The sequence below is a fragment of the Anaerorhabdus sp. genome, assembly GCF_036641015.1.
Lineage (GTDB): Bacteria > Bacillota_I > Bacilli_A > Erysipelotrichales > Erysipelotrichaceae > Anaerorhabdus.
Genome location: NZ_JAVWFO010000009.1, coordinates 1 through 40,949, shown reverse-complemented (window position 1 = coordinate 40,949; position 40,949 = coordinate 1). Strand labels below are relative to the sequence as shown.

Here is a 40,949-nt window from a genome sequence, read left to right as displayed (position 1 = left end):
GTATTAAACAAAAAAGGTGTTAGTTTTCACCAACACCAGAATTTGTAGAACCGAATAAAATAGTAAAGCTCATCGATTTGAATAGTCGATGAGCTTTTATAATGCAGATATAGGAACTCTAAGATGTAATGCCTTATTCTTTAATTCAATTATAAGTTCCCTTTGTGTATAATTTTCACCATCTGATTGAACATGAACAGGATAGGGAGTTTTAATATCAATTTTCTTAACAAGTAAATGTGTAACTTCTTTATATGATTCCGTATTTCCTTTGAAATATTTAGGTAATAGACATAGCATTTTTAAAATAGGAGTATTATGAACGATACAAACATCTAAAAGACCATCTTGAATATCTGCTTTCTTAGTTGGTGAGAAGCCATTACCATAATACTTTCCATTCATAACAGCAATAAGGATGCTTTTTACTTTAAAACTTTTACTATCGGTTGTAATCAATGCTTCAAATGGTTGAGGATTAAAAATATTAACAACCGCAGCAAAGCCATATAATAAAAACTTTGGTAAAGGTGTCTTTTTTAATAAATCGCATACCATACTATTAACACGAGCATCTAATCCAAGCGTGGTAGTATTTAAGAATACTTTATTATTACATAAACCATAATCAACAGTAATTTCTTTTCCTAAAATAGTTCCGTTTAGAATCTCACTAATATTTTTATCTTTAATGTTAAGCATACGAAAGAAATCATTACTTGTTCCAGCTGGTATTATTGCCATTGAACAGTTGTTTTGTAATCCATTCGCAACTTCATAAGCTGTTCCATCACCACCGACGGAATAGATACATGTATTTGTGGTATATTGTTTAGTTATATCAGTCGCATGACCAATATATTCCGTTTTAAATATTTCGTATTCTTCATTTAGCTGTTTACATATGTTGTTGATTGTTTCAATATATCCACTAGTTTTATCTTTACATGTATATGGATTTACAATAAATATATGCTTCATTATGAATCTCCCCTAGATACAAGATTATAGATTACTAATTATTGCTTGAGTATATTCGGTTGTTGTAGCACTTCCACCAATATCCTTAGTACAATGACTTAGATCTTCTAATGTTTTGTTTATCGCATTTCTGATTTGACTTGCTTCTTTTTGATATCCTAAATAATCGAGCATCATGCAGGCACTTAATAATAGGGCAGTAGGATTTGCCATATTTTTTCCTGCGATATCGGGTGCTGAACCATGTACTGCTTCAAAGACTGCATATTCATCATTCCATTGAGCACTTGGTAATAAACCTAAACCACCAATTAATCCACTTGTTAAATCAGATAAAATATCACCGTATAGATTAGGCATAACAAGTATATCGAATTGTTCAGGTTTCATTACAAGTTGCATACAAGCATTATCTACAATTAAGTCATTGGCTTCGATTATTGGATATTCATTCTTGATTTGGTTAAATATTTCCAAAAACAAACCATCACTTTTTTTAAGGATATTTGCTTTATGTACACATGTTACTTTTTTACGATTATTTTGCATTGCATATTCAAATGCAGAACGTATTATTCTTTCAGAACCTTTACGAGTAATTTTTTTGATTGCATGTACTTCATCAGGACTAATTACATGTTCCTCACCGATATATAAATCTTCGGTGTTTTCTCTAAATACAATTAAATCAATATTCTCATAGCGACTTTTAATATTTGGTAATAATTTAGCAGGTCTAACATTTGCATATAAATCAAATATCATACGCAATTGAACATTCACACTTCTAAATCCCTTACCTATTGGGGTAGTAACAGGTGCTTTTAAAGCAACTTTATTACGTTTAATAGAGTCAATAGAGTCAGTAGGGATTAGTTCTTGGCATTTATTATATGCTGTTTGACCAATGTCATACTTCTCAAATTTCAATGGTAAGTTGCATGCTTCAAGAATTGATAATACAGAAGATGTTATTTCTGGTCCAATGCCATCTCCTTCGAATAGGGTAATCGTTCTCATTTATTTTTTCTCCTTTTCTCCAACATATAATCCAGCAGGGCGGATGATACGGTTGCAATAACATTTTTCTTCAATGTTGTGAGCTAACCAACCAACACTTCTACTTGTAACAAAAAGTGGTGAATATAAATCTTCAGGTATTTGTAACATGTCATAAATTAGACCACTATAAAAATCAACATTAGCACATATATTTTTGTTTTTATTTTCTTTAAAATAGCGAACAACACTATTTTCGAAACGTTCATAGAATTCTAAACGATTAGATTGATTGCATGCTTTTGCTAATGCTCTAGCTTGATCTTTAAGTAATAGACATCGAGGATCAGATAGGGTATATACTGCGTGACCAAATCCATAAACAAGACCCTGCTTATCAAAAAAGTTTTTAGTTGTTAGTCGTTCCACAATGGAATTTATCTGAGAATCAGTTGCATCGTATCCAATTTCATTAATGATAGTATCCATCATTTTCTTACACGTAATATTAGCACCACCATGTCTAGGACCCTTTAAAGAACCGATAGAAGCAGAAAATGCAGAATAAATATCAGTCCCTGTGGATGCAACAACTAAATTTGCGAATGTTGAGTTGTTCCCTGAACCATGGTCAGCATGCATAATTAGTAATAAATCAAGAATTCGTGCTTCCTCTTTAGTAAAATTTGAATCTGTGCGCAATAGATGTAAAATGTTTTCGGCAATTCCATAATCTTTTCTAACAGGATGAATCATCAAACTTTTATTATCAATAAAATGAGCTTTTGCTTGATAAGAATAAATCATCATTTCAGGTAGTTTTGCAATAATGGATATACCTTGTTTTAATGTGTTTGCGACACTAGTATTATCTGCTTCATCATCTTCCATATACAAGTTTAATAGTTCTTTTTGTAATTCATTCATGATACTAGTTGAAGGTTTCTTCAAAATATTTGATGTTAAAAAATCTTTTGGCATTTCATATGAGTCTTGTAGCTCTTCTTTGAACAATACTAATTCATCATCATTTGGTAAATGACCAAATAGAATTAGAAAACAAGTTCTTTCATAACCATCGATTTGATCACTTTCTACTTGTTTTAATAAATCCGATAGTTCAATGCCACGGTAGTATAATTCACCCATGGAATCAGTCTTAGTGCCATCTTCGAGTCTTTTGTAACCTACTACATCAGCGATTCTTGTTAGACCAATAAGAACACCTGTACCATCTTCGTTACGAAGACCTTTTTTAACATTGTGGGTTGTATATAATTCATGTGGAATATTATTTTCTATGGTTGATTTTTCAAATATTTCAAGTAGTTTTTTATTCATAAAAAAACCTCCTAATTGTGTATAGTTTACCATAAAGTAAGAAAAAAGTGCATCGTTAAGTAAGCTATAAATGGATATTTAGAAAATCCATGTTATAATTTTTCTTAGCTGGAGGTAAACTCATGAAAAGTGTAGCACTAAAGATATTAGAAAACCACCTTGTAGAAGGAAATTTAATACAAGGAGAACCAATAAAAATTAGAATAGATACAACATTAACACAGGATGCAACAGGGACTATGACCTACTTACAACTAGAAAAAATGGGTATTGAACGTGTTAAAACTGATTGTTCGGTAAGCTATGTAGACCATAATACATTACAAAATGGATTTATGAATGCAGATGATCATCGTTATCTTCAAACAGTCGCAAATCGTTATGGAATTTATTACTCTAAAGCAGGTAATGGTATTTGTCACCAAGTACAATTGGAACGATTTGATAAGCCAGGTCAAACATTATTAGGGTCAGATTCACATACTCCTACTGCTGGAGCTATGGGTATGATAGCTATTGGTGCTGGAGGACTTGATGTTGCGTGTGCAATGGCGGGAATACCATTTTCATTAAAAATGCCTAGAATTGTAAATGTTAGACTAAACGGAACATTAAGACATGGTGTTTCAGCAAAAGATATTATTTTAAAAGTATTACAACAATTGAGTGTTAAAGGTGGAGTTGGTAAAATACTTGAATATAGTGGTGAAGGTATTAAAAACTTAACTGTACCAGAAAGAAGTACAATTACGAATATGGGAGCAGAACTTGGAGCTACCACTTCTTTGTTTCCGTCTGATGAACAAACAAGAATATTCTTGAAGAAACAAAGCCGTGAAGAAGATTATAAAGAATTAATTGCTGATGAAAATGCTATCTATGATGAAGTAGTTGAAATTAATTGTGATGAACTTGTGCCACTATCAGCCACACCTCATTCTCCTGATAATATCGAAACAGTAGATAATTTAGCAGGAAAGAAAATAGACCAAGTATTAATTGGTTCATGTACTAATAGTTCTTTTACAGATTTATGTACGGTTGCTAATATTCTAAAAGGTAAAAAAGTACATCCTGATGTATCGTTAGGGATATCATTTGGATCTAAACAAGTTCTTGAAATGCTTGCAAAGTGTGGGGCATTAAATGATTTACTGTCAAGTGGAGCACGTTTGTTAGAAGCGACATGTGGTCCTTGCATTGGTATGGGACAATCTCCTAAAACAGATGCAGTATCACTACGTACCTTTAATCGTAATTTTTATGGAAGAAGTGGCACGATGAGTGCTGGGGTTTACTTAGTATCACCAGAAGTAGCAGCAGCATCAGCGATAGCAGGTGTATTTACTAATCCAATGAATGTAGATTTTGAAAAAGCTAGTATGCCTGAATCATATATTATCGATGATTCAATGATTCTAATTCCTGATTGTGATCCTAATAAAGCAATAGAAAAAGGACCTAACATTAAGGACTTACCATCTAAGCAACAATTATCAACAATTGATAAGCAAGTAATGATTAAAGTAGAAGACAATATTACAACTGATCATATTATGCCAGCAGGTTCAAAAGTATTACCATTTAGAAGTAATATTGAAAAGATTAGTGAATTCTGTTTTAGTCAAATTGATGAAAATTTCTATAGCCGTTGTAAAAAATACAATGGTGGAATTATTATCGCAGGTGAGAATTATGGACAAGGTTCATCGAGAGAACATGCGGCATTAGCGCCAATGTATTTAGGAATTGAAGCTGTAATTGCAAAAAGCTATGCACGTATTCATCAACAAAACTTGGTTAATTCTGGAATAATACCTGCAACATTTATTCACTCTCAAGATTATGATAAGATTCAATTGTTAGATGAATTAGAATTTGTTGATGTACTTCAGTTAAAAATTGGACAACCAATGTATGTTAAAAACAAAACTCAAAACTTTGAGTTTGAAGTAAATCATGGTTTAACAGATGAACAAATTACTATTATTAAAAATGGTGGATTGTTGAATACAATAAAACAAAATATTCATTAAATGAAATGCACTCTATAACTTGGAAATCCAACAATAGGGTGCATTTTAATATACAAAAATAATATGATATCAAAGTATAAAAAAGATTGACTCCATTGCAGAAATCAATCTTTATTAATTGCTTAATTACTTTTGATTAAATAATTAAATTTACTTTGAAAGAAGATTTTTAAGATAAATCTCAGCACAGCGCAAGCCATCAACTGCACTAGATACAATTCCACCAGCATAACCAGCACCTTCACCACAAGGATAAAGATTTGAAACTGTAGTGCTTACACAATCAGGTGTGCGAAGTACTCTTATTGGACTACTAGATCTTGTTTCTACACCAGTAAATATCGCATCACCAAGTGCAAATCCAGGCATTCTTTTTTCGAATGATGTAAGTGATTCTACTAAAGCATCATTAATAACTGATGGAAATAATTCACGTAAATTTGCGAATGTTGTGCCTAAACTATAAGAAGGCTTAACATCTTTAAATTCTGTAGATACTTTATTTTCGATAAAGTCTTTAACGAGCTGAACAGGAGCAGAATAATTACTGCCACCCAATAAATAAGCAGAATGTTCTAAATTTGATTGATATGTAAATCCATCAAATGGTGAATCTTTATAGAAATCACTTGTTGGAACTTGAACAAGTAAAGCACTATTAGCATTTTCTTGATCACGGTTATGTTCACTCATGCCATTGACTATAATTGTTTCTGAATCAGTAGAACTTGGTATAACAAAACCACCTGGGCACATGCAGAAACTATAAACACCTCTACCATTTTCAGCAGTATGTGTAATACGGTATTCAGCAGCTTTTAAGCGCGGATGAGTAGCGTATTTTCCATATTGAATCTTATTGATAAATTCTTGTTTATGTTCTATGCGTAAACCAACAGCAAATCCTTTTGGTTCCATAAATACATTTTGTTTATAAAGTGTTTCAAAGGTATCTCGAGCACTATGACCAACACATAAGAATACAACATCTGTATCATAGGTAATACCATTTGCAATTACTCCTTTAACTACATTATCATTAAGAATTAGTGATTCGAATTTAGTATTGAAATGAATTTCACCACCTAAACTAATAATCTTCTTTCTGATATTTTTAACGATAAGGCGTAATTCATCAGTACCAATATGGGGATGAGCTTCATAACTGATGTTTTCATTTGCACCAGCTTCAATTAATTCACTTAGTATTTTTGGTACACGCGTATCTTTGATACGTGTTGTAAGTTTACCATCAGAAAAAGTACCTGCTCCTCCTTCACCATATTGAACGTTACTTTCTGGATTAAGTTTGCCATCATTCCAAAAAGCGTCAACATCTTTAATGCGTTCATCAACAGAGCTCCCTCGTTCAAAAATAATTGGCTTTAGTCCAGCTTCAGCAAGTAATAAACTTGCGAACATACCAGAAGGACCAAAACCGACAACAATTGGACGTGTCTCTATTGGTTCAGATAATTCAGGAATATGATATTTAACTTCTTTATAAGTAGAAATATCTTTATTCGTTAAATATCTGCCTTCATGTAAAACATCAACTAAACAAGTATAGACAAAATGAATGTCATCCTTTCTTGCGTCAATTGATTCTTTACTGATTTTAAAAGATTTTATATCACTAGGCTTACAACCTAATTTTGATGCAATTACTTCATTTGTACACTCTTGGTCTATGGAACATTTTATTTGATTCACTAGTATCATATTAATCACCCACACAATTATAACATGGTATAATGAATACACGGAGGAATTTATAATGAAAAAAATATTTATAGCATTTTTAGTGCTAATACTTGTAGGTGTAACTGGTTGTAGTACAAAACCAAAAGAATCTACATCAACACCTACTCCTGCACCTACAGCAACACCAAATGAAGAAACAAAAGCACCTGAAGAGGGGCCAAAAGAATCTGCGACACCTACTCCTGAAGAGACAGCGCAAACAGATAGTTTAAGCGTAACTGATACAACAATTGCTGGTAAATTTGTTGAAAATACAGAAAATTCACCTACTACAATTATTTTTAATGAAGATGGAACGTTTTCAGCTAATGTTAATGCATGTACAGGTATGATTGATATTACTGGAACATATTTAAAAGAAGGAGAACGTATTTCCTTAACTATTCCTGATGAAACAGGTATATATTATATTGATCATGATCAACCATTTTTCTTTGATTTTAAAGATGATGTATTGAAAGATAAATATGATGGTGGACTTTCTTGTGCTGATGTAGGAGTTTATAGCGTAAAGTAGAAGAAAAAAAATTATAAAGTAAAATAGGCAGAGCTGAATTATTAATCAGTCCTGCCTATTTATTATGCTTATTAACTTGTTGTACAGTTCACTATTTATAGAATAATCTGCTACATATGCTACATCAACTATTCCTTTTTCCTTAAGCACATTGAACGCATCTAGGTTTTCATGAGGTTGATACACAAAGATTGAAATACCACCATGTTCCTTAACAAATGACATTGCATAAGCATCTGTTAATCCATCACCTAAATAGATTACGTTTGAACAGTCATAATTATCAAGATGATTTAACTCGCATATTTCCTTGATTTTATCTACTTTGCGTTGGTCATTCATTGCGTATTTCACACCAGTTGCAATGTTGTCATTATTGTATTCAAAGATTGTTCCATATATTTCTTCAAAATATTTGCTGACACCTGAGTGTAATAATGGCACTTTAAAACCAGAACTTACTAAGTAATTTTTTACATAAGGCTTAACACTTTCAAAATATTCAAATACTCCTGGATTATAATTATTTTCATTTGCAGATAATGCGAATGTCTCATCAGTTAATGGATATCCTGATTCTTCTAATATATTTAAAAAAGTCATGTAATAAGAATCGTAGATATCCTTACCAGGGTGATTAAGTAACCATTCCTTCATTTTTTGTTCATATCTATCAAAACTATATCCAAGTTTGTCCATCAAGCCGATTTTTGGTAGAGAATTTGGAGTTAAAGTACCATCGAAATCATATACGATAATTGTTTTAGTCATATTTTTTCTCACTTTCATGAGTATATTATATCTAGATTATCAGTTTACCTCAATCAAATTATGGTCAATGATTTATAACCATGATAAAATGAATTTGGAGATGTGAATATGATTGTAACTATTAAAACAATGAAAGAATGTGAACAAAACTCAACTTTATCCACTTTAGAACTAATGGATCAAGTTGGTTTTAAACTTGCACAAGAAATAATTAAGCGACATCATAATGAAAAAATTGTTGTTTTATGTGGCAAAGGTAATAACGGTGGAGATGGTTATATCTTAGCTAAATATCTAAATGAAGCAGGATTCAATGTGAAAGTATATCCATTGTTTGATGAGCAATCTACATCTGAATCTAAGAAAAATCGCACGAAGTGTAAAAAAATAATTACAAATGATTTAAGTGATATAAAAAGTGCTGATATTTTAATTGATGCAATTTTTGGATTTGGTTTTTCAGGAAATATCCCAAATGATTTAAGAGAATTGTTTAGATTAGTTAATGATCTAGATTCTATTAAATATGCAATTGATATAAACAGTGGGGCAGAGGCAGATACTGGAAACTTTGATAATGATGCAATTTGTTCTGATATAACATTTGCATTAGGTTATAAAAAAATATTTCATCAATTAAGAAAAGATCATTTTCTATTTAAAGAATGTGATTTGATTTCGTTAGATATAGCTGAATCTAAAACTTCTGATCTAGTAGAAATGGATGATAACATTTTTATGAATCAATTTCCAATTTTAAAAGAGGATGCTTATAAAGGTAGTGAAGGAAAGCCATTAATTGTTGGTGGAAGTTATGGAATGGCTGGTGCAACACTATTAAATATTATGGGTGCTAAAGCAAGTGGATCAAGTTATATTCATGTGTTATGCCATGAAAAAATATATCCGTTGCTTCAAGCTAATGAAATAACTCCAGTATTTCATCCGTTTACAAAAGATACCGTAGTAAGTACTTTTAATAATGTTGTAAATGAAGCAAAATGTATATGTTTTGGTAGTGGCGCAAATTATTTGGATTGTAAAAATAAATTATTTGAAATGATCCTACAACAAACTGTTTGTCCAGTTGTTTTAGATGCAGAAGCTATACGTATGTTAAAAAATGATTTATATTTATTAAAACTTATTAAGACACCAGTGATATTAACTCCTCATATTCATGAGTTTTCAAGTTTAGTTGGGTTACCAATTGAAACCATTCAAGCAAACAGGATAGAAATTGCAAAATCATTTGCAAAAGAATATAAAGTAATACTTGTTTTAAAAGGACCACATACTCTTGTGGTTTCGCCAACACAAGATTTGTATATCAATCAAACAGGAAATGCAGCACTTGCGAAGGCGGGAAGTGGAGATTTCTTGACGGGTTTAATTACAGGATTATTAAGTCAGAAACGCGATTTATATCAAGCAGTAGTCATGGCGGTATGGCTTCATGGCAAAGCAGCGGATTTAGCTATTGCTTCACATCATCCAAAAATGGTAACAATCGAGAGTTTAGTAGATTATATTGATGAGTTCCTTTATTCTAATTTAAATATCTAGTATAATATCAACGTGCTGAAGAGTTGGCCGAGCGGTTTAAGGCACCATCTTGGAAAGGTGGCGTAGCGCAAGTTACCTAGGGTTCGAATCCCTAACTCTTCGCCATGATTTAAGTAACTAATTAATTTGGAGAAATTATGGAATTTATAACTAAGATAGATTTATTAATTATGGAATGGATACAAGCTAATCTACAATCTGAGTGGATGACTTTGATAATGAAGATAATAACTCGTATAGGCGATGTTATGTTGTTATGGGCAATTATATTAGTTGTTTATTTTTTGTTTAAAAAGAATAATAAACGGGCAAAATTAGTAGCACTATCATTACTGTTATCGGTTGTAGTTAGTGAATTGATTTTAAAAAATATAGTAAGACGTCCAAGACCATTTATTGAAAATGCTCATTTGCAATCTTTAATACATAAACCAAATAATTATTCATTTCCATCAAGTCATAGTGCAACATCATTTTCAGTTGCGACATCATTAACTAAAATTAATAAGTGGGTAACTTTAGGAAGCTATACGTTAGCCACTCTTATTGCATTTTCTCGTGTATATTTAAATGTTCATCATCCTAGTGATGTTATTGTTGGTGCGGTAGTTGGTATACTAGCATCAAAAATTGCAGGATATCTAATTCAACGATTCGATAAATAATAAATATATAAAAATTCCTATATGAGATAGTCCTAATATCGTTATAAGCGTTGCTATTATTTTAAGAATAATCAATTTCAAATTTACTATTTCGCTACTTAATTCTTTGTAGTGATTCAAATGTATTCCAATATGACCAATTCTAAAAATTATTGCTGCGATCATTAGTAAGATATTATTTCCATATACGCTTAACAAGAAAAAAGATAATGCAGGAAGAGTTGCTCCTGCAACAGGTATCCCTAATAGACTACTACTCAAATCCTTCATTGTTTTATTGCTTTTAAAATATTTAATCCAATATACCTCATATAAAATCATTAGTATAAATATGAATAGTAAAATAATTGGCGACATTGATAATTGATTTGGATTAAAGTTAGTAAATATTAATGCTGAACAGGTTACTAAGACTTCACCTGTTTTTTCAAAAACTAATAGTAATTTATTTTCGTTTTTACTATATTTATCATAGTCTTTAGGTAGATTCTTACTCCAAATAATATTTGGAATAATAAGCATTACTAAAAATATTAATCCTACATATGAGAATCTAATCTCCATTATAACTACCTTCATATAAGCAATTATCTTTTGATGCGATTTTATAAAAATGTGTAAATAATATCAACTTATCATCCTCTTATAAACTATGGGAAAACGCAAATTTCGCAGTTTTCTATCTAAATACTAGTTAAAAAGATGTTTTAAACATTGTTAAAATAAAAAAAGCCTAGTTTAAATAGGCTTAATTTTAAATTGGTGCCCCAGGCCGGACTCGAACCGGCACAGTATTGCTACCGACGGATTTTGAGTCCGTTGCGTCTACCAATTTCACCACTAGGGCAACTGCTTTAATATTGTAACTTATGTAATATTAAAAATCAACTTAAAATATGTTGTGATAAATTGTAATAATGGTGTATTTTGGATATTTAATGGATGTATTTATTCGTGATATATCAATTTACAAAGATGTGGTAAAATTAAAATATAAATATATTATATTTATATGGGATTAGGGGAGAAGGCAACATGAATAAGATATTTAATTATATCCTTTGGGGTAATGTTGATAAGAATTTTTATACTAGGAATTATGTTCAACTTAATGAAAGAAATTATGGAACATTAGTAACTACGTATACGTTTTCAACATGTATGTGTGCTTTTTTATTCATATTAACTTATTTAGTTAATTTGATTGGAAATTTAACGGTGTTTTATGGAATCTATGTTTTATGGTTTTGTGTATGTACATTGATTATTGTAAAAGTTATAAAAAATCATAAAGAATATTGTAGAATTATGTTTTATTTGTTTGCTGCTAGTCTATTATACATGGTGGCTTATATAGGTACTGTCATATCGTATGACATGTATGCAGTTACTTTCTTTGTATTTATAATGTTTGTGCCAAGTTTATATGTTGATAAACCTTCAAATTCAATTATTTTAACAATTATAGCGACATTATTATTTTGTGTTATGGTATTACTAAATAAAACAGATCCTCGAATAATACAAAATGATTTATTAAATGCCTTATGTGTTTGTATAGTTAGTATTGGCTATGGGGTATATACAACGAATGTTAACTTGGAAAATATACAAGCAGCTATAATACTCAAAGAACAATCTAATATTGATGAATTGACATTGCTTCCTAATAGAAGATGGTTTAATAAATGTATTGTTGATATTTATGATAATTGCTCTAGTGAGGGATTGAATATATACATGATGGATGTTGATTACTTTAAACTATATAATGATACATATGGTCATTTAAAGGGTGATGAGTGTTTGGCTATAATAGGTAGAGAATTAGATAAATGTGTTAAAAAACTAGATGTATTTGTTTCTCGTTACGGTGGTGAAGAATTTATTATTATCGATGATCGTCATAGCGCAGATGAGATGAAAAATATTGCTGAGCGTATTGTTAAAGATATAGAATCTTTGCACATTAAGCATGAAAGTACAGAAAATGGTTATGTAACCATAAGCATGGGGTATGTAAATTCTAAAGAATGTAACTCTAGTACATATATGCAACTAATTAACTTTGCTGATGAGGCAATGTATAAAGCAAAGAATAAAGGTAGAAATAGAGCTGAAGCATATATTTCTAATAATAGTTGACTTAAATATTCTTGATGATAAAATATCAATATCAGCGATGATAAGGAAAGAGCTTAAAATATTTGTATGAAGAAAGGTTCTGGATGATGCGAAGAACTTACAAAGTTTAAGAGATACACCTTTGAGCTTCTTTATTGAATTTAGTAGATAAAGACGGATGTACACGTTATCGTACTAGAGTATGATTGTACTCGATGAGGTAAGTAATGCGAATTGCTTATGAAATAAGGTGGTATCACGTTGATTATAACGTCCTTGGATAAGGGCGTTTTTTGTTTGTTAGGGGGAGAAAAGATGAACAATACAAAATTTACATCAAAATTAGGATTTGTATTAGCTTCTGTAGGGTCTGCAGTAGGTATGGGAAACATTTGGTTATTTCCATATCGTGTTGGTCAATATGGCGGTGCAGCATTTTTAATACCTTACTTATTCTTCATTTTTATTTTTGGTAAAGTAGGGTTATCAGGAGAATTTGCATTAGGGAGATTATTTGGAACAGGACCTATTGGGTCATATGAGCAAGCATTTAAACTTGGTGGAAGAAAACATGGTGATAAAATAGGGACTCTTCCACTTATTGGATCATTGGGAATTGCGATTGGTTATGCAATTATTGTTGGATGGGTACTATTTTATTTAGTATCATCATTCACAGGGACATTAATGCAAAGTAATCCAGCGGAGCTTTTTCAAGAAATAGCTAAACCTTTTAGTAGCATTCCATGGCATATTATAGTTTTAGTTATAACTGGGATTGCGCTTTCATCTGGAATCATAAAAGGAATTGAAAAAGTTAGTAAAATAATGATGCCTGCATTCTTTATATTGTTTTTAATTTTAGCGATTTGGGTTGCATTTTTACCAGGTGCTTTGGCAGGGTATGAATATCTATTGATTCCAAGATGGGAATTTTTACTTAATCCTATGACATGGGTTATGGCTATGGGACAAGCATTCTTTTCACTTTCTATTACAGGATCTGGAATGGTTATATATGGAAGTTATTTAAGTGAAAAAGAAGATGTTATTAAATTATCTAACTATACTGCATTATTTGATACTGTGGCAGCAATGTTGTCTAGTTTTGTAATTATTCCAGCAATCTTTGCTTTTGGGCTAAATCCTGCGGCAGGTCCATCATTGATGTTTAAAACAATGCCGATGATTTTCCAACAAATGCCATTAGGAAGCTTCTTTTCTATATTATTCTTTACCAGTGTTTTGTTTGCTGGCATTACTTCATTAATAAACATGCTAGAAGCAGTTACAGAAGCGGCAACATCACGATTGAAACTATCTCGAACAGTATCAATAATATGTATAGTTATTATTGCCTTTGCAATAGGTGTATTTCTTGAATATGAACCATATATGGGGCAATGGATGGATATTATAACGATTTATATAGTTCCAGCTGGTGCAGTGCTAGGTGCATTTACTATTTATTGGATATTGCCAAAGAAAAAACTTATGGATGCTCTAAATCTTGCCTGTGTGAAACCACACAAGGATTCATTATATATATTTGCTAGATATGGGTATGTTTTACTTGCGATTACAGTCTTTATTTTAGGAATACTCTTAGGTGGTATTGGATAACACATCTTCAATTATTATAAAATAATGATATAATTAAATTAATCACAGGATCATCGTGATGGGAAGGGGTACCTAGAATGGCAGAAAAGAAAGAAACAAAAACAGTAAAAACAGAAACAAAAAAAGAACCAGTAAAAAAGGTGGCTGCTAAAAAACCAACAGCTAAAAAACCAACAGAAAAGAAGGCAACAACTAAAAAGGTAACAGAAAAGAAAACAGCTACAAAAAAAGTAGATGAAACAAAAAAATCAATGCAAGACTACATTGATGTAATTAACTGGAAGAAATGGGAAGCTCATCATATGAATTGGCTTTACATTGAAGTTAATGCAGGTGATTTACTTACTGAATGCGAAGCTGGTGTAGACAACATCGAAACATGCTGTAAGGCAATTCTTGAATGTATGCTTGAAGGTGATGCATTTATAGTTGAACCAAAAGTAAAAGCTAAGATTGCTAATTCACTTACTGTTCGCTACTATGTAGATAACTTAAGTGTTGAACGTAAAAAATATTAATATTTAATAATGAGTCGCTTCGGCGACTTTTATAATATATAAAGACAACAAGATTGGTGTACTACAACAAAAAATAATTTCACATAAACCATTAATGCTTCCATAGAACATAAAGATTGCAAAACATATCGATAACATAAATATATATAAATTGAATATCAGTTGTACAAAGTTAGGATTAAATGATTTTAGTCGAGTATAAATAAGTAATAAATCATAGTTATATAGAATAAAGGATAGATATCCAAAGGCAACATGTAGAAATGCAATAAATGAAATACCATTTTTATAAGGAATTAAAGTAGCGATAAACATAGTAATAAATGTTAAGTTTATCATGTTCATATTAATTAGAAGTTTTTTATTTAACTTATATAACAATAAATAGTGAGTGATTAATGAAATAATTGACCAAACATAAAATAATTGTTTAGTACTAGCTTGATTTGCAAGAAAAGTAAAATTTTCTGTGGTCATACTAGCCTTTGATCCTAAATAGATGGTAAGCAATGGCACAACAAAAAAACTGCATAATAATAAAATTGTGTTAAAAATACTTTTATTTAATTTTGAATTACTTGATTTTTGCATGGTACAATTGTAGCATGAATTTAGAACTTGGGAGTGATAGAATGGAAAAGATAGTAGTTGGGTACCAGGGTGAGCATGGTACATTTAGTGAAATAGCAGTTCATGAGTATTATAAAAATCATGAATTTGAATCAAAAAGTTATAAGAACTTTGTTGATATTCTTAATGATTTAGAATTAGGAGTATTGGATACTGCTTTATTGCCAGTTGAAAATACCACAACAGGTATAATTTATCGGACATATGATTTACTTGCAAGTCGTGATGTTTATGCGATAGGCGAACAAAATGTACGTATTCAAGAAAATCTAATAGGAATACCCGGGTCTAATATTGATGATATAGTTGAGGTATATAGCCATCCTGAGGCATTAGGACAATGTGAAAAGTTTTTCTTGAAACATCCTAAGATGAAATCAATTCCTTATCAGGATACAGCTAAAAGTGTGGATTATATAAAACAGTGTAATGATCCTACTAAAGCTGCATTAGCGAGTTATCTAGCGGCAGAGTATTATGATTGTTCAATACTTGAAGAGAATGTTAATGATAATGAATTAAATACTACGAGGTTTCTATGTGTTTGTAAAGGCGAAAAAGAAGTAAAAGATGCAAATAAGATAAGCATGTACTTTGTTGTAAATCATGAACCTGGTGCTTTATATGAAGTAATTAAAATATTCGCTGAACATAATCTAAATATGTTAAAATTAGAGTCTAGACCACTTAAAGGTCGATTATTTGAGTATTGTTTCTATATTGATTTTGATGGTAATTTAAATAATCCGGTTGTTAAGGATGCAATTTTAAAGGTAAAAAATCATTGTGTAGAAATGAAATGCTTAGGTACTTATCGCAAAGCGAAGGAGGATTAATATGAAAAAGTTAATTTGTTTATTTTCGAGTTTATTATTGTTAGTGGGTTGTACTAGTACCACTGCGCCTACACCAACACCTGAAGAAACGGATAAACCAACTGCAAATGTAGGTTGTGATGTTACTAGTGAATGTGAAAAATGGGAAAAAGCTGATATGAGTGCATATGAAAACTTTATGGATAGTGATCACGTATTCCTTTCTATTGATATGGCAACTGGGAATGAATTGTTGCAAAGTGATGGAACATCTGTTATTTACTATGGTTTCGCTACTTGTCCTTGGTGTGTTGAATTACTGCCAATTTTAAATGATGTAGCTAAAGAAAATGGAATGAATGTAGAATATGTAAATGTAAGACCAGAAGGTACAGACTCAAGTTTTGATATACGCCTAGACTCTAATCCAGATTATGTTAAATTAAAAGAGCTTGTAAGTGATTATCTTCCAGTAAATGATGAAGGTGTTAAAAGATTATCAGTACCATTTGTTTTCTTTGTTTCAAATGGTGAGATTATTGATACTCATATAGGGACATTAGATAGCCATGATGCTAAGGAAAGATTGATGACGGAAGAAGAAAAAACAATATTAAGAAATGAAATAAGCGAGAAATTTGAGAAGATTAATTAAAAGATTTCATGTTTCATAAACAAAATGAAAAAAAGTAAATTATTTTCAGAAAAATATTGTAAAAATATTCATGTGTGTTAAAATAAATATATGTTCGAGGTAAAAAGTATGAAAAAACCAACTTGTTTGAAAGGATTCTTTTATTACTTTAGATAGCCGGGTGATGTCAGTAGATATTGCCCATTTCGTATGATTAGGCATATCTATGGTATATAAACTTATAAAACCATATAGATTGCCTATATGGTTTTTGTTTTAGTTTACAGGAGGAAAAGGTATGAAAATGCATTGTAGTTTAGGTGAAAGAAGTTACGATATTGTCTTAGAAAGAGGATGTTTATTGGATATTAGTGAATATCTAGACTGTAATAGACGATATTTTATTATCAGTGATACAGGGGTACCAAAAGAAATCATTATGTCTATACGTACGCAATTAAAAGATGCGAATGTTTTTTTGGTAGCTGAAGGTGAAACATCTAAATGCATGGAAACATATCAAATGTGTTTAAAGATGATGTTACAAAAGAAATACACACGAAATGATTGCGTGATTGCATTAGGTGGTGGCGTTGTTGGTGATTTAGCAGGTTTTGTAGCATCTAGTTATATGAGAGGGATTGATTTTATCAATATTCCAACTACTACACTTGCTCAAATAGATAGCAGCATTGGTGGTAAGGTAGCGATTGATATGGATGGTATTAAGAATTGTGTTGGAGCATTTTGGCAACCTAAGTTAGTTCTTATCGATCCCAATGTATTAAAGACATTGCCTAGACGCCATTTCTATAATGGGTTAGTTGAAGCTTTAAAAGCAGGATTAATAGGTGATGAAACACTATTTGAAATTTTTGAAAAAGAAGATTATCTAGATTATTTAGATGAAATATTACAAAGATCCTTAGAAATTAAACGTAATGTAGTTGAGGCAGATGAAAAAGAAACAGGATTAAGAAAAATCTTAAATTTTGGACATACAATAGGACATGGCATAGAGAGTGCAGCGCATTTTCATGATTATTACCATGGTGAATGTGTTGGACTAGGAATGTTGGCAATTTTAGAAGATAAAGATATCAAACAAAGAGTAAAGCGTGTATTGGAAAAAATGCATTGTCCAGTACAACATCACTTAGATCCAAAAGAAATATACAAATATATAGCGAATGACAAAAAAGCAGATGGTAAATCTATCACAATAGTGCAAGTTTCAAAGATAGGTGAAGCATTGTTAATAGAAAAATCAATTGATGAATTAGAAAGAAATTGTCATGAGGAAAACATATGAAAAACACAATAGGAAATTTATTTACTGTTACACAATTTGGTGAATCTCATGGTGAAGCAATCGGGGTTGTATTAGATGGTGTTCCTGCTGGCTTAGAAATAGATATGGAAGCATTGAATTATCAAATGTATATAAGAAAACCAAAGGGGACAATATCAACACAAAGACATGAAGCGGATGAAGTAAGATTTGTTAGTGGTGTATTTAATGGAAAAACAACTGGATCTCCTTGTTGCATCATTATTGAAAATGGTGCTCAACACTCAAAGGACTATGAATCATTAAAAGAAGTTGCAAGACCATCTCATGCAGACTATGCAGCGGAAGTTAAATATAATGGTTTTCAAGATTATCGCGGAGGAGGACATTTCTCTGGTCGCTTAACTGCACCGATTGTTGCAGCTGGTGCAATCGCTATTCAATTACTTAAACAAAAAGGTATAGTATTAGCAACACATGTTGCACAACTTCATCATATAACTGATGAATTATTTTCAGATAATCAAGATGAATGTTTAAAACAAATTAATATGATTAATGAAGTAGAATTTGCATTAATCAATCAAGATAGAAAAGAAGAAATGATTGCTTGTATTGATCAAGCAAGAATGAATTTGGATGCTGTGGGTGGAATACTTGAGACATGTGTATTAGGTATGCCTGCTGGAGTTGGTGAACCTAATTTTGATTCAATTGAAAGTAGAATATCACATGCAGTATTTAGTGTAGGTGCTGTTAAAGGCATAGAATTTGGATTAGGATTTGGATTTAAAGATAAGTATTCATCAGAAGTTAATGATGAGTTCGAAATTGTTAATGGTAAGGTTGTAACTAAAACCAATAATAACGCTGGAATAAATGGTGGTATTACAAATGGTATGCCAATAAAATTTAAAACGGTTGTAAAGCCAACCCCATCAATTGCTAAACAACAAAACTCAATTAATTTTAAAACGAATGAAAATGTACATTTAGAGATTAATGGAAGACATGATCCAGCAATTATTCATCGTGCTAGAGTTGTGATCGATAGTATGGTTGCGATTACTTTAGTAGATTGTTTAATAGAAAGATTTGGAATCACATGGTTTCAAGAAGGTATTCAATGCAAAGAGGATTAATAGGATATCCATTAGGACATAGCTATTCAAAATTAATTCATGAGCAACTTGCAGACTATACATTTGAAATTAATGAATTAGCGCCAGAAAATTTTGATCAGTTTATGAAAGAAAAAGACTTTATATCTATTAATGTAACGATACCTTATAAGCAGGAAGTAATTCCTTATTTAGATAGTCTTGATGAGAAAGCTAAAAAAATTGGTGCTGTAAACACAATAGAAAATAAAGATGGAAAATTAATTGGATACAATACGGATTATTACGGATTTTGGTGGATGTTAACTAATAACAATATTCACATTAAAAATAAAAAAGTTGCGATATTGGGTAATGGTGGAGCAACTCAAGCGTGTAAAGTTGTGATTCATGACATGGATGCAAAAGAGTGTTTAATAATATCTAGAACAGAGAGTGATACTACAATTACATATGAAGAGTTATTCAAAAATCATTACGATGTAGAAGTGTTAATTAATGCAACACCGGTAGGAATGCAACCTAAGCATGATGATAGTCCAATTGATTTAAGCAAACTTAAAAATTTAGAGAGTGTTGTTGATATTATTTATAATCCAGGTAAAACTAAGTTAGTGTTACAAGCAGAATCATTAGGTATTACTGCAATTGGTGGTTTGGAAATGCTTGTGGCACAAGCAAAACAAGCTGTAGAGATATTTACTGGGAAATTACTTGATGATGAAGTTATAAAAAGGATTACAAATAATATTCAAAGACAAAAAGAGAATATAGTATTTATCGGGATGCCATCTTCTGGTAAGACAACACTTGCTAAAATGGTTAGTGATATTTATCATATGCCATTCATTGATCTAGATGAAGAAATAGTTCGAAAGGCATCAAAGACTATTCCAGAGATATTTGCATTAGATGGAGAAGCAACATTTCGCGATATTGAATCATCATGTGTGCTAGATGTATGCATGAAGGAAGGTTGTGTTATTTCTACTGGTGGCGGCGTTATTAAAAGAGAAAAAAATATAGAACATCTTAAAAAGAAAGGCTATCTAATATGGTTAGATCGTGATGTAAGTTTATTACAATACAACGGTGATCGACCATTAGTTAAAAATGCTGATGAAGTAAAGAAATTATATGAAGAACGATTACCACTTTATCAAAAATATTGTGATGTTAAATTTGATAATAATGGAACAGTTGATGAATCAATAAATAAGTTAAAACAACTATTAGAAAGTAGGAAAATAAAATGATAATAACATTAAAAAAGGGAGCACCTCGACAAGAAATTGATAAGTTAGTACACCAATTTGAATCTCAAGGATTACAAGTAAATATGATTACTGGACAAAACTTTAATGTTTTTGGTTTAGTAGGAGATACAGCAAAATTAGATGAAAAGCGTGTTCAAGCAAATGAATGGGTTGAAAATGTTCAACGTATTGCTGCGCCTTATAAACTCGCAAATAGAATGTTTCATCCTGAAGATACTGTTATAGATGTAATGGGAATAAAAGTTGGTGGAGATAACCCAATTGTATTAATTGGTGGTCCATGTTCAGTTGAAGGTGAATCTATGATGGTTGATATTGCAACCGAAGTAAAAGCTGCTGGGGGTTGTATGATGAGAGGTGGAGCATACAAGCCTAGAACTTCACCATATGCTTTCCAAGGCATGGGCGAAAAAGGTCTAGAATGTATGGTGAAAGCACGTAATAAAACAGGCATGCCAATAGTTTCTGAACTAATGAGTGCAGATAAAATTGATGAATTTGTTAAACATGTTGATATTATTCAAATTGGAGCACGTAATATGCAAAACTTTGATTTATTAAAAGCAGTAGGTAAACTTGATAAACCAATTTTGTTAAAACGTGGTTTAGCTAATACAATTGAAGAATGGATTATGTCTGCTGAATACATTATGGCTGGTGGAAATAAGAATGTAATTCTATGTGAACGTGGAATTAGAACATTTGAAAAATATACACGTAATACATTGGATTTAAGTGTAGTTCCTATAATCAAACAAAAGACTCACTTACCAATTATTATTGACCCATCCCACGCAACAGGAGATTGGAAACTAATTGAAAGCATGTCACTTGCTGCTATTGCAGCGGGAGCAGATGGTTTAATAATTGAAGTACATTCAAATCCAGAATGTGCATGGTCTGATGGTCAACAATCATTGAAACCAAAGAAGTTTGCAGAGCTAGTTAAAAAATGTAAAAAAGTAGCGAAAGCTATTGGACGTTCAGTGTATGAAGGTTAAGATTTCCCCATCATCATTAACAAAACGTGTTATTGAAATACCACCAAGTAAATCAATGGCACATCGTGCGATTGTTTGTGCATCTTTAGCAACTGGTAGAAGTGTTATTACTAATATAGATTATAGTGTAGATATTCAAACAACACTTGATGGAATGAAAAAACTAGGTGCAAAAATTCAACAGTTTGATGATTATGTCATTGTTGATGGAGTAGAAGATTTAACACAAATTAATGATACTAATATTGAATGCAATGAATCAGGATCAACCTTAAGATTTTTTATTCCAATCTTTTCATTAACAAATAAAGAAATTACTTTTTCTGGAACTAAACGATTAATGGAAAGACCACAAGATATATATGAAAAAATATTTAATGACCAAGGATTGGTATTTAAACAAGAAGATGGAAAGATAATCATTAATGGATCTCTTCGTAAAAAAAGATATCAATTAAAAGGCAATGTATCATCACAATTTATATCGGGTTTACTATTTACATTACCACTATTAAATGGCGATTCTATTATCGAAATAGAACCACCATTTGAAAGTCGTTCATACGTAGATTTAACATTACAGATGATGAAGAACTTTGGTGTAAGTGCATATTTTGTTAATGATACAACAATTCATATAATTGGAAATCAAAAATATGTTGCAAAAGATACGCGTGTTGAAGGAGATTTTTCTCAACTAGGTTTCTATGCAGTTTTAGGAGCATTACAAGGTCCTCTTGATTGTATCGGATTGAATACAAAATCATTACAAGGGGATAAGCAAATAGTATCTATACTTAGAGATATGGGATGTAATGTAGAGGTACTTGATGAAGGCTACAGATTTAATCAATCAAAATTACAAGGTTGTACAATTGATTTAAATAATTGCCCTGATTTAGGACCTATATTATCAACCTGTGCATCTTATGCAAGTGGTGAAACTAATATTGTAAATGCAGGAAGGTTGCGTATTAAAGAGAGTGATCGTATTGCGGCAATGGAAAGTGAATTGTTGAAGTGTGGAGTTGACTTTAAGTCTACAAAAGATTCAATTACAATAAAAGGACCGTCTCATTTTATATGTGACAAAGAGTTACAAGGACATAATGATCATCGAATAGTAATGGCTTTAGCAATTGCGGCAACATGTGCTAAGCAACCATTAATTATTGATGATGCACAATCAATAAGAAAATCATATCCTGGCTTTTTTGAAGATTTAGCTTCGCTAGGAATTGATGTGGAGAAAATCAATGATGAATCATGATACTCAATTTTGTATTGTTGGCTTAGGTTTATTAGGTGGTTCATATGCTCAAGGGTTAAAACAAAAAGGATTTAAGGTATCAGCAGTTGATATTAATGAAAATAGTATTGAATATGCACTAAAAATGAAATGGATTGATGAGGGTAGTACTTCATTAGAATGTTTGAAAAAAGCTGATTGTGTAATTCTAGGGTTGTACCCTACACTTGTTGTTGATTGGATAAAAGAAAATCAATGTTTGATTAAAAGTAATGCAATTATAACTGATGTCACTGGGATTAAACGTGAAATAGTTCCAGCTATCCAATCGATACTAAGATCTGATTTAGAATTCATTGCTAGTCATCCTATGGCAGGAAGAGAAGTAAGTGGAGTTGAATTTAGTACACCTTCAATATTTAAACCTGCAAACTTTATTATCACACCAACCGAATCAAATACAGATAGAGCAATTGAGTTTGTAACAGAGTTAGCACAATTATTAGAATTTAGAAGAGTAACTACTTTAACAATTCAAGAACATGATGAGATGGTAGCATTTTTATCACAATTAACACATGTTATAGCGGTAAGTTTAATGAATACAAATGATAATACACATCTTGTAGAATATACAGGAGATAGTTTTAGAGATTTAACTAGAATTGCTAAAATCAATGAGAATCTTTGGAGTGAATTATTTATTATGAATAAAGATATGTTACTAAAAGAAATTGATGATTTTAGTAAGGAATTACAAAATTTTCGTGATACACTAGAAAAAGAAGATGTAGAAAGAATGAAACAATTATTTATTCAATCAACTATGAGAAGAAAACAATTTGATAAATAGGAGGTTTACAATGAAATTCATGATTCTTAATGGACCTAACATTAATATGGTAGGTATTAGAGAAAAGAGTATCTATGGAACAATGAACTTTGAGAATATTATTGCTTATATTAAAGATGAAGCGAATAAACGTAATATCGATGTAGAATGTTATCAAAGTAATCATGAGGGTGATTTAGTAGATGCAATTCAAAGAGCTTATTTTGAACACATGGATGGCATTGTAATTAATCCTGCAGCATATACTCATACTAGTGTTGCTATTGCGGATGCAATAAAAGCAATATCACCGATACCTGTTGTAGAGGTGCATTTGTCTGATATTAAACAAAGAGAAGAGTTTAGACATCATTCCTATTGTGCTCCTTATTGTATTGAACAAGTAAAGGGGCATGGACCTTTAGGTTATATAATGGCAATGGATATTTTAATTAAGAATGTAGAGGAAAAATTATGATTCGTTTTGGAATAATTGGACCTGGAAAAATATCACATCGTTTTATTAAAGGAATGAATGATGTTGTTGGTGCTAGAATTGAAGCGGTAGCATCGAGAAGTATAGAACGTGCTAAACAGGTACAAGAACAATATGGTTTTGATAAAGCATATACTTATCTTGAATGCTTTGAAGATAAGGATATTGACGCGGTGTATATTTCAACTCCACCTCATACCCATTTTGAATTAATACAATTAGCATTAAAACATGGTAAACATGTTATCTGTGAAAAACCTTTACTTGGTAATAGTAAAGATGCTATAGAATGTTTTAAGTTAGCTAAAGAAAGTAATTTGATTCTTATGGAAGCTAATAAGAGTGTATTTACACCAATCTTTAAACAAGCGAAACAATGGATTGAAGAAGGTATAATTGGTAAACCGTTATATATTGATGGCAGTTATTGTTACCGTCAATTATTTGGTGATGATCATTGGGTGTATTGGGCTAATGAAGCAGGTGGAGGAATGTTTGATGTTGGGGTATATCCACTGACATTTGTACATTGTTTACTGAACTGTGCAGTAACAGAAAAAACTAGAATGGCTATTACGCATAATGGACTATGTGATGGATTTGAACAAATATTATTACGATATGAAAATGGTGTAGTAGCAAGTGTTCGTGGTGCAATTGATGTTCAAACGGAAAATAAAATTATGATTTATGGAGAAGATGGATACATTGAATCTGTTAACTTTTGGAAAAGTCATGATATTAAGTGTGTAATAAAAGATCAAATCATTGAAAAACACTTTGATTTTAACAGTGAGTTCACATTTGAAATACAACACTTTGTAGATTGTATTATGAATGGCTTACCAGAAAGTGCAATCATGTCTAGCAAACATAGTATAGAAATTATACAAATCATTGAAAAATAACTCATTTGAGTTATTTTTTCCAAATTAGGGGGATGCAAAATGAAGGAGTTTTTAAAGAAATATATAGGACCCAAAGCATTCTATGCAAAAACTGCAAGGATTGCAATTCCATTATCATTGCAAAATCTATTATCAAGTTGTATGGGGATTGTTGATACGTTAATGGTATCTTGGATTGGAATGGTAACTGCAGTTGGTACGGCAGCACAAATTGATACATTATGCTCAATGATATCTTATGGTTCAATTGGTGGAACAAGCATGTTTTCATCTCAATTTTATGGTGCTAAAGACTATAAAAATCTAAAGAAAACATTTGGCTTGAGCTTAATGTTAGCAGGTGGTAATGCAATATTCTGGTTTTTAGTCGCAACATTTGCGGGTAGAGAAATACTATTTTTCTATATGCCAGATCAAGAAATAATCAAATTTAGTATGCAATATTTAAATATCGCAAAGTTTGGGTTAGTTATTGGTAGTATCAACTTTGCGTTTAGTTATATGTATCGTAGTATTCAAAATGCAAAAGTTTCTCTTAGTGTAAGTATTCTAACAATATCAATGAATGCAGTATTAAATGCATGTTTAATATTTGGATTTGGACCATTTCCACAAATGGGTGTTGAGGGTGCAGCGTTAGGAACAGTTATCGCTCAATCAACTGGCTTAGCTGTGTATATTACTCATGCCATTTTAACTAAACAGCCATTCTTTGGAAGTTTTAGAGAAATGTTTATTATGGATAAAGATTTCACATTACCAATATTGAAAAAAGTAGTGCCACTTATTTTTAATGAAACATTATTTGGATTAGGGTCAACCTTATTTATTAAAGCATTTGGACAACTTGGTAAATCAAGTATGGATGCATATTATGTTGGTAATCAAATTTATAATACATTCTTATTTATTGTTTATGGATATGGAAGCGCTATTCAAGTATTGTTAGGTGTTAAACTAGGCTCTGGTAAAATAGAAGAAGCTAAACAAGATGCAAATTATCATTTAGGCTTATCGGTGTTATTATCTATAATTCTAGTTATTGGTATGATTGTATTTGCTTTCCCAATGACTTCCATATTTAAATTAGATGATCCATTTGTACAATTACTAGCTGTACAAATTGTGTGGGTATTTGCGGTAAAAGTATCTATGCGTTTATTTAATTTCATTATTTTCTCAATTTTAAGAGCTGGAGGGGAATCGAAGGTTATTCAAGTCTTAGATTCAGGTATTTTATGGGTTATTGGATTGCCTAGTGCCTTTATTTGTGTTAATCTACTAGGCATGAGTAGTATCGTATGGGTTTTACTAATTACTCAAATTGAACAGTTAGTTCGATTATTCTTTGGAATGATTTGTGTTCGACAAGAAAATTGGGCAAGAGATATAACTGTTTTGGTAGATTAGTAAAATTTTGGTATAATACTCCTGTTAGGTGGTAAAAGATGAAGAAAAAAGAAATAGTATTTATTATAGGAATAGTTGCATTAGCAGCAGCGATATTTATTGGTGTGCAATTAATGAATATGCAAAAAAACAAAGATGTTGTTAAAATTATCTATCGTTCTGATACTGTGCTTGAGGTAGATCCAACCAAAGATGGTGAATATTGGTTTGATGGTAGTTATGGTAAATTAATGGTTGAAGTTAAAGATGGTCAGTGGCGTGTTACTAATGAAGAATGTCCTAACCATGTGTGTAGTAAAACAGGATGGGTATCAATAGATGATTATTTACCTATTATTTGTTTACCAAATGAGATATCAGTAGAGTTAAAATAGGTGACGATATGAAGACAAGTTCTACTAAACGTTTTGTATATATCACTTTATTAAGTGCCATGGCAATTACAATCAATATTTTGGAATCAACCTTAATTCCTACGTTGCCATTTGGAATTCGCTTTGGATTAGCTAATATTATAGCCTTAATCACAATTGAAATACTTGGTATTAAGGAAATGATTATTGTTAATGTAATGAGAGTCGTGATTGGAAACTTATTAAGAGGTTTAATATTTGGTACAACATTTTGGATTGCATCAGGAGGAGTTATCCTTAGTAGTATAGTATTAATACTATGTAAGAAGATGAATTCATCATTATTGTTTACATCGACTTTAAGTTCAATTGGACATACCGTTGGTCAAGTATTTGTAGTTATGTTTATCTATCAACAAGCAAGCATGATTGCAATTGTTCCATATTTACTTATTGCGGCAATTCCAACTGGTATTCTAACTGGTATAGTTGCAAAAGAGGGAATTAAAAGAGTTAGTAAAAATGCTTTAGTATGAGGTGTAGTCAAAACTACATCTTTTTTCTTCTAAAAATGAATTTGCAAATAATATTTTGACAATAAAAGAAAATAATTATTTACTTATTGCAAATTGATATTAAAGTTATGTTTTGTGTAATGAATGTTTGTATTTCATAAGAGGTGATAGTATAATTTGGTTACCTTGATAAGGGAGATGAATATGGAATTGGATATATGCTACGACATAGCAGCTTTACTTTTTTCAATATCGTTGCTATTTGTTTTCTATTATAAAAAATGGGTACCAACACAGCAAAATATTATTTTTTCTATTTTATTGTGGACAACGTTTGTTGCAACATTGACTGATATCATTGATTTATCAATGTCTTCATCTGCGATTTTGTTTCCAAATATGATTCATGAAGTAATTATTTACGTATATTTCATTGCAATCGATTTATTACCAATAATTTACACTTACTATGTTTTAACTCTTACTGGAATGGAAGAGAAACTGTTTACTGGATATAGAAAATATCTATTTTTTGTTCCTGCAATTATTATGGGATTAATTATTGTTTTAAATCCATTTACCAATTGGTTGTTCTACTTTGAAAACGGTCGATATGTGAGAAGTATTGCTGTGCAAGTGTTAAATTTGTTTGCCTTTTATTTTTTGTTATTTGGTGTTGCAGAAGTTGGACGAAATCGACATGTTTTACCTAAAGAAAAGTGTATTGCATTAGCTTCATTTGTAGTGTTTGCTACAGTTCCAGTGGTAATACAAATGTTTAATCCTACTTTATACATTACAATGTTAGGAGTAGTTATTTGTTTATTTCTAATCTTAATGACCATTCAAAATCCTGAAGAAATAATTAGCTCAATTGGGCTATTAAATCGAGTAGCATTTACTGAACAAATATCTTTGTATCATGATCGTAATGAACGATTTGTTGTAGTAGGCGTTAGGATAAGAGATTATTACTATTTTAAGCAAATACTAGGTACTACTGCTATGAATGAATTACAAAGAGAGTTTTCTAAGAAGTTATTAAGATTTGTTAAAGTAGATCATCATTTATTCTATTTAGGAAAAGGTCATTTTGCGATGTTTATACCTCATGCTCAATTTAACCATAGTATTCTTGAAGAAATAAATAAAGAGTTTAATACAGATATAAATAAGGATTCATTAGAAGTAAAATTATTTGTACAGTTACTAGTTATTGAATGTCCAACAGATGCTTGTATGACTTTTGATAAAACTGATGATTTAGCAGAGATGATATTGGAATTTGGTTCATTTGTACCTGCAATGTCAGTAATAAATTATGCATCTGATATGCCAAACATTAATTCGATTAGGTATTCTCAAGTAGAAAATGCGATAAGAAAAGCAGTTGATAACAAAGGGTTTGAAGTCTATTTCCAACCTATTATTTCTAATAAAGGTACAACTATAAAATCAGCGGAAGCGCTTATTAGGTTAAAAGATGATGAACTTGGATTTATTTCACCCTCAGAGTTTATACCTATTGCTGAAAAGACAGGATATATAGTTCAAATAGGTGAATATGTTTTTGAACAAGTTTGTGAGTTTTATAAAAATGAAAAGTTAAGTGAAAAAGGTATAGAGTATATTGAAGTTAATATTTCTGTTGCTCAATGTATTCAAAAAAACATGGCAGAAAAATTAATAAGTTTATTAAACAAATATGATTTACCAATGAATGCTATTAACTTAGAAATTACCGAATCTGTTGCGGCTAGTTCACAAAATACTGTTTCTAGCATGATGAAAAAACTTACTGAAGTTGGGTCTACATTCTCCATGGATGATTATGGGACTGGGTTCTCTAATATATCATCATTAATAGATTTACCATTTAAAATTGTTAAAATAGATAAAGAACTAATAGATCGTATTGATAATGATAAAGCAAGAATAGCTATTAAAAGTACTATTTCGATGTTAAATGAACTTAATTTTGAAATAGTTGCAGAAGGTGTTGAAACCAAGGAACAGGCTGAATCACTGATTGATATGGGATGTCATCATTTGCAAGGGTATTTATACTCTAAACCAATCAAAAAAATTGAATTCATAAAGTATATTCAACAGTTTAATATAGACTAAAGCCACGATTTCTCGTGGCTTTTATAATTACTTATTATCTTGATTAATTAAATCTTTTAATGCTTCAATAGCTACTTTAATTGCAATGTCAGTGTCATGACATTGAGGGTTTTCTAATCCTTGCTTTTCTCTTTCTTGATTTGCAACCACTAAGAAACAAGAGCCACAACGAACATGTAAGTAACTTGCTACAATGAATAATGCAGCGGATTCCATTTCAGATGCTTTACATCCTAATCGACACCATGCATCCCATTTGCGTTGTAACTCAACTGAGTTGGGTAATGATTCAGGACGATGTTGTCCATAGAAAGCATCCTTACATTGAACTACACCAGCATGATAAGGTTGATCTAATTTTTCTGCAGCATTAACTAAAGCATTAGTAATTTGTAAGTCTGCCACTGCAGGGAATTCAATAGGGGCATATTCTTTTGACGTCCCTTCAAAACGGATTGCAGCTTGTGCAATAACTACATCACTACCTTTAACATTAATATCCATGCCGCCACATGTACCAATTCTAATAAAAGTATCAGCGCCACAAGCAACTAATTCTTCCATAGCAATACTTGCTGATGGACCACCAATACCTGTTGAAGTAACAGATACTTTAACACCATTCAATGTTCCTGTATAAGTAACATATTCTCTTGAATCAGCAACTAATACTGGATTATCAAAATATTGTGCAATCTTCTCACATCGTTTAGGATCACCAGGTAATAAAACATAACGACCTACTTCTCCTTTTGCTACTCCTATATGGTATTGCTTACCTGTACCTTCTGCATAATCTATCATTTAAAAACCGCCTTTCTTTATTACTAATTTAATTATATGTGATTTACTAAAAAAAAGAAACGATGTTAACATCGCTTCTTACCATTTCTTTGTTTTTGGATTCATTTCATTATCAATTGCAAATCCACCAATCTTCCAAGTTCCATTAACATTGATGAAACTAATTTGATATCCAATATGATATTCTTTTGATGTGCTTCCAGATGCGATGTAATAATCAAAGATTACATTTGCAATCATAGAATCTTCATCTTGTTGGATTAAAGATAATACTTCTTCATTTGAAAATTGTGATGTACCATGAGCTGCATACCATTGATTATCCATTGTTTTAATACGATCATAGAATTCACTTCCAGTAATTGTAATAGCACCGATAGCACCTAATGTACCATCTTTAGTAGGATATTTTGCACATGTTTTGGCAGCATTTATTGCGGTTTCTTCAAGTGATGAATTAGATGATGTTTTTCCGATGAAGTAAGTATTACTTAATACATCTTTCATAACAGCATAGCCTGAGTTATCAACAGTAATTTCTGGTTCAGATATTAAATTACTTAGTGTATAGCGAACGACTTTTGGTGCAACTGATTGATCATCTAAACCTTCATAATTCGTTGCTGTGACATTTTTATCTGTTATATAATCATTGCTTACATCTAGACCATTTACTTTGAATGTTACGCCTGCTGGGACTTCAACTATACTTGAATTATCAGCTTGAAATACTGTTGATGCTAACCACTTACCAGTACTGCTTTTAATTAACTTTATAGTCGCAACCTTAACATTACCATCATATAAACCATATAAACTATCATCAGTACTATCTTGTTGATAAATTAAGTTATCTAGGTTAACACCTTCATAAATATTCTTGATTTCTTGGTCATAATCTTCTTTTGAATTTAAATGATTATCGATTAACAATGAATTTTCATAAATACCACTAAAATCATTACTCTTAACTTGTTTTAGGTATAAACTAATTGCACTTTCAGGAAGTTTGGCTTCTTTTTTAGCCATACTTGATTTAGTACCTAATACAACTGCAAATGCTGTGCCTATGCATATACATAACACGATGATTAGAATTGTAACACCAGCTACAGGTTTAATTCCTCTTCTTTTTCTTGTACTCATAATTACTCACCAGCCTTTACTACAAATGCCGTAGGTAAATTACGAGCACCATAAATTGAAACTGTACTATTTATTGTTTCGCCTTCATATACCATTACTGTAGAGTTACCACCATCTAGGTTAGCTGCAGTCATAGCACCAAAGTCTTGCATAATTTTAATAATATCTGGATATAGAGCGCCAAAAGATAATGGTTGACGACCATCCATTACAAGTAATAAGAAAGTGCCATCTTCTCTTTGTCCAATTGCTGTCCTTGGATTAAGACCAGCAAGACGAGAACTACTAAATACATTTTTGAATTGATTAATAAAGATAGGACCAAAAGTAACAGCATCACGTACTCCCCAATCAAGTGCTTGTTGAGCGGACATATCACCTACGATTAATTGATTTTCTTCGTTGATTCCTATAACTGGTCCATATTCTGTAGGGTATCCACTGACAAGTTCGCCCTCAGAGATTACGATTCCCCAGGCTTGTCCACCGTTACCTTTACCATTAGCATCTTCAAATCCACCAGCATTAATACCAGCAATACCATCATACATTTCAATATATTCTTCTAATGATGGTCCTGGAGCACCAGAGTCAAGATATGGATTAACTGCAACCATCAAGTCTTCAGGATTTGATACAATCATCATATAGGCTTGATATGTTGAACCTTTAAGGGCATGAATTTCAATACCATCAGGACTAACTTCTTCTCTTGTTTTGATGATTACATCTGTTTCATCAATACCATTTTGAATGGCTTTAATTTCTTCATCACTATAGAAGAAACCAGCAATAGTTCTATTTAATCCTTTCTTAGGTAAATCTTTGATTAATTGATTACTGTAAGCTACTGATGATCCTTTGTATGTTTCTTTAAGGACTAGGAAAGTTGTAACGCCTGTAGTCACTAATATCATTAGGATACATAATGTAACAACTAAGCCAGTAGACATGGTTTTAGTTCTTTTAGTCATAATTTCCTCGTTTCTATACTCTTACTCATTAATTATATAAGTTTGGTTGATATCTGACAACTTAGATTTACATTTGTCGGATACAAAATGAATACTAAACGATACATTAAAGATGGTATGTCATGATATTTGTGTGATGATTATATAACATATGCTAAATCCTTTAGTTATAAGTAGGAATTGTATTCAAAAAATGATGTAACCACAAATCATTTTCTTACCATTTTATGCATAAAATTCTTGTGTTAGATAGGTGTTTATGGTATTATATCAAAGCACTAGCAAATGGCTCGTTGGTGAAGCGGCTTAACACAGCGCCCTTTCACGGCGTCATTCACGGGTTCGAATCCCGTACGAGTCACCACAGGGGTGTAGTACAATGGTAGTATGATGGTCTCCAAAACCACAGACGGGAGTTCGATCCTCTCCACCCCTGCCAGTATAGTGAATTAACCGATGAAAGTCGGTTTTTTTTGTTGATAAACGTACTTAATGATGAGTGTGGCACGTATAATATTGTTAAAGTATTAATAATTTGATATCCTTATAGTAATGAATGAGGGGTTTAAGAATGCTCGTATATCAAGGGATTAAGGGCGATTTCTTAACAGATGTCTTAAATGACAGGATATGTGACAAGATTCATAATGAATATAAAAGATTTTTTGGAAAAAGTAATGAGTCACAAATACGTTCATGGAAGAATTCAATGGAGTACATGAATAAAGTATTATCTGATAATGAAATCCCAAATGAAGCAGGAGTTGCAATTGAATATAATATACCAACTACATCTAAACGTGTAGATTTTATTGTTTCTGGGTTTGATCATAACAACAAGGGATCAGTCATTATTATTGAATTAAAACAATGGGAAAGTTGTGAAAAGGAAGAAAGAAAAGATGGAATAGTACGCACTTATTTAAATCGTGGTATTCACGATGCTACTCATCCATCATATCAAGCTTATTCTTACGCTTCATTAATCTATGATTTTAATGAAACAGTACAAAAAGAATTGATTGATTTATATCCTTGTGCATATTTGCATAACTATAAATTAAAAGAAAATGATGATTTAGTAAGCAATATATATCATGAATATATAGAGATGGCACCTGTATTCTGTAGTGGAGATGTAGTAAAACTTAGAGCATTTATAAAAAAACATATTAAATATGGCGATAATAAAGATTTACTTTATTCCATTGATAATGGGAAAATACGACCATCAAAAAGACTACAAGATACATTATCTGGTATGCTTAAAGGAAATAAAGAATTTAAACTAATTGATGAACAAAAGGTAATATATGAAGAAGCATTGTTACTAGATAGAGCAGTAGAGATTGATAGAAAGAAAAGAGTACTCATTGTAGAAGGAGGACCTGGTACTGGTAAAACAGTATTAGCCATTAATCTATTAGTTGAAATACTTAACCGCTCAAAAAATGTAGCATATGTCACTAAAAATTCAGCACCAAGAGAAGTATTCTATAAAAAGCTTGCAGGTGATTTTAAAAAGAATTATGTTAAGAATTTATTCCAAGGTTCTGGTTCTTTCTTTAGTACTGAAACAAATGTTTATAATGTATTAGTTGTGGATGAAGCACATCGCCTAAATGGAAAATCTGGTATGTTCAAAAACAAGGGTGAGAATCAAATTAAGGAAATTATCAATAGTGCAAAACTATCGATATTCTTTATTGATGAAAACCAAAGAGTAACGATGGACGATATTGGAGACCAAGAAACTATTGAGAAATATGCAAAAGAATTCAATGCAGAAGTGGAACATGTTGTTTTAGAATCACAATTTAGGTGTAATGGTTCAGATGGATATCTAGCGTGGCTGGATAATCTATTAGAAATAAAAGAAACAGCGAATATTGATTTTGACTTTGATTATGATTTCAAAGTGTTCGATGATCCGAATGAATTAAGAAAAGCAATTATCGAGAAAAACAAGATTAACAATAAATCGAGAATTGTTGCAGGATATTGTTGGGATTGGAATAAGAAGACTAGAAAAGACTCTGGTATTTTTGACGTGACAATACCTGGATATAACTTTGGAATGAGCTGGAATCTAGATAATACTTCTACATGGGCAATTGACGAGAAATCTGTTAATGAAATAGGTTGTATTCATACATGCCAAGGTTTAGAGTTTGACTATGTAGGTGTGATTATAGGTGATGATATTCAATTTAATGGTGAACATATTATTACAGATTTTACAAAGCGTGCTAAGACAGATCAATCTCTTAAAGGTATTAAGAAACTTTATAAAGAAAACCCTGAAGAAGCACTAAAACAAGCTGATTTAATCATTAAAAATACATATAGAACATTAATGACTCGTGGGATGAAGGGTTGTTATATTTATTGTGCAAATAAAGAGTTAGCACGATTCTTTAATACAAAAAGAAAAGGTTGTTTCCAACCTTTCTCAACTAAATAATTAGTTACTGCATAGCAGCATTTAAGCTAAAGCTTTATTTTAACTTTATCATGTCATTGTTAACAGTAGTGATTTGTTAACAACTTCATATTAAATTATTAAAACTAAATTGTCAATCATAAAAGGAGGAAATTGATGATGAAGAATTATAACGTAGCATTGGATATCGGAACAGGTTCAGTAGGGTTTGCTGTAGTTGATAATAATGGAAAACTACTAAAAAAAGGTAATAAGAACTTATGGGGTGCAAATTTATTTGATGGCGCCCAATCAGCGCAATCAACAAGAATGTACCGCGCGACAAAGAGAAGATATCTAAGAAGAAGACAACGAGTTAATTTACTAAGAGATATAATGAGTATCGATATTAGTCCAATTGATGAGAATTTTTATAGAAAATTAGATTTAAGTTATATGATAAGTGATGACAAAAAGTCGTCTTTTAAAGATTTTAATGAAGACTCATACTTATTATCAGGATTAATGACTGAGAAAGAATATAATAAGAAATATCCAACAATTTATCATTTGAGAGAAGAATTAATTAAGAATAAAGAAAAAAAAGATCCAAGACTTATCTATTTAGCTTTGCATCATATGATTAAGTACAGAGGAAATTTTTTGTATGAAGGTCAAAAAATTAACTTATCTGAAACTAACAAGCAAATTGAACAATTAGAATTTATTGTAGATTCTCTAAACGAAATATTTGAAGATGGTTTAAATGACTTTGATTATAACGACTTCAGTATAAAACTGGGTAGACCAATCGCAAGAATGGAAATAAGACAGGATGCAATCGATACATTTAAAAAGCAAGGATTTGGAAAAGAAGTAGTTGATGCGTTAACAGAAGTTACAAAGGCTATTTTAGGATATGAGTTTAATTTAGATAAAATCTTTTTGAAAGAGGACTTAGGAAAGATTGTTTTTAGTGACGAGAATATTGAAACTAAAATTGATGAAGCAAGTTCTAAGTTAGATGATCAACAAGATATTTTGATTGCATTACAAGATTTATATAGTATCTACTTACTCAAACGAATTGTAGGAGATACAAGTGGAACGATTTCTTCAAGCATGGTAGCAAGTTATGATAAACATAAATCAGATCTAGTAAAACTTAAGGATGTTCTAATAAAGTATTATAATCATGAAGATTATAAAGATATGTTTAGTAATAATAGTGACAAAAATTTAAACTATTATGCGTATATAAATAAGCCAAGCAAGTGCAAACTGCCAGATTTATATGCAAAAATAAAAAAAGTACTAAAAGACAACAATTCCGATGAAGCAAAAGAGATATTAAGGGAAGTAGAAAGTAATAGTTTTCTATTAAAACAAAACTCCACAAGTAATGGAGTAATTCCAGTTCAATTAAACTTAGAAGAAATGAAAATAATTCTAGAAAACCAAGGAGTATATTATCCAAGTCTTAAAGAAAATAAAGAGAAAATAGAGAAAATACTATTATTTAGAATTCCTTACTATGTTGGCCCATTGAATCAAAATAGTAAATGGTCATGGGTAGAGAAGAAATCAAATGAAAAGATTACACCATGGAATTTTGATACTGTAATTAATAAAGAAGAAACTGCTAAGAAATTTATAGATAGAATGAAGAGTCATTGTACATATTTATTAGCAGAACCAGTGTTACCTAAAAATTCATTGATAATTACTAAATATGAGGTATTAAGTGAACTTAATCAATTAAAAGTTGATGGTTTTAGGCTGAGCACAGATGAGAAAAAGGAAATCATTAACGGACTATTTCTAAAAAAAGGGAAGATTACAAAAAAAGACCTAATTCAATTTTTAATTGATAAACAACATAGAAAAGAAATCACTGAGATTACTGGTTTTCAAAAAGAAAACGAATTTGCAACAAGTTTAAAACCTTATATTGATTTCAAAAATATCTTTGGTGATACTTATCTTGATCATGAAGAGGATATTGAGAGAATAATTGAATGGTTAACGGTATATAATGAGAAAGATATCATTCATACCCGTATTAAGAATGAATTTTCTTATATTACGGCTGATCAATTAAAGAAGATTCTTGCTAAAAACTATAAAGGATATTCTCGCCTATCTGAGAAACTATTAAACGGATTAATTGGTAGAGATGACAAGGGAAATCCATGTACAATAATTGAATTGCTAGAGAATTCTCCTTTAAACTTGATGCAAATCATCAATAAAGAAAAATATGGATTTAAAGATTTAATAGATGAAGAAAATGATTTAAAAGACAATCATAAGATCTCGTATGATGACATTTCCTGTTTGGCAGGTTCACCTGCGCTAAAGCGAGGTATTTGGCAATCTGTTAAAATTCTTGAAGATTTCAGGAAATATTTTAAGTGTGATCCTGCAAATATTTTTATAGAGTTTGCAAGGGAAGAAGATAAAAATAAAAAGAGATCTATTCCAAGAAATAAAATGATTAAATCTATTTATGAAAAAATGATTAAAGAAGAAATGGTTATTGATGGAGAAAAGATAACGAAAAATCATTTTATTTATAAAGAATTAGATAATTTAGATGCCAATAATGAGAAAGTACTTTTATATATTTTACAAAATGGAAAGTCAATGTATTCTGGAAAAAAACTGGATTTTGAAAATTTATCTAATTATGATGTAGATCATGTTTTACCTCAAGCATATATAAAAGATAATTCTATTGATAATAAAGTATTAGTATTATCAGAAGAAAATAGAGAGAAAAGTGATGATCTTTTACTTAAACCAGAAATAATCAACAAGATGAGAGCTTACTGGCTACAATTGTTAAATGCTGGTTTAATAAGTAAAAAGAAATACTTTAATTTAACAAGAACAACAATATCTGATAATGAGCGTGTTGGTTTTGTCAACAAGCAACTAGTAGAAACCAGACAAATAATCAAACATGTAGCTCATTTGGTAAAAAACTTTTATGATTCTAATGTATTCTCTGTAAAAGCATCTTTAGGAAGTGAATTCAGAGATAAGTATAATTTATATAAGATTAGAAACTTAAATAAGACTCATCATGCTCATGATGCGTATTTATGCGCAAGAATTGGTATGTTTATTACAAAAAAATATCCAGATATATCTTTAATTAATGAAGTTGGTACATATAATAAAATCGAAAATGAAATAGCTAAACGTATAAAGGAATCTATTAGAAATAGAGGTTCAAATGCTAATTTATCAAGTTTTGTTATACAACAAATGAGTAGTAATGAAGTTGTAGATAAGAATACAGGCGAATTAATATGGGAAGGAACAAAAGAAATAGAATATATAAAGAAAATATTTAACTATAAAGACTATTTCTTAACATATAAAACAGACTATGGAACTGGTAAGTTTTATGATGAAACAATTCAAGGTGTTGATAAGACTAAGCATTCGAAATCAATAATATTTCCATTAAAAGCAAATAAGGATCCGATGAAGTATGGTGGATATGCAAGCGCAAAACAAGCTTATGGATTCGTTATTAAATATAAAAAAGGAAAGAAGATTGATAAGAAATTAGTATCTATTCCTATTATCTTTTCAATAAATGAAAAAAATATCTTAAGTTATATTGAAAAACATTGTGGTTTTGATGAATTTGTAATTGGACAAAAAATACCACTAGGACTTCCAATTATTATGAACGGAACAAAGTTTACTCTTAATTCTATGAATGAACTACGGATTATTGAACAGATATTCCTAAATGATGAAGATAAAGAATTGCTTTACTTCTTAATGAAAGGAAAACTATCGAATGATTATGTTGACCCTGTTAAGAAATTACTGGTTACAATACTAAATAAAATAAGTTCTAAAGCTGAGTTTATGCAGAAAAATAATGAAACAATCATTAACTATATAACGAAAAATGAAGTTAATATTGATGAACTTTTCAAAATAATAAATAGTGTTCTATATGGTTTAAATCAGGGATGTATTAATATTAACAGTAATGAAAACAAGCTTAAAATTATCGAATATGGAAGACGAAAAGTTGGTAATGTGAATATAGATAGTACTGTATTTATGTTCGAATCAACTTCAGGTATATATAGAGAGCTGAAGAAGTTATGACGTGGCGAACAATATACATATCTAAACAATGTTGTTTAAGTTTTAAGAATAATTTTTTAGTAGTCAGAAATGAAGATGTAAATATGATTCACTTATCTGAAATACATACAATTTTAATTGATTCAACAATGACTACAATATCAACATATTTGATAAATAAAGCTATCGAATACAAAATAAAGATTGTATTCTGTGATGAACAACATAATCCATCATGCGAAATTAATCCTTATTATGGTGCATTTGATACAGCGAGAAAACTAGAAAAATCATCAGCTTGGATGAAAGATAGTTGCGATTTATTATGGAAAGAAATTGTTAAATATAAAATAAAATATCAGAGTAGATTATTGGAGAAAAATGGTATTAGCACATATAGTCAATTATTAGATTACATGGAGCATGTAGAAGCTAATGATATAACTAATAGAGAAGGACATGCTGCTAAAGTTTATTTTAATTCATTGTTTGGTAATTCTTTTTCAAGAGATCAAGATAATTGTATAAATGCAGCTTTAAATTATGGATATTCAATTATTCTGTCAGCCATTAACCGTGAAATTGTAAATAATGGTTATGTAACTCAAATTGGTATTCATCATAGAGGTCCAACAAATCCATTTAATTTAGGATGTGATTTAATGGAAATATTTAGGCCTATGGTTGATGATTATGTCTATCTACATGAAAATGATGAGTTCACTATAGAGTACAAGAAAGAATTGGTTAATTTATTAAATTCTAAGTTCATTTATTATGGTAAGTCCATGTACTTCAATCAAATTCTCTCAATTTTCATTAAGAAATGTTTAGATAACTTGCATGATGGAATAATTGAAAGTGAAATATTTGAGTATTATGAGGAATAGGTTTATGAGAGTTTTGATATTTTTTGATTTACCTACTTTAACGGTGGGTGAAAGAAGAAGTTATAGAAAATTTCGTAAGATTCTGATAGATGAAGGATTTATTATGATGCAAGAAAGTGTATATTGTAAGTTGGCAATGAATTATAATGCTGTTGAACTTTGTTTAAATAAAATAAAAAAGGTTTCTCCTTCAAAAGGAACAATACAAAGTATGTGTATTACAGAAAAGCAATTTGCTGATATTAATTATATATGTGGTGCTGCTCAAAGTAATAAACTTAATAATACTGATAGAATGATTGTTTTATGATAGTTAAAGTATTTGGTATAGACAAAGATTTAACAATTAATGAAGGAGAAATTGGTATTTTAAGTATAAAACCCCAACAATTATATTTGAAAACATGTTTAACACTATTGAATCGTATATCTTTTAATGAACAAAACGATTTGGTGTTTTTTGATTATGATCAACGATTAAAGTATAAAGATTTATTGTTTGTATCGGATGTTCTATCTTTTGAATTGGATAACAAAGCAATTCTAACCAAGGTAAGTAAAGAATTAATCAACTATATAAATTCAGATATTGATATAAAATCTGAATATATAAACGAGAATAGAAAAATTTTAAAACTATTAAGTTTATACTTAGATTCATTTGATTTAGATTATATGATTGAAGATGAACTGGAAATAGCTGGGTTATTGAAACTATCAGGTGTTGATTTTTCAGCAGAAGATGAATCATGTTTAGATACAATTGATAGAATAATACATATATATAAACGGTTATTTGGAATCAATTATTTTATTTTTAGAGGAATATCTTCACTTATAGACCCTAATCAGACTAAATGCATTGAAGATATTGCAAAAAAATATCAAACAAGTATAATTTTGTTAGAAAATAGTGATCTAATTGGAGTAGTGACCAATAAAATAGTAACTATTGAATATGATTATTCAGTATTTTAACTGTAAAATGATGATTTTGAGGTTTTAGAATCATGTCATTGTTAACAGTAGT

Annotated in this window: 36 protein-coding genes, 4 tRNA genes and 1 other annotated feature; of the genes, 29 read left to right on the top strand and 11 right to left on the bottom strand. The window is 30.6% G+C overall.

The features are described 5' to 3' along the window. Positions 1–96 precede the first annotated feature (96 nt). Genes RR430_RS02655 through RR430_RS02645 form a run of 3 tightly spaced genes read right to left on the bottom strand, consistent with a single transcriptional unit; the run spans position 97 to position 3,321 of the window. Positions 97–981, bottom strand: coding sequence for a diacylglycerol/lipid kinase family protein (locus RR430_RS02655; protein WP_332487254.1), 885 nt, complete (start codon positions 979–981; stop codon positions 97–99). A gap of 24 nt (positions 982–1,005) precedes the next feature. After that, positions 1,006–2,001: an isocitrate/isopropylmalate dehydrogenase family protein gene (locus RR430_RS02650; RefSeq protein WP_332487253.1), complete on the bottom strand. Its 996-nt coding sequence runs from the start codon at positions 1,999–2,001 to the stop codon at positions 1,006–1,008. Next, positions 2,002–3,321 (bottom strand): citrate synthase, encoded by a 1,320-nt coding sequence (locus RR430_RS02645; protein ID WP_332487252.1) that lies wholly within the window; start codon positions 3,319–3,321, stop codon positions 2,002–2,004. 122 nt (positions 3,322–3,443) lie between these two features. Between RR430_RS02645 and RR430_RS02640 the strand changes: the two genes are divergently transcribed. Beyond that, positions 3,444–5,357, top strand: coding sequence for an aconitate hydratase (locus tag RR430_RS02640; protein ID WP_332487251.1), 1,914 nt, complete (start codon positions 3,444–3,446; stop codon positions 5,355–5,357). A gap of 150 nt (positions 5,358–5,507) precedes the next feature. Here RR430_RS02640 and RR430_RS02635 read toward each other — a convergent pair whose 3' ends face one another. Continuing rightward, complete coding sequence (locus RR430_RS02635; protein ID WP_332487250.1) at positions 5,508–7,079, bottom strand: NAD(P)/FAD-dependent oxidoreductase; 1,572 nt, start codon at positions 7,077–7,079, stop codon at positions 5,508–5,510. A gap of 55 nt (positions 7,080–7,134) precedes the next feature. On the opposite strand from RR430_RS02635, the gene RR430_RS02630 reads away from it, so the two are divergent. After that, the gene (locus RR430_RS02630; RefSeq protein WP_332487249.1) at positions 7,135–7,638 is read left to right on the top strand and encodes a hypothetical protein; all 504 of its coding nucleotides are present in this window, start codon (positions 7,135–7,137) and stop codon (positions 7,636–7,638) included. A 45-nt stretch (positions 7,639–7,683) separates the two neighbouring features. Here RR430_RS02630 and RR430_RS02625 read toward each other — a convergent pair whose 3' ends face one another. Beyond that, positions 7,684–8,409 (bottom strand): HAD family hydrolase, encoded by a 726-nt coding sequence (locus RR430_RS02625; protein ID WP_332487248.1) that lies wholly within the window; start codon positions 8,407–8,409, stop codon positions 7,684–7,686. Between the two features lie 108 nt (positions 8,410–8,517). Here RR430_RS02625 and RR430_RS02620 point away from each other — a divergent pair, with 108 nt between their 5' ends. From RR430_RS02620 to RR430_RS02610, 3 genes are all read left to right on the top strand, one after another. Beyond that, positions 8,518–9,975, top strand: a complete 1,458-nt coding sequence (locus RR430_RS02620; protein WP_332487247.1) for an NAD(P)H-hydrate dehydratase — start codon at positions 8,518–8,520, stop codon at positions 9,973–9,975. Between the two features lie 17 nt (positions 9,976–9,992). Continuing rightward, a tRNA-Ser gene (locus tag RR430_RS02615) sits at positions 9,993–10,080 on the top strand. A 32-nt stretch (positions 10,081–10,112) separates the two neighbouring features. Continuing rightward, positions 10,113–10,640, top strand: a complete 528-nt coding sequence (locus tag RR430_RS02610) for a phosphatase PAP2 family protein (RefSeq protein WP_332487246.1) — start codon at positions 10,113–10,115, stop codon at positions 10,638–10,640. Here RR430_RS02610 and RR430_RS02605 read toward each other — a convergent pair. Then, complete coding sequence (locus RR430_RS02605) at positions 10,617–11,204, bottom strand: hypothetical protein (RefSeq protein WP_332487245.1); 588 nt, start codon at positions 11,202–11,204, stop codon at positions 10,617–10,619. The genes RR430_RS02610 and RR430_RS02605 overlap by 24 nt on opposite strands. A 196-nt stretch (positions 11,205–11,400) precedes the next feature. Continuing rightward, positions 11,401–11,487: transfer RNA gene (locus RR430_RS02600), tRNA-Leu, on the bottom strand. A gap of 188 nt (positions 11,488–11,675) precedes the next feature. Between RR430_RS02600 and RR430_RS02595 the strand changes: the two genes are divergently transcribed. The 3 genes from RR430_RS02595 to RR430_RS09295 all read left to right on the top strand — a co-directional run bounded on the left by RR430_RS02595 (position 11,676) and on the right by RR430_RS09295 (position 14,905). Then, entirely contained in the window at positions 11,676–12,785 is a 1,110-nt protein-coding gene (locus RR430_RS02595) for a GGDEF domain-containing protein (protein ID WP_332487244.1), read from the top strand. Positions 12,786–12,813: 28 nt separating this feature from the next. Further along, positions 12,814–13,045: a binding site (T-box leader), on the top strand. 34 nt (positions 13,046–13,079) lie between these two features. Beyond that, the gene (locus tag RR430_RS02590) at positions 13,080–14,387 is read left to right on the top strand and encodes a sodium-dependent transporter (RefSeq protein WP_332487242.1); all 1,308 of its coding nucleotides are present in this window, start codon (positions 13,080–13,082) and stop codon (positions 14,385–14,387) included. A 77-nt stretch (positions 14,388–14,464) separates the two neighbouring features. After that, positions 14,465–14,905, top strand: coding sequence for a hypothetical protein (locus RR430_RS09295; protein ID WP_442878267.1), 441 nt, complete (start codon positions 14,465–14,467; stop codon positions 14,903–14,905). A 3-nt stretch (positions 14,906–14,908) separates the two neighbouring features. Here the strand turns inward: RR430_RS09295 and RR430_RS02580 are convergent, their stop codons facing one another. Beyond that, positions 14,909–15,382: a hypothetical protein gene (locus RR430_RS02580; protein ID WP_332487240.1), complete on the bottom strand. Its 474-nt coding sequence runs from the start codon at positions 15,380–15,382 to the stop codon at positions 14,909–14,911. Positions 15,383–15,537: 155 nt separating this feature from the next. Here RR430_RS02580 and RR430_RS02575 point away from each other — a divergent pair, with 155 nt between their 5' ends. From RR430_RS02575 to RR430_RS02510, 14 genes are all read left to right on the top strand, one after another. Then, a complete protein-coding gene (locus RR430_RS02575) occupies positions 15,538–16,371 on the top strand; it encodes a prephenate dehydratase (protein WP_332487239.1) in 834 nt (277 codons plus the stop codon). 1 nt (position 16,372) lies between these two features. Beyond that, positions 16,373–17,005 (top strand): thioredoxin family protein, encoded by a 633-nt coding sequence (locus RR430_RS02570; protein ID WP_332487238.1) that lies wholly within the window; start codon positions 16,373–16,375, stop codon positions 17,003–17,005. Between the two features lie 277 nt (positions 17,006–17,282). Further along, the gene (gene aroB / locus RR430_RS02565) at positions 17,283–18,296 is read left to right on the top strand and encodes a 3-dehydroquinate synthase (RefSeq protein ID WP_332487237.1); all 1,014 of its coding nucleotides are present in this window, start codon (positions 17,283–17,285) and stop codon (positions 18,294–18,296) included. Further along, positions 18,293–19,417 (top strand): chorismate synthase, encoded by a 1,125-nt coding sequence (aroC, locus tag RR430_RS02560; RefSeq protein ID WP_332487236.1) that lies wholly within the window; start codon positions 18,293–18,295, stop codon positions 19,415–19,417. Before aroB ends, aroC begins: the two co-directional genes overlap by 4 nt. Next, the gene (locus tag RR430_RS02555) at positions 19,402–20,652 is read left to right on the top strand and encodes a shikimate kinase (RefSeq protein WP_332487235.1); all 1,251 of its coding nucleotides are present in this window, start codon (positions 19,402–19,404) and stop codon (positions 20,650–20,652) included. The genes aroC and RR430_RS02555 overlap by 16 nt, the downstream gene beginning before the upstream one ends. Then, the gene (gene aroF / locus RR430_RS02550; RefSeq protein WP_332487233.1) at positions 20,649–21,674 is read left to right on the top strand and encodes a 3-deoxy-7-phosphoheptulonate synthase; all 1,026 of its coding nucleotides are present in this window, start codon (positions 20,649–20,651) and stop codon (positions 21,672–21,674) included. The genes RR430_RS02555 and aroF overlap by 4 nt, the downstream gene beginning before the upstream one ends. Continuing rightward, a complete protein-coding gene (gene aroA / locus RR430_RS02545; protein WP_332487231.1) occupies positions 21,664–22,944 on the top strand; it encodes a 3-phosphoshikimate 1-carboxyvinyltransferase in 1,281 nt (426 codons plus the stop codon). Before aroF ends, aroA begins: the two co-directional genes overlap by 11 nt. After that, positions 22,931–23,776, top strand: coding sequence for a prephenate dehydrogenase (locus RR430_RS02540; protein WP_332487229.1), 846 nt, complete (start codon positions 22,931–22,933; stop codon positions 23,774–23,776). Before aroA ends, RR430_RS02540 begins: the two co-directional genes overlap by 14 nt. Before the next feature lie 10 nt (positions 23,777–23,786). Beyond that, entirely contained in the window at positions 23,787–24,233 is a 447-nt protein-coding gene (gene aroQ, locus RR430_RS02535) for a type II 3-dehydroquinate dehydratase (RefSeq protein WP_332487227.1), read from the top strand. Continuing rightward, entirely contained in the window at positions 24,230–25,159 is a 930-nt protein-coding gene (locus RR430_RS02530) for a Gfo/Idh/MocA family protein (protein WP_332487225.1), read from the top strand. Before aroQ ends, RR430_RS02530 begins: the two co-directional genes overlap by 4 nt. Positions 25,160–25,198: 39 nt before the next feature. Then, complete coding sequence (locus RR430_RS02525; RefSeq protein ID WP_332487223.1) at positions 25,199–26,569, top strand: MATE family efflux transporter; 1,371 nt, start codon at positions 25,199–25,201, stop codon at positions 26,567–26,569. A gap of 38 nt (positions 26,570–26,607) precedes the next feature. Further along, the gene (locus RR430_RS02520; RefSeq protein WP_332487222.1) at positions 26,608–26,943 is read left to right on the top strand and encodes a NusG domain II-containing protein; all 336 of its coding nucleotides are present in this window, start codon (positions 26,608–26,610) and stop codon (positions 26,941–26,943) included. 8 nt (positions 26,944–26,951) lie between these two features. Further along, on the top strand, positions 26,952–27,458 hold the full coding sequence (locus RR430_RS02515; RefSeq protein ID WP_332487220.1) for a Gx transporter family protein: 507 nt from the start codon (positions 26,952–26,954) through the stop codon (positions 27,456–27,458). A gap of 183 nt (positions 27,459–27,641) precedes the next feature. Beyond that, positions 27,642–29,564, top strand: coding sequence for an EAL domain-containing protein (locus RR430_RS02510; RefSeq protein WP_332508602.1), 1,923 nt, complete (start codon positions 27,642–27,644; stop codon positions 29,562–29,564). A gap of 27 nt (positions 29,565–29,591) precedes the next feature. On the opposite strand, the gene udp is transcribed toward RR430_RS02510, so the two are convergent. From udp to RR430_RS02495, 3 genes are all read right to left on the bottom strand, one after another. Then, a complete protein-coding gene (udp, locus tag RR430_RS02505) occupies positions 29,592–30,368 on the bottom strand; it encodes a uridine phosphorylase (RefSeq protein WP_332487216.1) in 777 nt (258 codons plus the stop codon). A gap of 78 nt (positions 30,369–30,446) precedes the next feature. Beyond that, entirely contained in the window at positions 30,447–31,514 is a 1,068-nt protein-coding gene (locus RR430_RS02500; RefSeq protein ID WP_332487215.1) for a hypothetical protein, read from the bottom strand. Between the two features lie 2 nt (positions 31,515–31,516). Then, a complete protein-coding gene (locus RR430_RS02495; RefSeq protein ID WP_332487213.1) occupies positions 31,517–32,488 on the bottom strand; it encodes a phosphodiester glycosidase family protein in 972 nt (323 codons plus the stop codon). Between the two features lie 287 nt (positions 32,489–32,775). Between RR430_RS02495 and RR430_RS02490 the strand changes: the two genes are divergently transcribed. The 7 genes from RR430_RS02490 to csn2 all read left to right on the top strand — a co-directional run bounded on the left by RR430_RS02490 (position 32,776) and on the right by csn2 (position 40,897). Beyond that, positions 32,776–32,852: transfer RNA gene (locus tag RR430_RS02490), tRNA-Glu, on the top strand. A gap of 1 nt (position 32,853) precedes the next feature. Further along, positions 32,854–32,927, top strand: a tRNA-Trp gene (locus tag RR430_RS02485). Positions 32,928–33,059: 132 nt separating this feature from the next. Beyond that, on the top strand, positions 33,060–34,952 hold the full coding sequence (locus tag RR430_RS02480) for a DUF2075 domain-containing protein (protein ID WP_332487212.1): 1,893 nt from the start codon (positions 33,060–33,062) through the stop codon (positions 34,950–34,952). Positions 34,953–35,090: 138 nt separating this feature from the next. After that, the gene (gene cas9 / locus RR430_RS02475; protein ID WP_332508601.1) at positions 35,091–39,050 is read left to right on the top strand and encodes a type II CRISPR RNA-guided endonuclease Cas9; all 3,960 of its coding nucleotides are present in this window, start codon (positions 35,091–35,093) and stop codon (positions 39,048–39,050) included. Continuing rightward, entirely contained in the window at positions 39,047–39,919 is an 873-nt protein-coding gene (cas1, locus tag RR430_RS02470) for a type II CRISPR-associated endonuclease Cas1 (RefSeq protein WP_332487208.1), read from the top strand. The genes cas9 and cas1 overlap by 4 nt, the downstream gene beginning before the upstream one ends. A gap of 4 nt (positions 39,920–39,923) precedes the next feature. After that, positions 39,924–40,229, top strand: coding sequence for a CRISPR-associated endonuclease Cas2 (cas2, locus tag RR430_RS02465; RefSeq protein ID WP_332487207.1), 306 nt, complete (start codon positions 39,924–39,926; stop codon positions 40,227–40,229). Then, complete coding sequence (gene csn2, locus RR430_RS02460; protein ID WP_332487205.1) at positions 40,226–40,897, top strand: type II-A CRISPR-associated protein Csn2; 672 nt, start codon at positions 40,226–40,228, stop codon at positions 40,895–40,897. The genes cas2 and csn2 overlap by 4 nt, the downstream gene beginning before the upstream one ends. The last annotated feature ends 52 nt before the right edge of the window (positions 40,898–40,949 follow it).

Excerpts from the sequence above, each read along its gene's own strand:
- RR430_RS02655 (WP_332487254.1), bottom strand. The coding sequence starts at position 981 with ATGAAGCATATATTTATTGTAAATCCATATACATGTAAAGATAAAACT.
- RR430_RS02650 (WP_332487253.1), bottom strand. The coding sequence starts at position 2,001 with ATGAGAACGATTACCCTATTCGAAGGAGATGGCATTGGACCAGAAATA.
- RR430_RS02645 (WP_332487252.1), bottom strand. The coding sequence starts at position 3,321 with ATGAATAAAAAACTACTTGAAATATTTGAAAAATCAACCATAGAAAAT.
- RR430_RS02640 (WP_332487251.1), top strand. The coding sequence starts at position 3,444 with ATGAAAAGTGTAGCACTAAAGATATTAGAAAACCACCTTGTAGAAGGA.
- RR430_RS02635 (WP_332487250.1), bottom strand. The coding sequence starts at position 7,079 with ATGATACTAGTGAATCAAATAAAATGTTCCATAGACCAAGAGTGTACA.
- RR430_RS02630 (WP_332487249.1), top strand. The coding sequence starts at position 7,135 with ATGAAAAAAATATTTATAGCATTTTTAGTGCTAATACTTGTAGGTGTA.
- RR430_RS02625 (WP_332487248.1), bottom strand. The coding sequence starts at position 8,409 with ATGACTAAAACAATTATCGTATATGATTTCGATGGTACTTTAACTCCA.
- RR430_RS02620 (WP_332487247.1), top strand. The coding sequence starts at position 8,518 with ATGATTGTAACTATTAAAACAATGAAAGAATGTGAACAAAACTCAACT.
- RR430_RS02610 (WP_332487246.1), top strand. The coding sequence starts at position 10,113 with ATGGAATTTATAACTAAGATAGATTTATTAATTATGGAATGGATACAA.
- RR430_RS02605 (WP_332487245.1), bottom strand. The coding sequence starts at position 11,204 with ATGGAGATTAGATTCTCATATGTAGGATTAATATTTTTAGTAATGCTT.
- RR430_RS02595 (WP_332487244.1), top strand. The coding sequence starts at position 11,676 with ATGAATAAGATATTTAATTATATCCTTTGGGGTAATGTTGATAAGAAT.
- RR430_RS02590 (WP_332487242.1), top strand. The coding sequence starts at position 13,080 with ATGAACAATACAAAATTTACATCAAAATTAGGATTTGTATTAGCTTCT.
- RR430_RS09295 (WP_442878267.1), top strand. The coding sequence starts at position 14,465 with ATGGCAGAAAAGAAAGAAACAAAAACAGTAAAAACAGAAACAAAAAAA.
- RR430_RS02580 (WP_332487240.1), bottom strand. The coding sequence starts at position 15,382 with ATGACCACAGAAAATTTTACTTTTCTTGCAAATCAAGCTAGTACTAAA.
- RR430_RS02575 (WP_332487239.1), top strand. The coding sequence starts at position 15,538 with ATGGAAAAGATAGTAGTTGGGTACCAGGGTGAGCATGGTACATTTAGT.
- RR430_RS02570 (WP_332487238.1), top strand. The coding sequence starts at position 16,373 with ATGAAAAAGTTAATTTGTTTATTTTCGAGTTTATTATTGTTAGTGGGT.
- aroB (WP_332487237.1), top strand. The coding sequence starts at position 17,283 with ATGAAAATGCATTGTAGTTTAGGTGAAAGAAGTTACGATATTGTCTTA.
- aroC (WP_332487236.1), top strand. The coding sequence starts at position 18,293 with ATGAAAAACACAATAGGAAATTTATTTACTGTTACACAATTTGGTGAA.
- RR430_RS02555 (WP_332487235.1), top strand. The coding sequence starts at position 19,402 with ATGCAAAGAGGATTAATAGGATATCCATTAGGACATAGCTATTCAAAA.
- aroF (WP_332487233.1), top strand. The coding sequence starts at position 20,649 with ATGATAATAACATTAAAAAAGGGAGCACCTCGACAAGAAATTGATAAG.
- aroA (WP_332487231.1), top strand. The coding sequence starts at position 21,664 with ATGAAGGTTAAGATTTCCCCATCATCATTAACAAAACGTGTTATTGAA.
- RR430_RS02540 (WP_332487229.1), top strand. The coding sequence starts at position 22,931 with ATGATGAATCATGATACTCAATTTTGTATTGTTGGCTTAGGTTTATTA.
- aroQ (WP_332487227.1), top strand. The coding sequence starts at position 23,787 with ATGAAATTCATGATTCTTAATGGACCTAACATTAATATGGTAGGTATT.
- RR430_RS02530 (WP_332487225.1), top strand. The coding sequence starts at position 24,230 with ATGATTCGTTTTGGAATAATTGGACCTGGAAAAATATCACATCGTTTT.
- RR430_RS02525 (WP_332487223.1), top strand. The coding sequence starts at position 25,199 with ATGAAGGAGTTTTTAAAGAAATATATAGGACCCAAAGCATTCTATGCA.
- RR430_RS02520 (WP_332487222.1), top strand. The coding sequence starts at position 26,608 with ATGAAGAAAAAAGAAATAGTATTTATTATAGGAATAGTTGCATTAGCA.
- RR430_RS02515 (WP_332487220.1), top strand. The coding sequence starts at position 26,952 with ATGAAGACAAGTTCTACTAAACGTTTTGTATATATCACTTTATTAAGT.
- RR430_RS02510 (WP_332508602.1), top strand. The coding sequence starts at position 27,642 with ATGGAATTGGATATATGCTACGACATAGCAGCTTTACTTTTTTCAATA.
- udp (WP_332487216.1), bottom strand. The coding sequence starts at position 30,368 with ATGATAGATTATGCAGAAGGTACAGGTAAGCAATACCATATAGGAGTA.
- RR430_RS02500 (WP_332487215.1), bottom strand. The coding sequence starts at position 31,514 with ATGAGTACAAGAAAAAGAAGAGGAATTAAACCTGTAGCTGGTGTTACA.
- RR430_RS02495 (WP_332487213.1), bottom strand. The coding sequence starts at position 32,488 with ATGACTAAAAGAACTAAAACCATGTCTACTGGCTTAGTTGTTACATTA.
- RR430_RS02480 (WP_332487212.1), top strand. The coding sequence starts at position 33,060 with ATGCTCGTATATCAAGGGATTAAGGGCGATTTCTTAACAGATGTCTTA.
- cas9 (WP_332508601.1), top strand. The coding sequence starts at position 35,091 with ATGAAGAATTATAACGTAGCATTGGATATCGGAACAGGTTCAGTAGGG.
- cas1 (WP_332487208.1), top strand. The coding sequence starts at position 39,047 with ATGACGTGGCGAACAATATACATATCTAAACAATGTTGTTTAAGTTTT.
- cas2 (WP_332487207.1), top strand. The coding sequence starts at position 39,924 with ATGAGAGTTTTGATATTTTTTGATTTACCTACTTTAACGGTGGGTGAA.
- csn2 (WP_332487205.1), top strand. The coding sequence starts at position 40,226 with ATGATAGTTAAAGTATTTGGTATAGACAAAGATTTAACAATTAATGAA.